The 55,617-nt window shown below is 65.4% G+C and carries 55 protein-coding genes and 1 tRNA gene (2 of these 56 running past the window's edge); 28 read left to right on the top strand and 28 right to left on the bottom strand.

What is annotated here, in order from left to right; all coding sequences use genetic code 11:
• Window positions 1–601, bottom strand: the 5' portion of a protein-coding gene (locus tag QMG83_RS12420) for a sensor histidine kinase (protein WP_283505721.1). 554 nt of this gene lie to the left of the window's left edge; 601 of the gene's 1,155 nt are visible here — the first part of the coding sequence; it begins with the start codon at window positions 599–601; the stop codon falls past the left edge of the window.
• A gap of 165 nt (window positions 602–766) precedes the next feature.
• On the opposite strand from QMG83_RS12420, the gene phoU reads away from it, so the two are divergent.
• A complete protein-coding gene (phoU, locus tag QMG83_RS12415) occupies window positions 767–1,426 on the top strand; it encodes a phosphate signaling complex protein PhoU (RefSeq protein ID WP_283505720.1) in 660 nt (219 codons plus the stop codon).
• 189 nt (window positions 1,427–1,615) lie between these two features.
• On the opposite strand, the gene QMG83_RS12410 is transcribed toward phoU, so the two are convergent.
• The 6 genes from QMG83_RS12410 to QMG83_RS12385 all read right to left on the bottom strand — a co-directional run bounded on the left by QMG83_RS12410 (window position 1,616) and on the right by QMG83_RS12385 (window position 9,988).
• The gene (locus QMG83_RS12410; protein ID WP_283505719.1) at window positions 1,616–2,959 is read right to left on the bottom strand and encodes an HNH endonuclease signature motif containing protein; all 1,344 of its coding nucleotides are present in this window, start codon (window positions 2,957–2,959) and stop codon (window positions 1,616–1,618) included.
• 77 nt (window positions 2,960–3,036) lie between these two features.
• A complete protein-coding gene (locus QMG83_RS12405) occupies window positions 3,037–3,504 on the bottom strand; it encodes a hypothetical protein (protein ID WP_283505718.1) in 468 nt (155 codons plus the stop codon).
• An 86-nt stretch (window positions 3,505–3,590) separates the two neighbouring features.
• Window positions 3,591–7,052 carry a TM0106 family RecB-like putative nuclease gene (locus tag QMG83_RS12400; protein ID WP_283505717.1) on the bottom strand — a complete coding sequence of 1,154 codons (3,462 nt, stop codon included), beginning with the start codon at window positions 7,050–7,052 and terminating at the stop codon, window positions 3,591–3,593.
• A gap of 102 nt (window positions 7,053–7,154) precedes the next feature.
• The gene (locus QMG83_RS12395; RefSeq protein ID WP_283505716.1) at window positions 7,155–8,927 is read right to left on the bottom strand and encodes a DUF2075 domain-containing protein; all 1,773 of its coding nucleotides are present in this window, start codon (window positions 8,925–8,927) and stop codon (window positions 7,155–7,157) included.
• Window positions 8,914–9,234 (bottom strand): nucleotide pyrophosphohydrolase, encoded by a 321-nt coding sequence (locus QMG83_RS12390; protein WP_283505715.1) that lies wholly within the window; start codon window positions 9,232–9,234, stop codon window positions 8,914–8,916. Before QMG83_RS12390 ends, QMG83_RS12395 begins: the two co-directional genes overlap by 14 nt.
• Before the next feature lie 100 nt (window positions 9,235–9,334).
• Window positions 9,335–9,988, bottom strand: a complete 654-nt coding sequence (locus QMG83_RS12385; protein ID WP_283505714.1) for a nuclease-related domain-containing protein — start codon at window positions 9,986–9,988, stop codon at window positions 9,335–9,337.
• Between the two features lie 179 nt (window positions 9,989–10,167).
• Between QMG83_RS12385 and QMG83_RS12380 the strand changes: the two genes are divergently transcribed.
• On the top strand, window positions 10,168–10,353 hold the full coding sequence (locus QMG83_RS12380) for a hypothetical protein (protein ID WP_283505713.1): 186 nt from the start codon (window positions 10,168–10,170) through the stop codon (window positions 10,351–10,353).
• 49 nt (window positions 10,354–10,402) lie between these two features.
• On the opposite strand, the gene QMG83_RS12375 is transcribed toward QMG83_RS12380, so the two are convergent.
• From QMG83_RS12375 to QMG83_RS12365, 3 genes are read right to left on the bottom strand one after another with little or no spacing between them, the layout of a single operon-like run.
• Complete coding sequence (locus QMG83_RS12375; protein ID WP_283505712.1) at window positions 10,403–10,741, bottom strand: type II toxin-antitoxin system PemK/MazF family toxin; 339 nt, start codon at window positions 10,739–10,741, stop codon at window positions 10,403–10,405.
• On the bottom strand, window positions 10,735–10,974 hold the full coding sequence (locus QMG83_RS12370) for a ribbon-helix-helix protein, CopG family (protein ID WP_283505711.1): 240 nt from the start codon (window positions 10,972–10,974) through the stop codon (window positions 10,735–10,737). The genes QMG83_RS12375 and QMG83_RS12370 overlap by 7 nt, the downstream gene beginning before the upstream one ends.
• On the bottom strand, window positions 10,943–11,413 hold the full coding sequence (locus QMG83_RS12365; RefSeq protein ID WP_283505710.1) for a hypothetical protein: 471 nt from the start codon (window positions 11,411–11,413) through the stop codon (window positions 10,943–10,945). The genes QMG83_RS12370 and QMG83_RS12365 overlap by 32 nt, the downstream gene beginning before the upstream one ends.
• 267 nt (window positions 11,414–11,680) lie before the next feature.
• Here QMG83_RS12365 and QMG83_RS12360 point away from each other — a divergent pair, with 267 nt between their 5' ends.
• Window positions 11,681–12,877 carry a DUF4192 family protein gene (locus QMG83_RS12360; RefSeq protein WP_283505709.1) on the top strand — a complete coding sequence of 399 codons (1,197 nt, stop codon included), beginning with the start codon at window positions 11,681–11,683 and terminating at the stop codon, window positions 12,875–12,877.
• Here the strand turns inward: QMG83_RS12360 and QMG83_RS12355 are convergent.
• A complete protein-coding gene (locus QMG83_RS12355) occupies window positions 12,834–13,316 on the bottom strand; it encodes a 2'-5' RNA ligase family protein (RefSeq protein ID WP_283505708.1) in 483 nt (160 codons plus the stop codon). The two genes, QMG83_RS12360 and QMG83_RS12355, sit on opposite strands and share 44 nt — an antisense overlap.
• Window positions 13,313–14,059 (bottom strand): phosphoglyceromutase, encoded by a 747-nt coding sequence (locus tag QMG83_RS12350; protein WP_283505707.1) that lies wholly within the window; start codon window positions 14,057–14,059, stop codon window positions 13,313–13,315. Before QMG83_RS12350 ends, QMG83_RS12355 begins: the two co-directional genes overlap by 4 nt.
• A gap of 69 nt (window positions 14,060–14,128) precedes the next feature.
• On the opposite strand from QMG83_RS12350, the gene QMG83_RS12345 reads away from it, so the two are divergent.
• Both QMG83_RS12345 and QMG83_RS12340 read left to right on the top strand, forming a co-directional pair.
• Window positions 14,129–14,569 (top strand): hypothetical protein, encoded by a 441-nt coding sequence (locus tag QMG83_RS12345; protein WP_283505706.1) that lies wholly within the window; start codon window positions 14,129–14,131, stop codon window positions 14,567–14,569.
• A gap of 36 nt (window positions 14,570–14,605) precedes the next feature.
• Window positions 14,606–15,379, top strand: a complete 774-nt coding sequence (locus tag QMG83_RS12340) for a class I SAM-dependent methyltransferase (protein WP_283505705.1) — start codon at window positions 14,606–14,608, stop codon at window positions 15,377–15,379.
• A gap of 115 nt (window positions 15,380–15,494) precedes the next feature.
• Here the strand turns inward: QMG83_RS12340 and QMG83_RS12335 are convergent, their stop codons facing one another.
• The 4 genes from QMG83_RS12335 to QMG83_RS12320 form a co-directional block, all read right to left on the bottom strand.
• Window positions 15,495–16,601: an FUSC family protein gene (locus QMG83_RS12335; RefSeq protein WP_283505704.1), complete on the bottom strand. Its 1,107-nt coding sequence runs from the start codon at window positions 16,599–16,601 to the stop codon at window positions 15,495–15,497.
• A 10-nt stretch (window positions 16,602–16,611) separates the two neighbouring features.
• A complete protein-coding gene (gene ygfZ / locus QMG83_RS12330; protein ID WP_502949034.1) occupies window positions 16,612–17,667 on the bottom strand; it encodes a CAF17-like 4Fe-4S cluster assembly/insertion protein YgfZ in 1,056 nt (351 codons plus the stop codon).
• Complete coding sequence (locus QMG83_RS12325) at window positions 17,636–18,232, bottom strand: heme-binding beta-barrel domain-containing protein (RefSeq protein ID WP_283505702.1); 597 nt, start codon at window positions 18,230–18,232, stop codon at window positions 17,636–17,638. The genes ygfZ and QMG83_RS12325 overlap by 32 nt, the downstream gene beginning before the upstream one ends.
• A gap of 137 nt (window positions 18,233–18,369) precedes the next feature.
• The gene (locus QMG83_RS12320; RefSeq protein ID WP_283505701.1) at window positions 18,370–18,627 is read right to left on the bottom strand and encodes a hypothetical protein; all 258 of its coding nucleotides are present in this window, start codon (window positions 18,625–18,627) and stop codon (window positions 18,370–18,372) included.
• 56 nt (window positions 18,628–18,683) lie between these two features.
• Between QMG83_RS12320 and QMG83_RS12315 the strand changes: the two genes are divergently transcribed.
• The 13 genes from QMG83_RS12315 (at window position 18,684) to QMG83_RS12255 (ending at window position 31,897) form a co-directional block, all read left to right on the top strand.
• Window positions 18,684–19,373: a response regulator transcription factor gene (locus QMG83_RS12315; protein ID WP_283505700.1), complete on the top strand. Its 690-nt coding sequence runs from the start codon at window positions 18,684–18,686 to the stop codon at window positions 19,371–19,373.
• Complete coding sequence (mshD, locus tag QMG83_RS12310) at window positions 19,345–20,172, top strand: mycothiol synthase (RefSeq protein ID WP_283505699.1); 828 nt, start codon at window positions 19,345–19,347, stop codon at window positions 20,170–20,172. Before QMG83_RS12315 ends, mshD begins: the two co-directional genes overlap by 29 nt.
• 219 nt (window positions 20,173–20,391) lie before the next feature.
• Complete coding sequence (locus QMG83_RS12305; RefSeq protein ID WP_283505698.1) at window positions 20,392–22,569, top strand: RNA degradosome polyphosphate kinase; 2,178 nt, start codon at window positions 20,392–20,394, stop codon at window positions 22,567–22,569.
• Window positions 22,570–22,571: 2 nt separating this feature from the next.
• The gene (locus tag QMG83_RS12300; protein WP_349357954.1) at window positions 22,572–23,507 is read left to right on the top strand and encodes an NUDIX hydrolase; all 936 of its coding nucleotides are present in this window, start codon (window positions 22,572–22,574) and stop codon (window positions 23,505–23,507) included.
• Between the two features lie 141 nt (window positions 23,508–23,648).
• On the top strand, window positions 23,649–24,755 hold the full coding sequence (locus QMG83_RS12295; protein WP_283505696.1) for a phosphate ABC transporter substrate-binding protein PstS: 1,107 nt from the start codon (window positions 23,649–23,651) through the stop codon (window positions 24,753–24,755).
• A 120-nt stretch (window positions 24,756–24,875) separates the two neighbouring features.
• Window positions 24,876–25,817 carry a phosphate ABC transporter permease subunit PstC gene (gene pstC, locus QMG83_RS12290; protein WP_283505695.1) on the top strand — a complete coding sequence of 314 codons (942 nt, stop codon included), beginning with the start codon at window positions 24,876–24,878 and terminating at the stop codon, window positions 25,815–25,817.
• A complete protein-coding gene (gene pstA / locus QMG83_RS12285; RefSeq protein WP_283505694.1) occupies window positions 25,817–26,899 on the top strand; it encodes a phosphate ABC transporter permease PstA in 1,083 nt (360 codons plus the stop codon). Before pstC ends, pstA begins: the two co-directional genes overlap by 1 nt.
• 25 nt (window positions 26,900–26,924) lie before the next feature.
• Window positions 26,925–27,704, top strand: a complete 780-nt coding sequence (gene pstB / locus QMG83_RS12280; RefSeq protein ID WP_283505693.1) for a phosphate ABC transporter ATP-binding protein PstB — start codon at window positions 26,925–26,927, stop codon at window positions 27,702–27,704.
• Window positions 27,705–28,033: 329 nt separating this feature from the next.
• Window positions 28,034–28,261, top strand: coding sequence for a hypothetical protein (locus QMG83_RS12275; protein ID WP_283505692.1), 228 nt, complete (start codon window positions 28,034–28,036; stop codon window positions 28,259–28,261).
• A gap of 30 nt (window positions 28,262–28,291) precedes the next feature.
• Window positions 28,292–28,537 (top strand): hypothetical protein, encoded by a 246-nt coding sequence (locus QMG83_RS12270; RefSeq protein ID WP_283505691.1) that lies wholly within the window; start codon window positions 28,292–28,294, stop codon window positions 28,535–28,537.
• Window positions 28,538–28,583: 46 nt separating this feature from the next.
• On the top strand, window positions 28,584–31,187 hold the full coding sequence (locus tag QMG83_RS12265; protein WP_283505690.1) for a WD40/YVTN/BNR-like repeat-containing protein: 2,604 nt from the start codon (window positions 28,584–28,586) through the stop codon (window positions 31,185–31,187).
• A gap of 9 nt (window positions 31,188–31,196) precedes the next feature.
• A complete protein-coding gene (locus QMG83_RS12260; RefSeq protein ID WP_283505689.1) occupies window positions 31,197–31,451 on the top strand; it encodes a hypothetical protein in 255 nt (84 codons plus the stop codon).
• Between the two features lie 29 nt (window positions 31,452–31,480).
• Entirely contained in the window at window positions 31,481–31,897 is a 417-nt protein-coding gene (locus QMG83_RS12255) for a hypothetical protein (RefSeq protein ID WP_283505688.1), read from the top strand.
• 76 nt (window positions 31,898–31,973) lie between these two features.
• Here the strand turns inward: QMG83_RS12255 and QMG83_RS12250 are convergent, their stop codons facing one another.
• The 3 genes from QMG83_RS12250 to QMG83_RS12240 form a co-directional block, all read right to left on the bottom strand.
• Entirely contained in the window at window positions 31,974–32,750 is a 777-nt protein-coding gene (locus QMG83_RS12250; protein WP_283505687.1) for an anti-sigma factor, read from the bottom strand.
• Window positions 32,747–33,343 carry a sigma-70 family RNA polymerase sigma factor gene (locus tag QMG83_RS12245; protein WP_283505910.1) on the bottom strand — a complete coding sequence of 199 codons (597 nt, stop codon included), beginning with the start codon at window positions 33,341–33,343 and terminating at the stop codon, window positions 32,747–32,749. The genes QMG83_RS12250 and QMG83_RS12245 overlap by 4 nt, the downstream gene beginning before the upstream one ends.
• A gap of 251 nt (window positions 33,344–33,594) precedes the next feature.
• On the bottom strand, window positions 33,595–34,224 hold the full coding sequence (locus tag QMG83_RS12240) for a DNA-directed RNA polymerase subunit beta (protein WP_283505686.1): 630 nt from the start codon (window positions 34,222–34,224) through the stop codon (window positions 33,595–33,597).
• Between the two features lie 25 nt (window positions 34,225–34,249).
• Between QMG83_RS12240 and QMG83_RS12235 the strand changes: the two genes are divergently transcribed.
• Window positions 34,250–34,322, top strand: a tRNA-Lys gene (locus QMG83_RS12235).
• Window positions 34,323–34,575: 253 nt separating this feature from the next.
• Here QMG83_RS12235 and QMG83_RS12230 read toward each other — a convergent pair.
• Entirely contained in the window at window positions 34,576–37,527 is a 2,952-nt protein-coding gene (locus QMG83_RS12230; protein WP_283505685.1) for a helix-turn-helix transcriptional regulator, read from the bottom strand.
• 135 nt (window positions 37,528–37,662) lie between these two features.
• On the opposite strand from QMG83_RS12230, the gene QMG83_RS12225 reads away from it, so the two are divergent.
• The 3 genes from QMG83_RS12225 to nagA all read left to right on the top strand — a co-directional run bounded on the left by QMG83_RS12225 (window position 37,663) and on the right by nagA (window position 40,529).
• Window positions 37,663–37,902: a hypothetical protein gene (locus QMG83_RS12225; RefSeq protein WP_283505684.1), complete on the top strand. Its 240-nt coding sequence runs from the start codon at window positions 37,663–37,665 to the stop codon at window positions 37,900–37,902.
• Window positions 37,903–37,972: 70 nt separating this feature from the next.
• A complete protein-coding gene (locus QMG83_RS12220; protein ID WP_283505683.1) occupies window positions 37,973–39,379 on the top strand; it encodes a beta-N-acetylhexosaminidase in 1,407 nt (468 codons plus the stop codon).
• A gap of 10 nt (window positions 39,380–39,389) precedes the next feature.
• The gene (gene nagA, locus QMG83_RS12215; RefSeq protein ID WP_283505682.1) at window positions 39,390–40,529 is read left to right on the top strand and encodes an N-acetylglucosamine-6-phosphate deacetylase; all 1,140 of its coding nucleotides are present in this window, start codon (window positions 39,390–39,392) and stop codon (window positions 40,527–40,529) included.
• 20 nt (window positions 40,530–40,549) lie between these two features.
• Here the strand turns inward: nagA and QMG83_RS12210 are convergent, their stop codons facing one another.
• Window positions 40,550–41,023, bottom strand: a complete 474-nt coding sequence (locus QMG83_RS12210; RefSeq protein WP_283505681.1) for a hypothetical protein — start codon at window positions 41,021–41,023, stop codon at window positions 40,550–40,552.
• Window positions 41,024–41,077: 54 nt separating this feature from the next.
• Window positions 41,078–42,145, bottom strand: coding sequence for a 2,3-butanediol dehydrogenase (locus QMG83_RS12205; RefSeq protein ID WP_283505909.1), 1,068 nt, complete (start codon window positions 42,143–42,145; stop codon window positions 41,078–41,080).
• Between the two features lie 194 nt (window positions 42,146–42,339).
• On the opposite strand from QMG83_RS12205, the gene QMG83_RS12200 reads away from it, so the two are divergent.
• Together QMG83_RS12200 and QMG83_RS12195 are read left to right on the top strand one after the other, a co-directional pair.
• Window positions 42,340–42,909, top strand: a complete 570-nt coding sequence (locus QMG83_RS12200) for a DoxX family protein (protein ID WP_283505680.1) — start codon at window positions 42,340–42,342, stop codon at window positions 42,907–42,909.
• Window positions 42,910–43,001: 92 nt separating this feature from the next.
• Window positions 43,002–44,045: an NAD(P)-dependent alcohol dehydrogenase gene (locus QMG83_RS12195; protein ID WP_283505679.1), complete on the top strand. Its 1,044-nt coding sequence runs from the start codon at window positions 43,002–43,004 to the stop codon at window positions 44,043–44,045.
• On the opposite strand, the gene QMG83_RS12190 is transcribed toward QMG83_RS12195, so the two are convergent.
• Entirely contained in the window at window positions 44,032–44,865 is an 834-nt protein-coding gene (locus QMG83_RS12190; RefSeq protein ID WP_283505678.1) for a universal stress protein, read from the bottom strand. The two genes, QMG83_RS12195 and QMG83_RS12190, sit on opposite strands and share 14 nt — an antisense overlap.
• A 148-nt stretch (window positions 44,866–45,013) precedes the next feature.
• On the opposite strand from QMG83_RS12190, the gene QMG83_RS12185 reads away from it, so the two are divergent.
• From QMG83_RS12185 to QMG83_RS12170, 4 genes are read left to right on the top strand one after another with little or no spacing between them, the layout of a single operon-like run.
• Complete coding sequence (locus QMG83_RS12185) at window positions 45,014–46,630, top strand: sensor histidine kinase (RefSeq protein ID WP_283505677.1); 1,617 nt, start codon at window positions 45,014–45,016, stop codon at window positions 46,628–46,630.
• On the top strand, window positions 46,627–47,259 hold the full coding sequence (locus tag QMG83_RS12180) for a response regulator (protein WP_283505676.1): 633 nt from the start codon (window positions 46,627–46,629) through the stop codon (window positions 47,257–47,259). The genes QMG83_RS12185 and QMG83_RS12180 overlap by 4 nt, the downstream gene beginning before the upstream one ends.
• A 51-nt stretch (window positions 47,260–47,310) precedes the next feature.
• Entirely contained in the window at window positions 47,311–49,719 is a 2,409-nt protein-coding gene (locus QMG83_RS12175) for a phosphoketolase family protein (protein WP_283505675.1), read from the top strand.
• A complete protein-coding gene (locus QMG83_RS12170) occupies window positions 49,719–50,174 on the top strand; it encodes a pyridoxamine 5'-phosphate oxidase family protein (protein ID WP_283505674.1) in 456 nt (151 codons plus the stop codon). The genes QMG83_RS12175 and QMG83_RS12170 overlap by 1 nt, the downstream gene beginning before the upstream one ends.
• Here the strand turns inward: QMG83_RS12170 and QMG83_RS12165 are convergent.
• The 5 genes in view from QMG83_RS12165 to QMG83_RS12145 are tightly spaced (at most 47 nt apart) and all read right to left on the bottom strand, a layout consistent with a single transcriptional unit that may run on beyond the window.
• On the bottom strand, window positions 50,171–50,941 hold the full coding sequence (locus QMG83_RS12165) for a glucosamine-6-phosphate deaminase (protein WP_283505673.1): 771 nt from the start codon (window positions 50,939–50,941) through the stop codon (window positions 50,171–50,173). The genes QMG83_RS12170 and QMG83_RS12165 overlap by 4 nt on opposite strands.
• Before the next feature lie 34 nt (window positions 50,942–50,975).
• Window positions 50,976–51,599 (bottom strand): hypothetical protein, encoded by a 624-nt coding sequence (locus QMG83_RS12160; protein WP_283505672.1) that lies wholly within the window; start codon window positions 51,597–51,599, stop codon window positions 50,976–50,978.
• Window positions 51,600–51,612: 13 nt separating this feature from the next.
• A complete protein-coding gene (locus QMG83_RS12155) occupies window positions 51,613–53,241 on the bottom strand; it encodes a GMC family oxidoreductase (RefSeq protein ID WP_283505671.1) in 1,629 nt (542 codons plus the stop codon).
• On the bottom strand, window positions 53,238–54,824 hold the full coding sequence (locus QMG83_RS12150; protein ID WP_283505670.1) for an AMP-binding protein: 1,587 nt from the start codon (window positions 54,822–54,824) through the stop codon (window positions 53,238–53,240). The genes QMG83_RS12155 and QMG83_RS12150 overlap by 4 nt, the downstream gene beginning before the upstream one ends.
• Before the next feature lie 47 nt (window positions 54,825–54,871).
• Window positions 54,872–55,617, bottom strand: partial view of an aldehyde dehydrogenase family protein gene (locus QMG83_RS12145; protein ID WP_283505669.1) — the final stretch only. 1,006 nt of this gene lie beyond the right edge of the window; 746 of the gene's 1,752 nt are visible here — the last part of the coding sequence; its start codon lies off the right edge, out of view; it ends in the stop codon at window positions 54,872–54,874.

The raw sequence follows: 55,617 nt of genomic DNA, 5'->3' as shown, positions 1-55,617 counted from the left end.
CGAGTCGCTCCGACTCCTTGGTGAGTCTTTTGGCGAAACGCTTGACCTGCTCGGGCTCGTCGGAGGCACTCACGAGGGCTTCGGCCAGCAGCCCGACCGCGCCAATCGGTGTTTTCAGTTCGTGGCTGATGTTGGCGATGAAGTCGCGCCGCATCTCGTCGAGGCGGAACGACTCTGTGCGGTCCTCGGCCAGCAGCAGCACGTAGCGGGCGCCGAGCCGTGCGACCCGCACGAAGAGGAAGAGGTTGGCGTCGCCAAATGGCCCACGGCTGAGGTGGAGTTCCTGGGTCACGGGTTCGCCGTCGCGACGAACCTTGTCGACGATGTCGGAGAGCGTCGGATGCACCAGCACGCCATGCGCGACGAGGCCGAAGGTGAACGCCCCGGGTGAGGCCTTTATGACGCTGTTGGATGGGTCGATCACGACGGCAGCGGACTCCAGTGCTTCGATCACCTGGTCGACGCCATCCGGAACTGCGGTGTTGGTTACCTCCATAGCGGCCCTGCCACGTCGCGCTGCGGCAAGGATGATGGCGAACACACCTGTTCCAAGGAAGACACCGAAGAGCAGGGCGAGCACCACCAGCATCTGGGAGTCCATATCGACTAGATTAGTTACATCCGGCCGCCGCAGAGCGTCAGCGGCCTGCAGGACCGCTCCACTTCAGAAGATGTTCAGGCTCGGAACACCGGTTGTTAACCTAAGGCGAGCAGTCTGGGCTTGAACCGTGCGGGTGAAGCCCGTCATGAAGGGACCAGAGAAAACGTGCGCGAAGTATTCCAGCAGGAACTGCGCGAGGTGCAGGATCGCCTCGTCGAAATCTCGACCCTGGTAGCAGCGTCGATCGAGAACGCCACTCGTGCGTTCAACGAGTCGGACGTCTCGCTCGCCGAGTCGGTGATTGCTGACGACGACAGGATTGATGAGGCCGTTCTGGCGCTCGACGAATTGGCGATCAACATTCTCGCTCGACAGCAGCCGGTGGCGAGGGATCTGCGGATCGTCGTCAGTGCGCTGCGGATCAGCGCGTCGCTCGAGCGCATGGGTGACATGTCCGAGCACATCGCGCAGCTGGCTCGCTACCGCTTCCCGGACAAGGTCGTTCCGAAGTCGCTGCGCTCGACGTTCGAGAAGCTCGGTGCGCTGGATGTCGCCATCGCCCACAAGTTGGTCGAACTTCTCACCACTCAGGATGTTCGTCTCGCCGAAGAGATCCGCAACGACGACGACAAGATCGACGCGCTGCACCTCAGCGTGTTCGACAAGGTGCTCGGCGAGACCTGGAAGGGTGCCGCCGTCGACACCGTGGATGCGACTCTCGCTTCGCGCTACCACGAGCGTTTCGCTGACCACGCCGTGTCTATTGCCAAGAAGGTGCAGTACCTGGCTACAGGCGACTGGGTCGCTGCAGAACTTCAGCAGTAGTACTGGGCCGTAGCTGGGCGGCTTTCCGCTGGGCTGGTTGAACGGGGCATGGCTTCCACGCTGCCCGCTTGGCGCTGCCGTCCCGCCCGGGTGCCGCCGGCCCGCTGCGGGCGCCGCCGCCGTCCCGCCTACCCGGGTGCCGCTGTCCCGCCTGCCTGGCCCGCTGCCCGCCCCAGCCAGCGGGCAGGGTTATCCCGTGCGTTGGAGCGGACTTTTTGAGTGCATCTCGATCGGCTGCCCGTGGTGTTGGTGCGTGGCCGACCCGGGTGGTGGGGTGAGCCAGTAGGTTCCGTCGGCCCGGGTGTGGATCGCCCATCCGTTGGCGTGGAGTTGCATGTGGTGGAACCGGCAGAGGCTGATGCCATTCGCGAGGGTGGTGTTGTTGCCGTCGAATGCCTCGAGGTGGTGCACTTCGGTGAACTGTGGTGGTTTGTCGCAGTCTCCCCAGGCGCACCCGTTCCAGTGGGCGGTGATCGCGGCCCGTTGGCGGGGGCTGTGTAGTCGTTGGGTGCGGCCGGCATCGATCGGGGTGTTGCCGTCGAAGAGGATGGGCAGCATCCCCGTGAGGCAGATGTGTCGTTCGGCGGTCTGGATGCTGACCGGTGCCGACTGGCCTTCGAAGTGCGCGAAACCCTCCCCGGTCTCGAGAGCTTCGGCCTGCACGTGCACCCGGACGGCCGGGGATTTGTGGCCGAACACCTTCGACGACCCGGCGGCGCGGGTGGCCAGCTGCACGATCTCGACGAGGGTGTCGACAGCGAGTTGCTCGTTGCTGCGCGGGTCGTCGAGCATCCCCTGCGCCCGATCAATCTCGGCCGGGTCGACGAAGCGGGGTCCGCCCCGGCGTGGGGACAGCGCGGTGGCCAGCGCCCCGACGATGACCGCGGCGGACTCCGGATCGAGCAGCGCACTGAGCCGGGTCATCCCGTCGGCGGTCTCAAACCAGGTCAGGGTGCGCCGCGAAACGCGGTGGGCCTCCAGGTCGGCGACCGACTCGGTGTCCAGCCTGGCTCGGGCGGTGCGGGCCGCCTTAGCCACCTCTTCCGGGGACGCATGCTGGGCGCGAGACACCAGCACCGCGGCAATACCACCGAGGTCGCTGCAGGTGACCGTCGCCGACGGAACCCCCACCCCACTGACGATGCCGGCAGCGCTGGCCACCGAAAGTTCCCCCAGGGACACCGCCTCAGCCACCGAGGAAAGCCACGCCGACTGCCCGCTCTGCACCGCCTCTAACGCGGCACCCGCGGTGGTCAACGCGCGGGCATCGGTGAAGCTGACCCCGGTCAACTTCTGGATGACCCTCTCGGGCGAGGACTCACCGGTTCGTGCCGCGAGCCCCTGCTGGCCGAGCGACCGGTCGGAACGCCGGGCGATCTCCGACGCGATGACGGCGGAGCTGGCATCCACCCGCCGACGGACCGCACCGAGCTCTCCCTGCAAACTCAACAGCTCATCATCGGGAAGCGATGCCACCCCGGTCACCGACGGAAGCACGATGATCGTGTCGCTGGTGGTGGGGTTCGGGGCCATGATCGATTTTACCAAAGTTCGAACATATGTTCTATAGTTTCAGGGAATTGTGGGGAACGCATTCGACGCGGCGGAGCTCAGAATGAACCCTGACCGAATTCGTCATCGAGCGATCGCGCCAAGGGAGTCCCGACGTAGTCGTCGGGTGGCACCTGCCTGACGATGTCGCCGAGAAGCAGGTACGGCCCGCGGAATGACGCCTCTGAGGCGACGCAGGCTTCTCTCAGGGTTCGCAGCCAGCGGCGGTCGCGATCCATGAGCTCGGCCGGTCCGGGGCGTTCGAGAGTGAGGACGAGCGTCGCAGTCTCGAAGTCCATCGACAAGCAGCGCAACGATTCCGCGAAGGCTGCTGCATCATCCGGATGCGGCTCGGCCTCCAGGTCGATGGGCACGAGCACCGGAAGAGGACAGAACTGGTTGTCTAGGAGCATGATCCACACCTGCCGCCGCAGGGCCGCCTCGAGCATGACCTGCAGGTGAGGGATCAGTTCTCGATCGGTTGGCAGTGGAATGGTGCTGATGTCGTCGTAGTGGGGTCTGGTCATGGAGCCATGGTCCGCCCAGCACGCGGGTCGACGCGAAGCTCAGTCGGATCTGTGGATGAGCGTCCCCGATTCGTGCGTGTGGAGGGCTACTTCCCCACCAACTCGATGAAACGGCTGAGTTCGGCCACGGCATCCGGAGTATGCGGAAGGTGCTCGATGAGCTGCGGTGAGTAGACGAGGTATGCCGCCCACTGTGCGCGCGAGATCGCGACGTTTAGCCGGTTGGCCGACAGCAGGAACGACAGCCCGCGCGGCACCTCCCCAGGGCTGGATGCCGCGAGACTCACGATCGAGATCACTGCCTCCTGGCCCTGGAATTTGTCCACCGTCCCGACGGGCACCTCGGCGAAGCCGGCGGCATCAAGGTGCTTACGCAGCAGTTCGAGCTGCGCGTTGTACGGCGTCACCACGATGATGTCGCTCTCGCGCAGCGGATCGGCCACCCTGCCGCTCTGGGGGTCGCTCCACTCGCGACCGAGGTGCGCGCGCACCAGCTCGACCACCGCGGCGGCCTCCTCCACGGACTCCGTCGCGTTGTCGACGTGATCGACCGACACCGGATGCAGCCCCGCCGCCGTGTCGGCAAGGTGCCGGTTCGACGTGCTCGGGTGCGAGTGCAGCGCGCCCTCGTAGGCCAGGCGCGACACCGGCAGCGTGACGTCGGGATGCATCCGCCGACTGTCGGCGAGGAAGTAGCCGAGCTCCGCCGGAAGCACCGGATGACCGCCAGCGATGTACCCGAGCGCGGACTGGTCGACGGGCGCCGGGTGCGTCCCCTGGCTCACCTGAGGCAGCTGCTGAGGATCCCCGAGCAGTAACACGTTTTTCGCGCTCATCGCGACGCCGATGGTGGCCGCAAGCGAGAACTGGCCGGCCTCGTCGATCACGAGCAGATCGAGCTGCCGCCGCGTGACCCGCTTGAGGTTGGTGAAATCCCAGGCCGTTCCGCCGATGACATAGCCGCCGGATGCCCGCGCCGCGTACCCGGCCTGGCCGTCCTTCGGCAGCTCGGTGAACGGCTCGTCGACGTAGGAGCCGGGGTCGCCTCCGGGCACTTTGGCGACGAGTCCGGGCGGCAGCCCGGCATCCACCACTTTGCGCAGTACGTTCTCGACGACCTTGTGCGATTGCGCGACGACGCCGATGCGCCAGCCATGGTCGCGCACCAGCGCGGTGATCACATGCGCGGCGAGGTATGTTTTGCCGGTGCCGGGTGGGCCCTGCACGGCGAGGTAGGAGTTGTCGAGCCCGAGCAGGCTCTGGGTGACGGCGCGCACGCTGTCGTCCGGGCCGCGCATCGGTTCGAGCCCGGCTCCGCGCGGTGGGCGGGCGGTGAGGATGTCGGATGCCGCGTCTCGCGGCCACTCGCCGTCGAGGTCGACGACGCTCCAGCCCCACTCCTCGATCGCGGCGACGATGCTGGCGGCTTTCGGCGGCGGGCCGGGTGTGAGGGCGAGTGGAAGGTCGCTCCACGGATCCTCGTCGGTGGGGCACACCTCGTCGATCCAGACGACGCCGTTCTCGACGTCAGCGGTGATCGTCACGCCGTGGTCGAGCAGGCTCCCCGGGCGACGCCCCTTCTTGCGGAACGGCGTGGGCTGCCCGTAGAGCACGAACGCGTCGCCCTTGGGCGTGCCGCTTCCGGGCGCCCAGGTTCCCACCGCGCGCAGCCTGCGCCGGTCGTTTCGTTGCTTGCCGGTGCGCCCCCAGTCGGCCTCGACGGTCACGCTTTCGATCATGAAGACGCCGCGGGTGTCGGCCCACAGGTCCATCGGTTCGGTCAGTCGCGCGAAGTGCTCCCACCAGTAGCTCTTGTTTTCGCGGCGATGGTAGTCGATCGCGGCTGCCGCGAGGGCGTGGGCCCTGGCATCCTGAATGTCGTCGGTGTCAGAGCGCTTCAGCAGCTCGAGGTTGAGGGCACTCGGCACGAAAGGGTCGCCGTCGATGTCTTCCAGGTCGAACGCGCCCGGCGTGACGCCCACCTTCGCGGCCTGTGCGAGCAGCCAGTTGCGCAGCCGGCGGGTCGATACGCAGTCGTATTCGTTGTAGTCGGCGATCGTGTCGAGGATCTTCTGCGCCTCAGCCTCATCGCCGGCGGCTCCGGCCTCCATCGCCCGCTCATACTCTTCGATGGATGCCGCGGCATTGGTCACCCCGTCGTCGGCACGGTGCTCGGCGCCCATGTAGAGGGGTTCGAGCTTCTTGATGGAGTACGACGGACCACCCACCCGCAGGCTCTTCTTGACCGTGGAGTAGAGGTCGACGAGCACGCCATCGCGCAGCAGGTCGTCGACGATGTGCTCGCCGACGCCGTGGCGAGCCGCAATGCTCAGCAGGTGGGTGCGTTCGTAGGAGGCGTAGTGGTAGATATGCATCCGCGGGTATGTAATTCGCCTGGCGACCGCGTAGTCGAGAAAATCGAGCAGTGCCTGCTTCTCGGCGGCGAGGTCATGTGCCCAGAACGCCTTGAATTGCTCGCTGTCATCGACGAGCCCGAAGAGGTAGTCGATACCCCACTGCTCGTTCTCGAGGTGCAGCGGGTCGCCCTCAAAGTCGAAGTAGATGTCGCCGGGGTCGGGCGCGGGCAGGTCGCCGATCACCGACGGCGCGTAGAGGACGAACGGTGGAGCGGCGTGCGGGTCGTCGCTCTGAATCGCGGACGCCTGCAGCGCCGCCTGCAGCGCCGCCTGCGCCTGCAGCTGCGCGTAGGTCGAGACGGCCAGGTCGCAGCTGTCCGGGCGGGCAGGGGTCGCCGCGAAGTCGTCAATGGTGGTGATGCCGGCCGCGATGAGTTTTGCGCGCTGCGAGACCCGCAGGCCTGCGACCATGAGCAGGTCGCGGGATGCCACCACCTCCGGCGCGCAGTGATCACACCGCCCGTCGATCGTGTAGTCCGGGTCGCCCCAGGCGACCGCGGTCGTGTCGGCCAGTCGCGCGCCCACGATCGCGAGGATGCGGGCGCGGCGGTTGCGGTACACGGGCAGGATTTCGTGCACGTCGTGAGCCGCGATGGTGCCGTCGCCGAGGATCAGCTCGACCGTGTCATCCGCCGGGATTCCCAGCCGCGTGAGCTGCTGGTGGTACGCGGCGAGCTGCAGCAGCGCCACGACTTTGACCGAGCGGGCGAGCTTCGTGTCCTGTACGCGATACCTACCGTCGGGCATCCTGACTATGAAGTCTGCGAAGCCAATGAAGGGTGACCCGGGGTCGGTCTCGTCGAAGAAGGTGGCCTGAAAGACGACCTCGGCGCCGCTGGCGAAGGCCGCAATCGTCTCGGCGGCCCGAATGCGCAGGTCATCGCGAGTCATGGATGCCGGACGCTCGATCTCGGCGATCTGCAGCCCCTCGGCGCGGTACTTCTCGAGCTGCCGATCCTCATGTTCGTCGCCCAGCCGTCCGGCACGCTTGAGCATCGGATCTTCGGCCACAACAATCCGGTCGATGCGCCCCAGCTTCGTGTCGAGCTGACGCGCGAAGGCGAACTCGCACTTCGATGCGGTCGTCAGGTCGCTCGCGCTGGTGACGACGGCGTCATCAAGAAGGAACATGCGGCTCCGATCGGGTATGCGCGAAGGCTAGCGTGCGTCGGTGACACTGTGCTTTTGGTGGGCGTTGGAGGTCGAGGGGTCAGGCTTGCGGGACCGTCCGAGTCAACGGTGCGCTGGAATGTACGTTCTCAGGTACTCCCGCAGAGCCGGATCACACACGTAGACATACGTACCTTGGATGCCACGGGTCATGAGGACCGAGTAGATATTGGTGATGAACCTCAGCAGGTCGTCGTCCGAGTATGTCTTGCCAAGTCGTGGATTATTCTCCTTGCCTTTGACATCGAAGTAAGAGGTCCGATCAATGAAGAGCTTGCCGGAACCCTCATCAAAACGTAGATCGTGCCCGATAATTACGCCGGAAAAATTAAGGTCGTAGCCCTGCACGGTATGAATGGAACCGACTTCGTCGAGCGCCTTGGGCGAGGCGATCCAGTCAGTCTGCGCGCTATTCCACCGAAGTCTGGTTTCCTCGATTTCAATGTCGTAAGCCTCCTTGTCGGTCTTCGTTTTCCACGGCCACGCGAACCCCGCGACCATTCGTGAAAGACCGCTCTCGGCATCCCTTGCACGGATCTCGTCGCGCATCTCCGCGACGCTGTCAAACATCCTGAAGTCATATCCCTCGAATGCTTCGGCCTCAGCGAGTGCTGTCTCTGCCGAGTTCGCGCTGAGAATTCGCCGCACATAGCCGACGTAGTCCGCGCCTGCTCGCACCCGCATCTGCGAGACAAGTGGATACAGCCTTTTCTCACCGCGCGCTGCGTCGACGATCCCACCAAGAAATTCCGCCGGCAAATCCGCTGGCCGCACACTCTGTGCCGCATCGAGCAGAAAGATCTGGTGATTACTCTTCGTTCTGATCCAATCGAGCTGGGTCTTGGTCGAGTCGTCAAAGCCGAAGAGCTTTTCGTTGATGAGTTGGTAATTCTTGTTCTGCACGCCCGACGGCTGATTTGCACGCTGGTTGAGCCGATGGGTCTCGTCAACGATCAGGATGTCGAAATGCTCGTCAGCGAAACCTACATCGAATGCAGTCATCACCATGTTTGCGGTAAGGCCAGGGGTTTTTCGGAAGACCTTCCTGATGGATTCGCGAAGCGACTGCTGAGGCACCACAATGCCGATCCGGAGTCCGGCGAGCAGTTCCGGATAGCCGCTCACGAAGAACTCAGCAAACCGAGAATCGCTGTCCAACTCATCCGAGGGAACGGTCTTCACGATGTCTACAAGCAATTTCATGATGAAGATCGCAATGACTGTCTTGCCCGTGCCCGGCTCACCCTGGACGACGATCGTGCTGTTGCTTGCCGACTCGAGATCCTCAAACAGTCCTTCGAGAATCCCTTCAACGGCCACCGCCTGATCATCGGTGAGCGCCTTATACGGAGAGAGCTTGAAGAGGTCGCTATTCTCGATCTCCGGCATGCTGCGCGTGAAAAGACCCTCATGCCTGAGTTCCTCGAACACTTCGAGGAACGTCTCCCGGTAGCTGGCGCGATCGTAGTAGTCAGCTTCCGTGATTCCGTCATTGCGATTGAGCACGCTGTAGGCACCATCACCGGCGAGCATTCGAATGAGGTACGACTCCAGATCGAGACAGACCGACTTATTGAAGGTCTCGTCCACGATCACGCGAATAGTGCTCAGATGCTTCTTCTCGGGGGATTCAAAGTGCTGCCTCATCCGCGAAGCTACATTCAGTGACTCTCCGACGTAGACGTCGTTGAGCTTCTCGGCTCGAGGCGAATAACCGGTCCTCGCGCCATCGAGAACGTAGACAACCGGCCAGTTGCTGTTGCGCTGATCGCTGGGGGCCCAATCCCTGACTGCGGCGCGGGTGAAATCGAGCCTCTTGATGTCAAAGCGCGTCATATTTTGCGCTTCTACCTCGCGCCGCGTCGATCGGGTACTTCGATCGCGTCACGGCCAGTTTGTCGCGCACAATCTGATCCGGATCCACGCCAATTCGATCGGCTAGCAAAAGGCAATACGTGAGCACGTCGGCAAGCTCATCGGAGACTCGCGCGGTGTCTGCATGCCCGCTCCATTGGAAGCACTCGAGCAACTCGCCTGCCTCGATGGCGATGCTCTTGGCGAGGTTCTCCGGGCTATGGAATTGCGCCCAATCACGCTCCGCAACCAGGGCTGCAATCTCGTCATGGACCGAGGATTCTGACATGTGGTCAACGTAGCAGTGTCCGGTCGCTAGATATCGAGCACGGCAGCCAGCGTGGGCTCGATGCGCTCCGTCGGACAGATCACGTATTTGGCCGCACGACTTACGCGGCCCGAAACTTGCTCAGCAGCGTCGCCTCCACAGCAGCGACATCCACCGTCCCGGGCTGGGCCGCTGCAATGTGGGAGACCAGCTTCTTCGGCCACAGCACGTCTATTCCATTGACGACGAATGAACCACCGATGAGTGGCCAGTCCGCTTCAACGAAACAGAGAATGCCGCGCACAGGCACATCGCCCAAGGCCTTCTTGACGCAGTCGATCTGCCACTGCACGCCCTCGGCAAGTTTGGTCTTCTCTCGACCGTTGACGAAGAGCTTCTCGACTCGGGGTCGGATCAACCCTCCCTGAACGCGAAGCTCCGGGCGGCCCTTGTATTTCTTGGCGTCGATGACCCAGATGCCGCTGGATGTGACGACGAGGTGGTCCACGTTCGCTTTGGAACCCGGGATGCGTCGGTCGTGAAGTACCCGAACGCTGTCTGACTGGAGTGTGTCCAGCCGCGCCCCCACACGCTCTTCGCCGACCGCGCCCGTAGCCCATGCCCTTGTGCTCGGACGCTCTGGCGTCAGCGCCACCGCGATGCCGCCGAAGCGGCCCCACTCGGCACGGATGCGTGCCTCGTCTTTCGCACTGCGCCGGTCATACTCCCGTCGAGCTGATGACCCTGCGTTATTGCCGTCTGCCATGCTCGCCATGAATGCCCCCGTTGGTGAGATTAGCTCAGGTGCGCACGGGCGCCCAACCCCACGTTCGGGGGCGCCACATGTATCAGCAGCCGCACCGCGACGTCCTTGCCACCCCTGCCGGGCATCCACAACCCCTAGAAGCATGTCGGGCACCCGGTGTGAACTGGACGCAACACGAAGGAGCACGCATGCCTGACACGAACGAGAGCGTCGAGAACACGGAGACGGTCGAGAGTACGGAGATCATCGAGGCCGAGGGTCCTGATGTTGAGACCCGGCAAGGGCGCGACACCGAGGCGGCGAAGGCGGACCTCGCAGATCAGGTGAGGTCGGTGCGCGCTGCCGAAGAGGGCAAGCGCGACGCCCCTGAGTAGAAAAACGGATCGTAGGATCCGACGGTGAATAGCGGTACCAATGCTGCCCTCACCACAGGTCGAGGAAGTCGCGCAGGTACACGCGCATGCGGTCGAGGCATTCCTGGTTGATGCTTCCGGCGGCGCCGACGATCCGGTCGCGGGAGACGCTCAGAATCTGCTCGGTCATCGCGTAGCTCGGGCGTTGGAGGTCGGTCGGCCCCGTGAGCGCCACGTGGTTCGGCCACCCTCGATCTCGTGAGGTGACCGGCACGACGAGTAGAAGACTGTCGACCGAGGCCAGATACTCATTCGACGAGACAACAACCACCGGCCGACGGCCCGTCTGCTCGCGTCCGCGGCCCGATCCCAGTTCGGCCCACAGAATGTCGCCCGTGAGAATCACCATTCGGGAGGCAGCACGTTCATGGAGGCAAACTCCTCGTGCTCAGCCAGGTAGTCGGCCATCTGCTCAGGGGTCTGCGCGGCACGGACCTCCCGGATCGCCCGGAACCGATCCGCCCTCCCCCGCTCGAGGAGGAGCTTCTCGATCACCTCAGCCACAGTGCGTCCCTCCTTGCGCGCCTCGGCATTGAGTCGATCACGCAGTTCAGAAGGAACCTTGATCGTCGTACTCGTCATAAGGCGAGTATACCCACGGTATACCGACATAGTCATCGGGCGGCACCTGCTTAACCTCGCCGCCGAGCAGGAGGAATGGCCCGCGGAACGCCATCCCTGATCCGACGCACGCCTCCCTCAACGTGCGCAGCCAGCGCCGGTCGCGATCCATGGTTTCTATCGGACCCGGTCGCTCGAGGGTCATGACGATGGTCGCCTTTTCCAGATCGAGAAGCACGCAACTGAGCGCGGAGACGAGGTCAGCGGAGTCACGCTCGCACGCTTCGGCGTCGACATCCATCGGTATAAGGATCGGCAGCGGTCTGGAGTGTTCGTCAAGGAACATGATCCACACCTGCCGGCGCAGCGACTGCTCAAGCATGACCTGCACGTGCGGGATGAGCTCGCGATCGGTGGGCAGCGGGATAGTGCGGATGTCGTCGTAGTTCGGTCGTGTCATGAGACATGGTGTGCATCGAGGTAGCCCCTATGGAGGAAGGTCCCGGGTCGGGGGAGAACCCACCGCAGGTGGCGCCTGTGCAGAAGGGGCGCAACGCTCGGTCAGCACCGCGAGGACCCGCTCGTCGATCGCGTCATCCATATCGGCATCGGTCACGGCTGCGAATATCGCACGCAAGGAACACCCGAGTTCTCCACAGGCTGCGACTTCTGCACAGATTCCCGCCGGCCTCCAGTTGAAGCTCAACGAGGGGTTCACCATGGCGGCATGACCGAAATCCTGCACGCAGCAACCGCCGCCGACTTCCTCTCCGCCGTCCCCGTGCTGCTCGGCTTCCGACCGAGGAACAGCATCGTCTGCGTCGCATTCCGAGGGCGACGCACGGCTGAGTTGCTTCGGCTGGACCTCCCCCGGCAGCGACGCAGTAACCAGAAGGCCGTCGCATCCACCATTGTCGGAATGCTGAGTCGCATCACCGGAATCAGCGGCGCCTCGATGATCATCTACACCGACGAGACCTTCGAGGGCGAGCACGGCATCCCCCAACTGGAGCTGGGCCGAATGCTGAGTGCGAGAATCCACGGGGCGGGGTTCCACTTGCCCAATGCGCTGTGCGTTGCCGGCGATGGGTGGGCCGACTACTTCGATACGGGCTACCCGCGGCAGGGGCATCCTCTCAGCATGATCACCGACAGCGAGGTCGCGTCACAGTTGAGTGGCCACGAGGTGCTGAACGATCTCGACGACGTTGCTGCGCTTCCCGAGCGCGACCCGCTTATCGCTGAGCGGCTCGAATTCCTGCTCGATGGATTCGAACGGCACACCGATGAGGCAATGCTGGAGCTCAATCGGCTCACGAAACTCATGGATGTCGACCCCGCATCGTGTTCGTGTTCGATCGCCGAGAACCCGACACCTCCGCTGGAGGTCAGCGCGTGGATGCTCTCGATGGCCCAACGCCCCAGCGACCGCGACGTGATGAGCATCACCATCGCCTTCGGCTGCGAGTTCGGCGAGGCCATACTCCAATCGAACGCGCAGTATCACCTCCTTCAGGCCGAATCCGGCAGCACAATGGATGAGGTCGTTCAGCGCGAGGTTGACGCAGGCCGCATCGATCTCGATGACAGCAACAACCTCCTTGGCGGGAAGGGGTCGCGCCGCCCGAACGTGCCGCGCGTCAAGGGGTGTATTGAGCTACTCAAGGAGCTCATCGCGAACATCCCCGACCACTACCGGCCCGGTCCACTGTGCATGTTGAGCTGGCTGCAGTGGAGCTTGGGTCGTGGCTCGGCAGCCGGCACCGCCTCAGACATGGCGCTGGCGATCGATCCGAATCACAGCATGGCGCTGCTGCTCAACACGATGCTCGACGCGGGCATGCTCCCGGAGTGGGTTTACGGCGGGGGTGACGCGGCAGCTAGCGCAGCGCGGCCAGATCCTGCAGCTTGCCGCGTGCGATGATCTCGTGGCTGGTCGGGTCTCCACCCGGCGCGCGGTCGATCAGCGCAAGCTCGCCGACCATCACGGTGTCGCCCCTGCGCAGCCGCGACGTCTTCTGCACGGCGACGTGCGGAGCGAAATGCTGCATGACACCGGATGCCTCGAACCGGGCGCCGAGCAGAAGCAAACCCTGTCGCAACTCCTGGTGCAGCTCCGTGAGCGCCACGTTCGGCTCGATCCTGGTGACCCACTGGTCGCCGGGGAGCCAGTCATCCCGACCGCCGAGCAGGGTCAGCGGTGGATGGGATGCCGTGACATCCACCAGGAAATCGCGCACATCGTAGGTTGACCCTTCGAGCACGAAATTACCGACCACGGTCAGGTGCAGTGGCCACCGGGTGGACGAGAAATCGCTGGCCGGCTCAAGCAGCGCACTGACAGTGAACCGGCTTGAGGTCACTTCTTGGCGCCCTGAGCGGCGACCGCGGCAGCCCCAGCGGCAGCGGCCTCAGGGTCGAGGTACTTTCCGGGGCCGGTGGGCATGAAGTTGTCGTCGAGCTCGTACACCAGCGGGATGCCGGTAGGAATGTTGAGCTCAGAGATGGCGTCGTCCGAGATGCCGTCGAGGTGCTTCACGAGCGCACGCAGCGAGTTGCCGTGGGCGGTGACCAGCACGGTCTTGCCGGCGGCGAGGTCGGGGATGATGTCTGATTCCCAGTACGGGAGCATGCGGTCGATGACCAGCTTGAGGCTCTCGGTGCGGGGAATCTCGCCGTCGATGCCCACATAGCGCTCGTCGTGAACCTGGCTGTACTCGGCGTCGTCATCGAGCACGGGCGGCGGCACATCGAAGCTGCGGCGCCACTCCATGAACTTCTCGGGGCCGAACTTCTCGAGGGTTTCGGCCTTGTCCAACCCCTGCAGCGCGCCGTAGTGACGCTCGTTGAGGCGCCAGGTGCGCTTGACCGGCAGCCACGCGCGATCGGCGACGTCGAGAGCAATGTTGGCGGTCTGGATGGCGCGGGTCAGGAGGCTCGTGTACGAGATGTCCGGCTTCAGGCCGGCCTCGGCGAGCAGCTCGCCGGCGCGGGTCGCCTCGGTGACACCCTGATCACTGAGACGCACATCGACCCAGCCCGTGAAAAGGTTCTTCTGGTTCCAGTCTGAATTGCCATGGCGAAGGAGGATGAGAGTGTGCGTCATGGGGTACAGCGTAGCGATGGGGGGCAGTCGCGGGGGGTAGACGTGGCGGGTTGCGGGAGAATGGTTCGCATGCCCGCTCCTGCATATCGGTATCGCTTCAGCGCCCGCACCATCCGAAACTGGACCAAAGTGCTGACCGCTGCCGTCTTCATAGTTCCCGTCGCCGGCCTCATCTACGGAAGCACTCTCGACAGCTCCCCCGAGCCGTGGCAGGAGTTGCTCGTGCAGGGCCTCCTGTATGGCGGGATCGTGGTGCCGCTCTTGATCGCTGCCGTGCTCGGTGGCGAAGCGATCTGGCCCGGCGGCGGATTCATTGGCGCTCTCTTCGTGGCGGGACTCATCGGCGGTTCGCTCGGGGTCGGGAACGGCATCCAGTGGCTGGCCATCACCGGATTCGTGGCCGCCGTGCTCGGCGTCGGCGGGTTCTTCGCGATCGGGTTCGCCGCGAAGGTGCCCATGTGGATCGGATCAAGGAAGACCTCGCGCTTCCGCTGGAACCTGCCGGAGTAGCGGTCCGCCGCATCGGGGTTGCGGGAGAATGGGCGCATGCCCATCGGCCAGGTCACCCGCGGAACCACCGGCACCAACCGGCTCCGCCGCATCGACCGGTGGATCGCGCAACTGCCCGTACTGCGGCAGGCGCCCACTGCCCTCGTCGTCGATCTCGGCTACGGGGCATCCGCGACCACCTCGCTCGAACTGCACCAGCGACTGGCGCGCGTGCGGCCCGATGTGGAGGTCGTCGGCATCGAGATCGAGCCGGAACGCGTGCGGATCGCCTCCCTCAGCTCGCGGCGGGGGGTGAGCTTCAGGCTGGGCGGCTTCGAGGTTCCGGGCGAGGCTCCCACGATCATCCGGGCCCTGAATGTGCTGCGGCAGTATGACGAGTCGCAGGTGCTCGAGAACTGGCGGCGCATGGTCGGCCGGCTGCAGCCCGGCGGGGTGCTCGTGGAGGGCACCTGCAATGAGGTCGGCAGGGTCGCCAGCTGGGTGGATGTCACGGCCGCCGGCCCCCAGACCCTCACCGTGAGCCTGCGCCTGGCCGACCTCGACCGGCCGTCTATCGTCGCGGAGCGGCTGCCGAAGGTGCTCATTCACCGCAACGTTCCCGGGGAATCCGTGCACAGCTACCTCGCCGACCTCGACCGCTGGTGGCAAGTGCACGCGCCCCTCAGTGTGTACGGGCCGTCGCAGCGCTGGGCGGCGGTCGCGGCATCCATGAAGCAGAGCTGGCCGATCCAGGGCACGAAGGCGCGCTGGCGGCTCGGCGAGCTGACGGTGGCGTGGGATGCGGTGGCGCCGCGCGGCTTCGAGTGGTGAGCCCGGCCGCCTGAGCGCCCCGCGGCCCGCGCGCCGCGTCGAGACCTCCACTTTTGCGGTCTGGGCGCGCGCGAACCCAGCAGAAGTGGAGGTCTCGGCGCGAGTGGTGAGCCCGCTACACCTCGGGCAGCAGCGCTCGCGCCTCGTCGATCGGCATTCCCGTGCCCACCAGCAGGTCGACGGCCAGCGGACGCAACATCAGCACGATCGCAAGGTCTGTGACGTGGCCGTCGGGGACGATGCCGGATGGGGTGAGGCGGCGCGCGACATCCGTCAGCAATGACCGCGCGGATCCGCCGACCTGCGGGTCGTCCGCCTCGTCACCGATGAGCCGCATGCCGGTGCCGAGTTGCTCGACGATCTCGGCGAGCGCTGGGCGCCGAACCCCGTCGCGCACCAGAAACTCCGTGCGGCGGGCAAGCGTGCGCATGTGCCTGGCTGCGAGATCCGCGGCGGCGAGAAACCGCACGTCGCGGTGAAGTTCCGGCAACCTGGACCTGAGGAACGGCGAGATGCGGGCTACCGCGATCGCGCTCTCGAGCGAGGCCGTCCAGGCGTCGATCATCGGCTGGGTGCGCCTGAGACGGGCGAGCCCGAGCTCGCCGGCGGCCTCATCCGCATCCCGGAGGCAGTCGACGACGGATCCGATGCCCTCGTCGACCGCCGCAAACAGCCGGCGGCGTTCGCGGGCGGCATCCTTGTTCGGGTTGCGCGGGATCAGCGCGGTGGCGGCGAGCGCCACCACGCCCGCGACGACGGCATCGAGGGTGCGAGTGAAGACGAGACCGGTAGGCCCCGGCACGATCACCACGATCGCGGACTGCACGGCGGCAGCGACAGCGAACGCCGGATTCGGTGAGAACACCCGGGCGATCAGCAGCACCACGAACAGCACGATCGCGATCTGCCAGACGCCTCTGCCGACGACGAACACCAGCAGCTCGCTCAGCGTGATGCCGATCGCCACCCCGAGGGCGTTGTCGAACACTCGCCGCGGCCGGGCATCCCTCGTGAGCCCGAGGGAGGTGATCGTCACGGCTACCGCGATGAAGGGGGCGGGGTGCCCGAGCAGATAGTGCGAAATCGAGTACGAGACGACTGACGCGACGACGATTTGGATGACCGCTGGCAGCGATTCCGCACCGCGCCGTCCAGCTGACCGCAGTGTCGCCCGCACGTGCACCCGACGTGCGAGTCGGCGCAGTGGAGCGGACTCGGTCACGGGGTGTCGATCATCGCCGAACGGCGCCGAGGCGGGGCAGGCGCGGCACGTTCGCTGAGGCTCCGGCATCCGTCGGAACGATCACGTCCTGGGCCGCGGCGATGAGTGTCTCGTCGACTCTCACGACGAGCTCGGCCGCGGGGTCAACGCTGCGTTTCACGACGGCGAGAGCGATCGGGCCCAGCTCATAGTGCAGAGCCGCGGATGTCACGCGGCCGACCTCCGCGTCACCGAGCAGCACGGGTGAACCGGCGGCGGCGTGCACTCCGTCGGATCCGTCGAGGTGCAGCATGACGATCCTGCGCGGAGGGTGCCCGAGGTTGTGCACCTTGGCCACGGTCTCCTGGCCGCGGTAGCAGCCCTTGGCCAGGTGAACGGCCGAGCGAAGCCAGTCGAGCTCGTGCGGGATCGTCTTCTCGTCGCCTTCCGTCGCGAGCCGCGGACGCCACGCCGCGATGCGCAACGCCTCCAGTGCGAGGCTTCCCGCGGCCGGGAACGCGCTGAGGTCTGCGCCGCGCTCGACGAGCACCTCGCTGTACGACCAGGGCGCATCCGGTCTCGTCGCGGCATAGGTGTGGCCGGGGCCGTCCGCCCACGGGTCGCGCCAGGTGGCCACGGCGGGCAACTCCTGCGTGCCGAGGGTTCCGACGGTGGCGAAGTCTGCGGTGCGATCGGCGACCTCCACGCGCAGCATGAACCGCATGCGGTCGAGCCAGGCGGTCAGTTTCGCGCCCTGATTCGCGTCGACCAGCAGCCAGGCTGTCTCGCCGTCGTCGACGAGACGCATCGCGTGCTCGACACGGCCGGACGGGTCGAGCAGCAGCGTTTCGGCCGACTCCCCCGGCGCGAGCTTTGCGACGGCCTGCGAGGTGAGCGAGTCGAGCCAGGTGAGTCGGTCTGGCCCGGTCACGGTGATGACGGCGCGGTCGGAGAGGTCGACAATCGCCTCACCGGATGCGAGCGCCTTCTGCTCGCTGAGCGGGTTGCCGTAGTGCTGCGGCGGGTCGCCCACGGCGCCGGGCCGTGCAGCAAAGTCATTCGACACGAGCGAGCCTTCCCGAAGCATGGGTGCGGAGGTCCTGGCCGAGGGCCGCGATATCCCACGCCCACAGCAGGTGGTTGTCGACGAGACCGTAGAGCCTGGTGGCCGCAGAGTACTCCTTGGCGCTGGCAGTGCGCATGACGGCGTCGGTCGACAGGTCGATGCGGGGGCCGTTGGCGCGTCCGAGATAGAACTCGTTGACGCCTCCCGGATGCACGATCGACACCTCGATCTCAAAGCTGCCGTCTGAGCGGCGCAGCGTCTCGACCGCGCGGGCCGTCGAAAACGGACGTGGACCGATCCCGGGCAGCAGCCCCGGACCGGGGTCGCCGTCGAGCGCGGGCCTGGTCAGCTTCCAGTAGCCGGTCTCGGTGACGTGCGGCGTGCGGTCGTCATCGAGCAGCCAGGTGTACGAGTTGTAGTTGAGGTGCGGAAGCCCGTCGTGCGTGAAGCTCAGCCGTTGGCCGAACTCGAGGGAGCGCGTCTCGTCGCCGACCTTGTAATCGACGATTCCGGTGCCCTCCCACAGCCCGATGAGCCACGAGATGGGGGCGAGTTCTGCCGGGTTGGTGGCATCCAGTTCAATCACTGTGCCTCCCTTTCAGCTCAGCGCTGGCCGCGGAACAGGTTGTACAGCACCACGACGGAGACGAAACCGATCGACAGCGTCGCCAGCACGAGGAGGCCGACGAAGAAGAGTTCGAGTGCGAGCAGCATGGCCCAATCCTATCCAAAGAGAACGGCTGCGCCTGATGCCACGGCGAGAATGACGACGCTCACACCGATGCTCGCCATCGCGCGAACGACGAACCCTTCGGGGCGGCGGGTGGCCAGCTGGATCGCGAACGTCGCGATCACTGCCGAGGCCATCACAACGCCGAGCCAGGTGAAGTACTCGTCGCGGGGCGACAGGACGCCAATCACGATGGCTCCAGCCAACGCGATCAGCCATACGGGGATCACGCTTGCCGCCTGCCAACTCATAAAATCCATGCTATTCGATCGGCCATTAGACTGTCCCCACCACTTTTGGAGGCACTTTGGCTCAGCTATTAATTCTGACCTCTGCGGTGGACACCGAAGTCCTACCCGCATTGGGGCTACTCAGCCACGCCACCAAACAGATTCCGGCGTCCCCGGCGTCACTGATCTCCGCCCCCAGCTGCGACCTCATTTTCGTGGATGCCCGGCAGGATCTGGCGAGCGCGAAGTCGCTGTGCAAGATCCTCACGACCACCGGCGTCAACGTTCCTCTGATCCTCATCCTCACCGAGGGCGGCCTGACCGCGGTCTCGGCCGACTGGGGTGTCGACGATGTGATTCTGGTCACGGCTGGCCCCGCCGAGGCCGATGCTCGCATCCGGCTCGCTCTCGGCCGCCAGGCGCAGAACGCCGGTTCGTCGAAAATCCAGGCGTCCGGTGTTGTCATCGACGAGGCGTCGTACTCGGCGAAAATTCATGGCCGGCCGCTCGACCTCACGTTTAAGGAGTTCGAGCTGCTGCGGTTTCTCGCCACCCACCCGTCGCGGGTGTTCACGCGCGAGCAGTTGCTCAGCGAGGTGTGGGGCTACGACTACTTCGGGGGCACGCGCACCGTCGACGTGCACGTGAGGCGCCTGCGGGCCAAGCTCGGCGACCTCGAGTCGCTCATCGGCACCGTGCGCAACGTCGGTTACCGATTCAACGTTTATGACGATGACAATGAGCGACCCTCTCTCGCCAACGCTTAGCGGCCCCTCGCTGCCCGATCTGATCGCTCGGGCCAGGGCCACCGACGGCTCTCCCCCGTTCTCCGACGGCGCGTTGGTCGAGTTGCGTCAGGGCACCGCGTCGCTGATCTGGCTGGATGACGCGGCAGCGATCGTCTCCGCCGACACGTCTGCCGAGTTTGTGGTCGACCCGGATGCCCGCCGCCGCGGCCTCGGAACCCGCATGCTCGAGCACCTCACCTCTCGGGCCGCGGGCGACCTGCTGTTCTGGGCGCACGGCGACCACCCCGGCGCCCGGGCTCTCGCCGCGAGCCACGGCCTCGACGCGGCGCGCACGCTGCTGCACCTCGAAGCCGACGTGCCTCCTGACGAGTCAAGCGACCTCGACGTAAGCCCGATTCGGCTTCCGGAGGAGGGTGACGCGTGGCTCAAGCTGAACGCGCTGGCTTTTGCCGGGCATCCTGAGCAGGGGCGGATGACGCGCGCCGACCTCGAGACGACGATCGCCGAGCCGTGGTTCGATGCCGACGACTTTCTGGTGCTTCGTCACGACGGGGCGATCATCGGGTTCTGCTGGTTGAAGGTGGAGTCTGCTGCCGAGGGCGAGTTCTACGTGGTCGGTGTCGACCCACGCCGGCAGGGTGAGCGGCTGGGGCGGCGGCTCGTCGAGGCGGGGATGGCGCGACTGGCGAGCCGTGGCATCCACACTGCGCACCTGTACGTGGAGGGCGACAACGCCCCGGCGCTGCAGCTCTATCGCGGGATCGGCTTCACGAACCGCTCGGTGGACGTGCAGTACCGCTGGGTCGCCCGCGGCTGATTCTGGCGCACCGCCCGCACCGGCCTCGCCGTTTTTTGGATGTCAGTTCAGACTGACGTCAGTCTGAACTGACATCCCGAAATCGCGGGCATGCCCTCGGCTGATCCTCGGCGGGGGCGGCCTCCGCGCCCTTGCACGAACGCGGGCACCGGGGCAAGGCGCGGCGCAAAAGCCACCAGAATTAATCCCGCGTTCACGCACGGATGGCAGGATGAGCAGATGGACAGTTCCCTCAGCCTCACCGATGCCGCAGACGCGACAGACTCCCTCGACGAGTACGACGTCGACGAGTCGTCGAGCATCGACGACGGCACGCTGGAGCCCGACCGCTTCCTGGACCGGGAGCTGAGCTGGCTCGCCTTCAACCAGCGCGTGCTTGAGCTGGCCGAAGATCCGGCCCAGCCGCTCCTGGAACGAGCCAACTTCCTCGCCATCTTCGCCAGCAACCTCGACGAGTTCTTCATGGTGCGGGTTGCCGGCCTGAAGCGGCGCATCCTCACCGGGCTCGCGGTGCCGACCAACGTGGGTCGCACCCCCGTCGAGGTGCTGGACATGGTCAGTGCGAAAGCCCACGAGCTGCAGGAACGCCACGCGCAGGCGTTCCGCAAGATCGTCAAGCCAGAACTGGATGCCGCAGACATCCACATCGAGACCTGGGCCGACCTCGACGAAGCCGACCGTATTCGCATCGACGAGATCTTCTCTGCGCAGATCTTCCCGGTGCTGATGCCGCTCGCCGTCGACCCAGCGCACCCCTTCCCCTACATTTCCGGGCTGTCGCTGAACCTGTCGATCAGGGTGCGAAGCCCCAAAAACGGCAAAGAAGAATTCGCCCGCCTCAAGGTGCCGCAGAACCTGCCCAGGTTCGTGCAGCTACCCGACGACAAGCGCGGCCTGCTGCGGTTCATCCCGCTCGAAGACCTCATCTCCAACCACCTGGGTGACCTGTTCCCCGGCATGGAGATTCTCGAACACCACGAGTTCAGGGTCACCCGCAACGAAGACCTCGAGGTCGACGAAGACGAATCAGAGAACCTGCTCCAGGCGCTCGAGAAGCAGATCCTGAACCGTCGTTTCGGGCCGCCGATCCGCCTCGAAATCACCGACGACATGGATGACGTGACCCTCGGTCTGCTGATGAGCGAGCTCGACATCACCGAGCAGGAGGTCTACCGCCTGCCGGCACCCCTCGACCTCGGCGGCCTGTTCCAACTCACCAAGGTCGACGCGCCGAAGCTCAAGTACCCACGCCACGTGCCGACCACCAGCGTCGCACTGCTGCCCAGCGAGCCGAACGCCTCACCCAATATCTTCGCCTCGATCGCGAAACAGGACGTGCTGCTGCACCACCCGTACGAGTCGTTCTCCACGAGCGTGCAGGCGTTCCTCGAGCAGGCCGCGGCTGACCCCAACGTGCTCGCCATCAAACAAACCCTGTACCGCACCAGCGGCGACAGCCCCATCGTGCAGGCCCTCATCTCGGCGGCAGAAGCCGGCAAGGCCGTGCTGGCGCTCGTCGAGATCAAGGCGCGCTTCGACGAGACCGCCAACATCAACTGGGCACGCAAGCTCGAAAAGGCCGGCGTGCATGTCGTGTATGGGCTGGTCGGCCTGAAAACCCACTGCAAGCTCGCGCTGGTGGTGCGGCAGGAGAACGGTGTGCTGCGCAGCTACAGCCACATCGGAACCGGAAACTACAACCCGAAGACCAGCCGCATCTACGAAGACTTCGGGCTGCTCACGGCGAGCGGCACCGTCGCCAAAGACCTGACACGGCTTTTCAACGAACTATCCGGCTACGCCATCGAGAAGAAGTTCAAGAGGCTGCTTGTTGCCCCGATGCACCTCAGGAAAGGGCTGCTCAAACACATCAAGACCGAGACGGCGAATGCGAAGGCAGGGCTGCCGTCCGGCATCCGGATCAAACTGAACTCCATCGTCGATGAGGCGATCATCGACGCCCTGTACCGCGCCAGCAACGCCGGTGTTCCGGTCGAGCTTGTGGTGCGCGGGATCTGCTCGATCAGGCCCGGAGTTGAGGGCCTCAGCGAGAACATCACGGTGCGCTCCGTGTTGGGGCGCTACCTCGAACACGCGCGCATTTTCTCGTTCGTCAACAACGGCGACCCGCAGGTTTTCATCGGCAGCTCAGACATGATGCACCGAAACCTCGACCGACGGGTTGAGGCGCTGGTGCGCATCACCAGCCCCGACCATCTCGCCGAACTCCACCAGCAATTTGAGCTCGCCCTCTCAGACGAAACGTCGTCGTGGTGGCTGGAATCCGACGGCACCTGGACGCGCCATCACCTCGCCGAGGACGGCAGTCAGCTGCAGGACATGCAGAATGTTCTTATGAAGCAGGTATCCCAGCGCAAGCGCAGCAGCAGCCGTTGAGTGTGACAACAGCACCAGTGCTCGCGGCGGGAGCCGTCTGTTGGCGCATCGTCGATGGCAAGACCAAGGTGTTGGTCGTGCACCGGGCGACCCACGCTGACTACTCGTTGCCCAAAGGCAAGGTCGACCCGGGCGAGACCCTTCCCGAGACCGCCGTGCGCGAAATCCGTGAAGAGACCGGGCTTTCCATCACCCTCGGCCCCCCTCTTGGAACCGTTGACTACACGCTGCCCAGCGGCCGCGAGAAGCTCGTCTACTACTGGGCGGCGGAGGTCAACGATCACGCTCTTGAGCTCGCGAAGTTCCAGCCCAACGACGAGATCGCGGCCCTCGAATGGCTGCCCGTCGCGAAGGCTCGCAAGCGGCTGACGTACCCACACGATCTGGACGTGCTCGATCGCTTTGAGAAACTGCTCGACGCCGACTGCATCCGGACCTTCGCGATCATCGCGGTCCGGCACGGCAAGGCGGTGGCTCCCTCGGCGTGGGACGGCCCGGATGCCACCCGCCCCCTGATGCATCGCGGCAGCGACCAGGCCGCGACCATCGCGAAGGGCATCGCGGCCTTCGGCCCGGAGAAAATCATCAGCAGCACGGCAGCACGGTGCCTCGCGACGGTGGCGCCCCTCGCGGCGGTGACAGGGCTCGAGGTCAAGCCGAGCGACCGGATCAGCCAGGATGCGCTCGAGAACGGAACGTCAGACCTGCCGGCGGTCGTCAGCCGCCAGCTTAAGAAGCGCGTCAGCGCTGTGCTCTGCAGCCACGGGCCGGTTCTGCCCCGCCTCATCTCCCAGTTCGCCGAGCAGGCAGGCACCGCGATGAGCGGCGCACTGCACGACGCATCGTCGCTCTCCACGGGCGACTTCACGGTGTTGCACATTGCGCGCACCAAAAACTCGGCCGGAATTGTCGCCGTAGAGACCCACTCCCCAGCCTGACCGGCCGGAATTTCGGGAGCGTTAACCTTCCGTTCACCTCCGGGGGCGACCGTGGTTAACCGCCGTGCATAGTGTTTCACCTTGGGTCGCACCGGCCCACACACTGAAATCACAGCGAAATCTCCTGAAAGGGATACCACTTTGAACTCTGTACTGTCCAAGTACAAGCGCCTCGCCACCATCGGCGCAGTCGCTATCGCAGGAACCATCCTCCTGTCCTCGTGTGCAGCAAACGAGGGTGGCACCACCGACCCGGGTGCAGGCGGAAGCGAACTTTCCGGCACGATCGACGGCGCTGGCGCATCGTCGCAGGGTTCGGCACAGGAGGCGTGGGTTGCCGCGTTCCAGACCGCCAACCCCGACGTCACCATCAACTACGACCCTTCGGGCTCGGGTGCAGGTCGTGAGGCGTTCATCGCCGGCGGCGTGTATTTCGCCGGAACCGACTCGGCTCTCAAGCAGGAAGAGATCGACGGCGGCTTCGCTGCCTGCGTTCCCGACACCGGCTACGTGCAGGTTCCCGCCTACATCTCGCCCATCGCCGTGATCTTCAACGTCGAGGGTGTTGACAACCTCAACCTCGACGCTGCGACCCTCGCCGGCATCTTCAAGGGCACCATCACCACCTGGAACGACCCGGCCATCGTCGCGCTGAACGCTGACGCCACGCTGCCGTCGGCTCCGATCACCGCGGTTCACCGCTCCGACGACTCGGGCACCACCAAGAACTTCACGGACTACCTGAACAAGGCCGCCGCGGAGATCTGGGACGCTCCCGCCGCTGACCCATTCCCGTACAAGGTGGGCGAAGCAGCACAGGGCACCTCCGGTGTCGTCGATGCAGTAACCAACGGCTCCAACACCATCGGTTACGCTGACGCATCCAAGGCCGGCTCGCTCGGCGTTGCAGCGATCAAGGTCGGCGACGAGTTCGTTACCTACAGCCCCGAGGCGGCCGCCGCGGTCGTCACCGGATCGCCTGCTGGCGACACGGCCGGCCCGACCGACCTCGTGATCAAGCTCGACCGCAACACGACCGACCCGACGCACTACCCGCTCGTCCTGGTGAGCTACATCATCACCTGCAACGAGTTCGTTGACGCTGAGGCCGCTCCCGTTGTGAAGTCGTACATCCAGTACATCACCAGCGAGGCCGGCCAGACCGAAGCCGCAACCTCAGCCGGTGCAGCGCCGCTGGCTCCGGAGCTGTCCGCGAAGGTCGCGACAGTTCTCGACGCCATCAAGTAACAACACCACCGCTGTCGGGCTGGGGCACGGGTGCGCATTGCACCCCGTGCCGCAGCCCGACAGACTTGATCAGCACCACACAGCTCCCCCAGCCCAGCACGGTCTCGCAGGAAGACAGGTATGACGACAGCCTCGCCGCGTAAGCCGAGATCAACGCTCCGCCCCGCAGATCGAATTTTCGCCGGCAGCACCATCGTCGCCGGCAGCCTCATCCTCGCCGCCCTCGCCGCGGTCGCCGTCTTCCTCATCGCCCAGTCGATCCCGGCCCTGGTCGTCGACCCAGCCGAACTCAAGGGTTCGCCGTCGAGCTTCTGGGCCTACGTCGGGCCGCTGGTCTTCGGCACCGTCTGGGCCGCGTTCCTCGCGCTGGTCATGGCCCTCCCGATCTCCATCGGCATCGCCCTCTTCATCTCGCACTACGCCCCCCGCCGGATCGCCCAGGGGCTCGGCTACATCATCGATCTGCTGGCCGCCGTGCCATCCGTCGTCTTCGGTCTCTGGGGCATCAAGGTTCTCGCCCCCGCCGTGACTCCCCTTTACGGCTGGCTGGTCGACAACCTGGGCTGGCTGCCCTTCTTTGCTGGGGATGTCTCGGGCACGGGTCGCACGATCCTCACCGTCGCGATCGTGCTCGCCGTCATGATCATCCCGATCATCACCGCTGTGACCAGGGAAGTCTTCCTGCAAACACCCCGCCTGCATGAGGAAGCAGCCCTCGCCCTGGGCGCCACCCGCTGGGAGATGATCCAGATGGCGGTTATCCCGTTCGGCCGCCCCGGCATGATCTCGGCGGCGATGCTCGGCCTCGGCCGCGCCCTCGGCGAGACGATGGTCGTGGCCATGGTGCTTTCGCCCGCGCTGGTCGTCAACTTCGTGCTCACCAGCTCGCAGAACCCGGCCACCATCGCCGGAAACATCGCGCTCAACTTTCCCGAAGCGCACGGCGTCGACGTCAACGCGCTCATCGCGACAGGAATGGTGCTGTTCATCATCACTTTGGTGATCAACTCGATCGCCCGCGTCGTCATCAACCGCCGCAAGGCATTCTCGGGAGCGAACTGATGAGCGCCTCAGCGCAGACCACGGGAATAGTGAACTCCCTCACCACCGGCCGCCTGCCCAAGTGGGCCACCTGGGCGATCCTGGGCGGCAGCTGGGCCATCATGGGCGTCGTCTTCACCCTGATCGCCGCCGCATCCGACTCCGAGTTCAACATCGCTGCGGCTCTGTTCCTCGGAACGATCCTGTTCATCGTGCTCATCTTCGTGTTCGCGCTCCTCGTCGAGGGCATCCGTCAGGCCAAAGACCGGCTCGTCACAGCCCTGGTGGTCAGCGCCTTCCTCATCGCGCTCATCCCGCTCATCTCGCTGCTGTTCACCGTCGTCTCCAACGGGGTACCGCGGTTCGACCCGGATTTCTTCAGCCAGTCGATGCGCAACATCGTCGGCGAGGGCGGCGGAGCCCTCCACGCCATCATGGGCACGCTGCTGATCACCGGCGCTGCCGCGCTCATCTCGGTGCCAGTGGGGCTGCTCACCGCCATCTACCTCGTGGAGTACGGCAAGGGCGCCCTGGCGCGCGCCATCACGTTCTTCGTGGACGTGATGACGGGCATCCCCTCGATCGTCGCCGGGCTGTTCGCGTTCGCGTTCTTCGCGCTGATTCTGGATGACCCGGGAATCCGTTTCGGCTTCGGCGGGTCCATCGCCCTGTCGCTCCTGATGATTCCGGTGGTGGTGCGTTCGAGCGAGGAGATGCTGAAACTCGTTCCGAACGAGCTGCGCGAGGCGTCGTACGCGCTCGGTGTGCCGAAGTGGTTGACCATCCTCAAGATCGTCATCCCGACCTCGCTTGCCGGCATCACCACCGGCATCACGCTCGCCATCGCTCGCGTCATCGGCGAGACCGCCCCGCTGCTCATCATTTCGGGCTTCACGGCGAGCATGAACTACGACCTCTTCAACGACCGGATGATGTCGCTGCCGGTCTTCGTCTACACCCAGTACGCCAACCCCGGTTCGGACGTGCAGCCGTACCTTGATCGCGCGTGGGCCGGCGCGCTGACGCTCATCCTGATCGTCATGCTGCTGAACCTGATCGCCCGCATGATCGCCCGCATCTTCTCCCCCAAGCTCGGCCGCTAAGCGGCGCGTAACAAAAAGGAATCCCGTGTCAAAGCGCATCGAAGTCAACGACCTCAACGTCTACTACGGCAAGTTCAAGGCCGTCGAGGATGTCACGCTGAAGATCGAGCCCCGCACCGTGACGGCCTTCATCGGCCCCAGCGGTTGCGGCAAGTCGACGTTCCTTCGCACCCTGAACCGGATGCACGAGGTGATCCCCGGCGCTTACGTCGAAGGCGAGGTGCTGATCGACGGCAACAACCTCTACGGCCCAGGGGTCGACCCCGTGCTGGTGCGTCGCCAGGTCGGCATGGTGTTCCAGCGCCCGAACCCGTTCCCGACCATGTCGATCCGCGACAACGTGCTCGCCGGCGTCAAGCTCAACAACACGCGCATGAGCAAGACCGACGGTGACGACCTCGTCGAGAAGTCGCTGCAGGGTGCGAACCTCTGGAACGAGGTCAAGGATCGCCTGGCGCTTCCCGGATCCGGCCTGTCGGGCGGGCAGCAGCAGCGCCTGTGCATCGCCAGGGCGATCGCCGTCTCCCCCGAGGTGATCCTCATGGATGAGCCGTGTTCCGCGCTCGACCCGATCTCCACCCTCGCCATCGAGGACCTCATCGAGGAGCTCAAGCTCGACTACACGATCGTGATCGTGACTCACAACATGCAGCAGGCATCCAGGGTTTCTGACCGCACGGCGTTCTTCAACATCGCTGGAACGGGCAAGCCCGGCAAGCTCATCGAGTACGACGACACCGTCACGATGTTCTCGAAGCCCAGCGTGCAGGCCACCGAAGACTATGTCTCGGGCAAGTTCGGTTGATCCGCGCCTGACCAGGGGCCCTCGAGCGATCGGGGGCCCTTTTTCGTGCGCCGGTGGCGGCGCGCAGCGCTCACCGCTCATTCCGAAATGACGGAAGTGACGCCGATTCGGAGGACGCGGCATCCGGAAACTGGCGGATCTTGGCGGGCGCGACACGCTCCGTTCCGTCATTTCGGAAGGGGGCGGCGGGATTCCGCGGGGCGCGCAGACGCGTGGCCGGGCGGTGGGGCTGGCGAGATTTCGTGCCGAAAACCCGATTGATTGACAACAACCCGAATTGGGTATATACCGTGTGCACGGCACCAAATAATTCGAGGTGGGAGCCCCCAATGATTCGAATGATTCTGGAGTTCGTCTCGGCGGGAATCTTCCTGATCCTTGCCATCGTGACAGCGATGTATCCCCCCTGGATCGAAGCAGTTTTCGGCATAGATCCCGATCAAGGCAGCGGCGCACTCGAGTGGGCGCTGGTCGCCGCGTTCGGCGTCGTCGCGCTCATCGCAGCTGGCTTAGGCACGCGCACTGTCGTGCTGCGCGCCCGCGCCCGAGAGGCGTGACCCGATTTTGGCATGTGGGGGTGAGACGACGTGAAACCCCCTGAGGAAGAGGAAACGGCGGACTCTCACGGAGCCGAGGAACGCCTCCGTCAGTACCTGCAGTCTCGACTGCCGGCCGATCAGGTCGAGGAGGCTCTGCGGAAGTTGCAGCTTGATACTGAGTCGGACGAGGTGACTCCACAAGAGTCAATGCCGCTCGACGATTCGGTTGAGGCTGATCGCGATGGTGGGGAGAGCGACCGCCCCCACGATCAGGTTCGAAACGGGTCGAACTAGCTAGCTCACCGATGGCGGGTTCACCTCGTCGAAGGAAGTGATGGCAATGAAAATCGCCGAAGACGAATCAGTCGGGCGAGCAGAGGTGGATGACTCAACGCCCGTTCTAGCGGCGCAAACCCCCGGCGGTAAGCCGATGTTGCGGTTGCTCCAGCAACTCAAGAGCCACGGACTTGACGCGTTGATGGAAGAAGCGGTGGATGCCATCGTGGAGGCGGATCATGCGCCCGAAGTGTTCGCAGCCGCCGAACGCTTCGACCTGGCTCCCGCTGTCGAAACCCGTCAGGCTGCTCCCAAGAGCAAGACAAGCAAGAAGAGCACGGCGTCGAAGCCCACCGTTGAGGAGGAGCAAGCAGAGACAGCGCGCGAGTCGCTCGTGGATGCCTACCATGACGCGGCAGCAGTCATGGGTCCGCCGACAGGTTCCGGACCGCGCTGGCAGTCCATCGGCCCGCATACCGTCACCAATGGCCAGACGTATGGCAGTTCCCGGGTCAACGTGTCCGGGCGCCTCTCGGCCGTCGCGGTCGACCCCGGTCAGCCCACACATGTGCTTGCCGGTTCCGCCAACGGCGGTGTGTGGGAGAGCCGCGACGCTGGTGGGTCCTGGATCCCTCGCACCGACTACCAAGCCACGTTGTCGGTCGGAGCTCTGGCTTTCGACCCGAACAATGGTGCGATCGCCTACTGCGGCACCGGCGAGGGAGCCTGGTGGGGCTACACCTACCTCGGCAACGGAATCCTGCGCTCCACCGATGGTGGCGCTACCTGGACGTCGCTGTGCACCACCCCCTTCGTCGGTCAGGGCTTCTTCCAGATTGCGGTCGACCGCACCAACGGCCAGCGACTGTACGCCGCCACCACCGGGGGCCTGTTCGTGTCAACCGATGGCGGTTCGACCTGGACCCGACGTCGGTCGGGCGTCTGTTGGTCGGTTTCGCTCGACCCAGGCGGGACGGAGGCCCTCGCGGCCTGCCGGGACGGCCTGTTTCGCTCCACCGATAACGGCACAACGTGGACGTCCGTAACGTTGGCCGGAGCACCCACCAGCTTCTTCCGGTTCGCGGTCAGCATCGCGCCGTCGAATCCGGCGGTGGCCTACGGATGGGGTGCCCAGCTGAACAGCGATCAGTCGGTGACAACACTCCTGTGGCGGCGCAGCGGTGGAACGTGGAGCACGGTCGCCCCACCGTCTGACGTCAGCGGCAACCAGGCCTGGTACGACTGGTACGTCGCCGCAGCACCGGATCGCGATACCCAGGTATATCTGGGCGCCATCGACATGCATCGCGGTGATTTTCTGAGACGGCGGTGGGCCTGGACGAATCTGTCGTCCAAGCAGGCCGGCGACTCGATCCACCCGGATCAACAGTCGATCGCCTTCGCGCCCGGGTTGCCGAACACTGTGTATGCCGGCAACGACGGCGGGCTGTTCCGCAGTCCGGACCGCGGAGTCACCTGGGTGTCGTGCAACAACGGCCTTGTCATCAGCGAGTTCGAATACATCGCTCAGGATGTCGGCACCTCCCGGTTTGTGATCGGCGGCACGCAAGACAACGGGACCAACCGCTGGTTGGGGCCGTCCACCTGGGAGCACGTTGGAGATGCTGACGGTGGCGATTGTGGGGTGAATCGTGGGCTTCCCACCACGCTTGTGCATACCCGTCAGAACGGGACCATGTTGCGATCGACTACGGGCGGGGCCCTCGGTTCATGGAACTTTGTGACGCCGCCGCGTCCGGCCGGGGAAGGTCCGGGATTGTTCTACGTTCCGGTGGAATACAGCGCATCCGGCGGCAACACTGTTGCGCTTGGCGGGTTGGCTCTGTACGTTTCGCGCGACAACGCCACCAATTGGACACGTCTCGCGTTTCCCACGGCAGGAACGGCGAGCGCACTCCACCTGCCCGACCCCGACACGGTGATTGTTGGTCTGACCGACGGGCGAGTGCTGCGAAGCCGCTTCTCCGGCGGCAGCTGGTCCGCACCAGCCGCGCTGACCGTCCCGAGGGCGGCCTGGATCAGCGATCTGCACGCAACTCCCGGCGCCGGGGGCCGGCTGTGGGCGACCTCGAGCGCAATGAACGGTGGTCGGGTGTTTCGCTCTGACGACGGCGGGACAACCTGGACCGACCGCTCGGCGGGTCTTCCGAACATCCCGATCACGGCGATCGCTGTCGATGACGCCAATTCGAATCGAGTGTGGGTTGGTGCAGACCTGGGGGTCTATCAGAGCACCGACGGCGGCGCGACCTGGTCGACCTTCTCCAACGGGCTGCCCACGGCGTACATCGGGGATCTGATCTTCCATCCGCATGCGCGCGTCTTGAGGGCAGGAACCCGCAATCGGGGCGTGTGGCAGATTCCGGTGGACGGGTGGTTGACCTCCCCCATCTGCGGCACTCAATGGACGGGTTCCCTCGCCCCGCGCGAAACCAAACGATGGTTCACCTTCCGATGGCCGGCGACATGGCATGTTGTCTGGACTGTCATGCCGACATCCCCCAATTCCGGGGCTCCACAAGTCACGTGGAAAGTTCGAGTCGAGCGGGCCGATGCGGAATATGTGACGTATTGGATCAGCGTCACTAACCTGACGGGTGTCCCGGTCACTTTCGAGGGTCGATACGCGATCCTCAGCCGTTATTAGGAGGGGTTTATGTATACCAACGTTCAGTTCACGGGATCCCTTGCTCCCCAACAGTCCCGGAGGTGGTTCACCTTCGGCTGGTCGGCGTCCAGCCACGTGGTCTGGTACATGGTGCCCACCTCGCCGCAGGTGGGCAACCCCCAGGTCGAATGGGATGTCGCGGTCGAAAGAGCCGATGCGAGCCGCTGCACCTATTGGCTCACCGTCAAGAACCTGACCGCACAGACCGTCACCTTCGAGGGCAGATACGCGGTTCTCAATTGAGCACGACACACGTGAGTTAGGAGCCCGAAATGCGCCTCATCATTACCGTTGAAGACGATAAGCCTTCACCAGCCGCCAGCCTCACATCGGTACCGGATGCCGTGGCCGAGAACGCAGGAATGCCCGCACAGCAGTCGGCCGTCCGAGGATCAAACCAAAACGATGGCACGGATTCATTCGAGAGCGCACTCACTGACGGAGCAACCTCGGCCGGAGCAGCCCCCGACGCACCGTCAACAGCCGAGCGGGCATTTCTCGGTGAATCAGGGGCGCTCCCCGGGCAGACATCCGAGAACTTCGACGTCTCGACAGCGACGTCGGCAGGGGCTGCCCCCGAAGCACTGGCCGCATCCGAGGCGGTCTTCCTTGGTGAATCACCATCGATGGCCGAGGAGTCGCACGATAACGCCGACACCTCGGCTGGTCCCGGAACTTTCGCCGGCTGAGGAGCTTGTCGCGCGGCGTCCCGGGAACGCGAAACGGCCCCCGATCGCTCGGGGGCCGTTCGTAAGCGGGTGCCGGTTAGGCGGGTTCGATGCTGATGACCGGATCCGTTGTCGGGGTCTTCGATCCGCCGGAAGGCTCGATCGTGACGCCGACGACGTCGCCGCCCTTCATCTCGCCGTCGAGCACGCGCCAGGCGTTGCCCTCGTCATCGATCGTGAAGGTTCCCGCCGCGCGAGGGCCGTCACTGCCGATGTACCACAGCTCGTAGACCCTGTCTGAGGGAAGTTCCTCAAGCCCGGAGACCATGAAGGCCGCCGATGCGAGCTCGCCAGACCACATCAGTGTTGCCGAGCCACCCCCGTCGACCTTGGTGTCGACACGCTGGGTGTCGCTGGCGGATCCGATCGCGGCAAGCTGGTTGGCCTGCGCCTGCTGGAACGACGTGTCGTTGACGGTATTGGCGACAACACCACCACCGACGATCAGGACGACCGCTGCAGCAACACTCGCGAGCGCGGTCAGCGGCTTGGAAAACCAGCGCGCCTGGGCCTTGGCCGCAGCCTTGCCGTTGAAGCTGCTGATGTCGACCGGGGCCGCAACGGGCACCTCTCGGGGCAGTTGTGGTGTGCTGGCGAGCTGAGCCATGATGCCCTGCTTCAGGGAAGCGGGAGGCGTCACGGGGTCGACGGCCAGCCCCAGAAGGACGGCCGTGTCGGTCAGCTCGGTGACCTCATTGCGGGTTGCTTCGGACTCGGCGAGGTGAGCCTCGAACTGGCGGGTCTCATCCTCATTCAATGCGTGCAGGGCGTATGCCCCGGACATGCTGTCAACATCCTGTTTACGGGGAGTCATGACGTCACCCCCAGCTCATCGCGCAGACGGATCATGCCGTCGCGCAATCGTGTTTTGACCGTACCGATCGGCACGCTCAGCTTTGCGGCTACTTCGCTGTGACTGAACCCGCCGTAGTATGCGAGGGAGACAGCCTGGCGCTGCAATTCTGTCAGTCGTGTCATGGCTTTCTCCACCCTTTCGTGTTCGACGCGGACTTCGATGGTTTCTGCGACATTGTCGTAGTCGGGATTGTAATCACGGATGCCGATACGGGTGTCGCGGTCTCGTGACGATTGTGAGGAACGCACCCGGTCTACCGCCCTGCGGTGAGCCATGGTGAGAATCCATGTTGCTGCTGCCCCTTTATTCGGATCAAACCGGGTTGCGGTTTGCCAAATCTCCAGGAAAACCTCCTGCGTCACTTCCTCCGACTGGGAGTGGTCACGCAGCAGACGCTTGATCAGGCCAAAAACGCGGGGCGAAATCTGGTCATACAGCTCACTGAACGCCAGTTGATCGCCGTTGGCGACGCGTTCAAGAAGGTCTTGTTGGCTCGCCGCACGTGCTCGACCCGCACTGGGATCGGCTGAAACATCATTCTCACGAGACATGGTCTCCAGCATGACACTTAAACCTTCCTCGGTGCGCTTGATCACTTGTTATTCGTGACCCTTGACACAGGGGTTTGGTTTGCCCCTGAATCTGACGCGAGGCGAGAAGGCTGCTGGGTGACGCCGGGCCGCAGAACGCCTCTCGGCGCAAGGCCGCTCGAAGCGGCTATTAGTGGAGCCCGGGGTTACCGCGGCCCGGCTGGATCACTTTATCAAAGCTTCGCTGAATGCCACATCCACTTGTGGATGCCCTACTCCAGTGCCCCGGAGCGATACAGCCGCGCACACGCCGCGAACTCGTCTGCCGTCAGCGCGAGGCGGTCGGCGCGGGTGGTCAGTTCGGTGGCTCGCTCCGGATTCGTTGGTTCAGCGTCATCCGCAGCGCTGGTGCAGCCTGCTGCCAGGATGCGACTGAAGGATGCCGCGCGGTCGAGTGCGATCGCGAAGTCCCCCCGGAAGAGTCCCCGCAGAATCTGGTTGGCGAGCGCCGTGATCTCGTCGGGACCGGTGGGCATGGGTGCTCCGGCGACCAGAGCGTCGATGGTCGGCAGCACGTCGAGACCTCGCTGGAACAGAAAACTGGTGCCCGTGGAATCCTGCCGAATGAGCACCCGGATGAGGTAGATGCGCCACAGCGCTCCCGGCAGGCTGCGCGGGCTGGAGCGTGCCCAGAGTTCGGCGAGCGCGTCGATGCCATTGACATCGGTGTAGGCCACGAGCCGCTCGATCACCTCGGGATCCGTGGTGTCACGCGCTCTGCTCAGCAATGCGTGCGCGGTGTCGTGTGCGACCCGCATGACCTGTGCCGGATCTTCCCCGCCCTCGAACGTGTCGAACTTGTCGCCCGAATATTGGGTGGGTTTGTGGAAATTGTCGGCCATAAGTCCACGGTACGCTTGAGGGGTAGGGCCTGTAGCTCAGTTGGTAGAGCATCGGACTTTTAATCCGCGGGTCCCGGGTTCGAGCCCCGGCGGGCCCACAAAGGTGACGCGGTCACCATCCCTTCAACTCGTCCCCTCGCGCAACTGACCGTGTCGCGTTGGTGCGCCCGCACGCAGAAGAACCCGTCGTGGGCCCCCGCTGAGCAGTCCGGATCTTTGCGCCGTCGCCTCACATCCCCCTCACCAATACCGCGCAATGAGCCGGCGGCTCAGTAGGGGAGTCGAGCCCCGGCGGGCCCACGTTGAAAGTGCCTCGTGCGTGTGGCCGGAGGCGCCGCACACCGCCCGGAGTCACTCCTCCGGAGCAACCCTCACGGCATCCTGCATCGCCAAGCGGGCCAGGTCTACCCGATTCGCCGAGCCGGTCTTGCGCAGCAGGTTCGAGATGTGCGAACTCACCGTCTTTTCGCTGATGAACAGGGCGAGCGCGATTTCGGAATAGGTGCGACCGGCGACCACGTGGACGAGGATCTCCTCCTCGCGCGGCGTCAGCCCGGGCAGTCCGCTCGGCAGCGGCACGCCTGTGTCCGCGGTGTTGTCGGGCGCGGCGGTCGAGTCAATCGGGATGCGCGCGCTCGCGGCGAGGTTCGCGAGCGCCTCCTGAATCGGCCGGGCCTGCAGGGTTTCGGCGAGGGTGTGGCCGCGGCGCAGCACGGATGCCGCCTCATCCCGGTGGGCATGACCACGGGTCAGCAGCGCCTCCGCCGCTCGCCAGCACGCGTAGACCTCCTCCCAGGCGAGCATCCCCACGCGGCAGGCGTCGGCCGTCAGCATCCACTGCCGCCCGTTGTCTTCCTGTCGCCGGGCACGCCCGGCCTCGGAAGCGTAGAACAGGTTCAGCGCGTCAATCTGGTGTTCCCACAGTTCGGTGGACTCCCCCAGGTCCCGGATCCCACTCGGGAATCGCTCCTCGAGGTCATCGAGCTGCGCGAGCACGGTGTCGGGGCTTTGCCCCGCATCCCGGGCGAGCTGCACCTGATCGGCGATCGCGCGGGCGGCGAGGGGAATCAGCCATTCGCACATCGTCGGTGGCACGCCTGGCGAGGTGGCGCCGGTCATCGCCGCGGCGTAGGCGGCCTGTGGGTCGCCCGCCGCGAGGCACACCTCCGCGCGGATGGCATCGAATTCGATAGCGAGAAACTCGCTCGTTCCCGCGAACAGCTCATCGGCCCTCGCCAGGTGGGCCGCGGCTTCCGCCTGACGCCCCTGCCAGGCCGCGAGCCGGGCCGCGGTCAGCCGGGCGCCCACATCGGCGAACGGTCCAGGGTCTGAACCGAGCACCACCCGGAGCCTCTGCTGGCACTCCCGCCAGTCACCGATGGCGAGCAACCCCATCGCCTCATCGGCCGACAGCTTGGCGATGTAGGCGTGCGGAGCGCCCAACGCCGTCAGCTGCTCTCGCCGCCGCGCCAGTTGGCTGGCGAAGGTGCGGCTCGCCCACATTTCGATCCCATTTGCCTCCCAGAGGGACGCGTGCACGAACGCCCAATAGTCACGCGCCTCCAGGGCCGCGTCCACGGCCTCGGCCGCGAAGGCGCGCGCCTGATCCCCGTGCTCCGCAAATACCGCTGCCATCGCGTTGGCGGAAAGCGCAAACGAGAGTGCCCGTGGGTTACCGGCCGCGCGGGCCACGGCAAGCGCCTCAGCGGCGTGAGCCCCCGCGTCGGGGGAATCCTGCCACAGTTCGGCGTGGGCCAGCTCGGCCAGCGCGAGCGCGAACTGCCAGCTCGTCTCATCCACTCTCGTGAGTCGCACGGCCTCGCTCAGATCGGCCACGTTGAGGAAGGAGCGTCCGGTGGTCAGTCGCAGCTGCGCCCTCCGCACCAGCAACTCGGCGACCGTGAGTGGATGCTCGTCAAGGTTCAGCCCACGCAGGAGCGCCTCGATCGCGTCGAGTTCCTCCTCTTGAGCACCTGTTTCTGCGGCGGCCGCGCGCAGCCTCCGCAACAGGTCCAGGGTGCTCTCGCTCGCCTCCGGCACCTGGTCGCGCAGCGCGACCGCCCGGCGAAGCAGCCGCAGCATCTCCGAGACTCCGCCGGCTGCACCGGCCGCCTCGGTGGCACGGAGCGCCCACCGGTAGGCGTCTGCACCGTGGGCTGCCTGAAAGTGGTGGTCGGCCAGGGCGACCATCGTCTCGACTGCCGGTGGCGAGGCATCCGTCAATTTCGCCTCGTAGTGGTCGGCGAAGGCGGCATGCCAGCGTCGGCGCTCCTCGCCGGGGAGGCCCTCCTCGAGCACCTCAGCGTTCAGCGGGTGGTGAAACCAGTAGGTGTCGTGGGCGTTGGCGTCCAGGGTTCCTGCGTCGACCGCCTCGCGCAGCAGCGGCAGACTGCCACCCGCCTCCGCCCCGCCGTCGCTCACCGAACCGGCGATGACAGCGTCGAGGTCTGCTGCCCGCAACGGCCGACCGCCCACCGCCAGAATCCGGGTCAACGCCCGCGCCGGCGCCGACAGCCGCCGCCACGACTGCAGAACCGCAGATTTCAGGTCGGCGGGCAGATCGGCGGGCAGGCGCAGGGCATCCACCGACAGCCCCGCCACCACCAGCTGGGTCAGATAGGCGTTGCCCTGGGTGTGGGCGAAGACATCCGCCACGAGCGACTGGCGTGGGGGTGCTCCCAGCAGCCCGGAGATCTGGGCGCCGGTGCCGAGTCGATCGAGCGGGCCCAGCGCCAACTCGGTGATCTGGGGCAGACGACGGATGTCGGCCAGCCAGCGTGCCACGGGATGCCCGTCGCCGGCCTCGCCGCTGCGGATACCGGCAATCACAGCCAACCGGCGATTGGCGGGCCCGGCCAGAAGGTACATCAACACGTCGAGGGTGCTCTGGTCGACCCAGTGCAGGTCGTCGACCACCAGGACGACAAGGCGGTCTTGGCACAGCTTGCTCAGCCAGGCGTCGAAAATCGCCGGGACGTGTGGCGCCGAATCTCCGGACGCCAGCATTCGGGGAAGTGCGTCACCCGTGTGCTGAGGCATCCCGCGCAGCGCCGACTGCAGTGCGAGGAACGGTACAGACAACGAACCGAGCGGCAGTCCGCCTCCGCTCAGCACGATGGCTGACGCGTCGACCGCCGCACACGACTTCCTGATCAGGGCGGTCTTCCCGACCCCGGGGTCGCCCCCTACGATGATGGCTCCGAACGTACCGGCAGCCGCCCCGCTCAGCAGCGCGCCGAGAACGCCCAGTTCCCCGTCGCGCCCGACCAGAACAGGGTCGATCACGCCGAGCCCGCCGACCATGCTGCCAGTGTGGCACCAATCCGGCCGCTGCGCGGGGTCAATCTGAGGGGTTGCTGGTTCCTTCTGAGGGGGCACTCCGGATGCGTGCTGCCAGCGACCCCGGAAGGGTGGGAGCCACACGGAAAGGCAGAAATCATGAATAGCTTCACAAGCATCCGAGGAGGCGCGATCGCTGCAGTAGCGGCCCTTCTCGTGGCCGGTGTGGGAGTCAGCCCCGCAGCGGCAAGACAGGACCCGGGCACTCTCGGCGGGTCATCCATTTCGTCGGCGCAGCCCGGCGGCTGCCCGCTCACCCGGGTCGGCACCCAGTTCATGCGTTGCGACAACCTCACCGGTGCGGGGGTGCGCGCCCCAGCCTGGATCCCGGAAGGCTGATAACACGGAAGACTGCCTTCGGGAAAATAGTCCAATATTTAGTCAGACCTTCTGACACATTGGACACCACATGACGACAGTCATCCCCGCCCCCGTTCGCCGCATCGACTCCAGCGGAACGTTCACGCTCACGCGCGAATCGACCGTGGGCGGTGACCCGGCGGCGGCCGGGTATGTCGCCGTGATGCTGGGGCTTTCGATTTCGGATGACCCGACCGTCGAATTTGCGCTCGGGAGTTCGTCAGCGCCCGAGGGTTACACCCTGAGGATCACCAGTGCGGGCATCCGGGCCGAAGCCGATTCTGCCGCTGGACTGTTCTACGCGGCGCAGACCCTGCGTCAGTTGCTTCCTGCCGATCAGGCCACCGGCGTCACGAGCGCGGCTCTGCCGATCACCGAGATCGAGGACTATCCGCGGTTCGCGTATCGCGGCGCCATGCTCGACGTGGCGCGGCACTTCTTCGGGGTAGACGACGTCAAAAAGTTCATCGACAACATCGCGCTACTCAAGGTGAACCACCTGCACCTGCACCTCACGGATGACCAGGGCTGGCGCATCCAGATCGACTCATGGCCGGAGCTCACGAAAGCCGGGGCGACCACGGAGGTCGGCGGCACCGGAGGCGGCTTCTACTCGAAAGACCAGTACCGCGAGATAGTGCGGTACGCGGCATCCCTGTTCATCACGATCGTGCCGGAGATAGACCTGCCCGGGCACACCAACGCCGCAAGCGTCGCCTACCCCGAGCTCAGCGACATTCCGGTGAGCCCCTACGAGGGCGTCGAGGTGGGATTCAGTTCGCTCGCGATCCGCAGCGAGACGACCTACACGTTCGTCGACGACGTCATTCGCGAGATGGCAGCACTCACGCCGGGCCCGTACCTGCATCTCGGCGGCGACGAGTCGCTTGCCACCACCGATGACGACTTCCTGTACTTCATCGAGCGGGCCACGGCGATCGCGGCGACGCACGGCAAGACGCTCATCGGCTGGCACGAGATGGGCCGCAGCACGGCGCTGCCGGCGGGCACTGTCGGCCAGTACTGGAGCTTCACCACGCCCCAGGAAGGGGCGGACGAGCACACGCTGTCGTTCGTTCGGCAGGGCGGCCCGATCATCATGTCGCCGGCCGACGTCGCCTACCTCGACATCAAGTACGACGCGTCCACCGAGTTGGGGCTCACCTGGGCGGATGGGCCCACCTCCATAGCCGAGTCGTACGAGTGGGAGCCCACGGCGATCGTTCCCGGCATCGGCGAGGCGCAGCTGTTGGGAGTCGAAGCCCCTATCTGGACTGAAACCCTGGCGACGATCGCGGACGTCGAGTACATGGCCTTCCCGCGACTCGCCTCGATCGCCGAGATCGCGTGGTCGCCCGCCGGCACGCGTGACTTGGATGAGTTCACTCCCCGACTCGAGCGCTTTGTCGGGATGCTCGACGCACTGGGCATCCAGCACCACAGACTCGACGAGTAGCCTGAGGACTGTGGCCACGCTCTTCCACTCGGCACGAAAGCTCGACGCCCACGGGCAGGTCGACGACTTCTGGATGCTCGTTGACTGCGACACCATCACGTCGACCGGCAGCGGGCACGCGCATCCTGCGGCCACCGAGAAGGTCGACGTTGCCGGGCGCTGGCTCGTGCCGGGATTCATCGACCTCCACGGCCACGGTGGCGGCGGACACGCCTACGACGATGGCCCGGGTGCCCTGACGGCAGCCCTCGCCACGCACCGCCAGCACGGCACCACGCGTTCGGTCATCAGCCTGGTCGCGAACCCCATTAACGACCTTCTGGCCACCCTCGACACGATCGCGGAGTTCGCGGCACGCGATCCGCTCGTGCTCGGCGCCCATCTGGAAGGGCCTTTCCTCGCGCCCGAGAACCGTGGCGCCCCCAGCCCGGAGTACCTGCTCGAACCATCCCCCGCGACCGTCGACCTGCTGCTCAACGCCGCGCGCGGCACCCTGCGTCAGATCACGATCGCCCCGGAACTCCCCAACGCGCTCGAGGCGATGGACATCCTTGTGGAGGCCGGTGTTGCGGTCGCCATCGGCCACACCATGGCCGACGAGGTGCTCGCCCGCCGGGCCTTCGACGCCGGGGCGCGCATCCTCACCCATGCGTTCAACGCGATGCCGGGCATCCACCATCGCGCGCCCGGCCCAATCGTGGCCGCGTTCAACGACGACCGCGTGACGCTCGAGCTGATCCTCGACGGGATGCACGTGCATCCGAGCGTCGCCCGGCTCGCGTTCGGCGCCGCGCCGGGCCGCATCGCGCTGGTGACCGATGCGATGGCCGCGGCCGGCTCGGACGACGGCGAGTACACCCTCGGATCCCGTGACGTCACGGTGCGCGACGGGCTCGCGACCCTGAGTGGCACCACCACGATCGCGGGTTCCACCCTCACTCAGGATGCCGCACTGCGGCTCGCGGTGACCGACGCGCGCGTGCCGCCGCTCGACGCGGTCACCGCGCTTACCCTCACTCCGGCTCGAGCGCTCGGGCTTGAGCACCGGCACGGACTGCTCTCCCCCGGCTTCGCGGCTGACGCCGTGCTGCTCGATGACGACTGGCAGGTGACCGACGTCTGGGCCGCCGGCGGTCGCATCCGCGGCTGAGCCAACCCCCGCAGCGGCGATCAGACGTAGAGCGTCGTCTGCCGTTCCTCGCCGCCCTCACGCCAGCGCAGCTCGATCGCCGTCACGCTCGGACTCACCAGCTTCTTGTTGATCGTGAATGGCAGTGATTCCTGCGGGCGAACTGTGATCGGCAACTGACCCACATACACTGCAGCGCCGGGGCCGATGGGTGTGACATCGGTGAACGAGATGAGCTCGGCGGTCGCCCCGCGAGAGTCGTTGCGCAGACGGTACCGGGACCGACTCTCTTTTGCGGTCGACCATCGCACCGTGTCGGGGCTGGCCAGCACCGACGACCGTAGCGACGGGCTACTGCGTTGCTGCGCGGCCTTGGCAAGGGTCTGTACGCCACCGTTGTTTCGCAGTGACTGAATCCAGGCCGCCACCGCCACAAACGCCGCCGCCGTGCTGCCCACGGCACCCACCCATGCGGGAATGGCTGCGCCCCAAAGGTCCGTCTCCGCGAGGATCATTTCGCAACTCTATGTCGTGCACTGCCCTCGATCCCAGCCCCCAATGCACCAGCGTCAGCCGCGCGCGCCTGGCCGCACGATGATCTTGACCGCGGTGTCGTTGTGGTTGATCAGGGTGTCGAAGCCCTCGTCGACGAGTCGGTCGAGGTCGATCCGGCCGGTGATGAACGGTGCGAGATCCACCTTGCCGTCCTGCACGAGCTTGATCGTCGCAGGATGGTCGTTGACGTACGCGATGGTGCCTCGCAGGTCGATCTCCTTGAGCACCAGTTTCTGCATATCGACCTGGGCCGGCTTGCTCCAGATCGAGACGTTGACGACGACGGCTCCCGGCCTGACCGCGTCAAGAAGCTGATCGAGCACCGCGTTGACGCTCGAACATTCGAACGCGACATCCGCCCCCACGCCATCGGTGAGCTCCCGAACCTTCGCGACCACGTCGTCAACAGCAGGGTCGATCACATGACGCACGACCCCGGTGGACAGCGCCTTCTCGCGACGCGCTTTGCTCATTTCGGTGAGGATGACCGTGATGCCCTCCGCGTGGAGCACCGCGGCGAGCAGCAACCCGATCGGTCCGCCACCACCGATGAACGCGACATCCCCCGCCTTCGCGCCGCTGCGCACGAACGCGTGGTGACCTACCGCCAACGGCTCGATGAGGGCGGCCTGGTCGAGTGGGATGTTGCCAACCGGATGCACCCACCGGCGTTCGACGACGATGCTCTCGCTGAGCCCGCCGCCACCACCGGCGAGCCCAATGAAGCCCATCTTTGCGCACAGGTTGTAACGCCCGGACTTACAGGCGGCACACTCGTTGCACACGAAATACGGTTCGACGACGACGCTCTCGCCGACGGTCAGGTCGGTTATTCCGTCGCCGAGCGCTGACACAGTTCCGGAGAACTCGTGCCCCATGGTGACGGGCAGGTTCTCGTGCGAGAGCGGATGCGGGTGACCCTCGGGCGAGATGAAGATCGGCCCTTCGAGGTATTCGTGCAGATCGGTGCCGCAGATTCCGCACCATGCGATGTCGATGGCGACGGCTCCTGGCCGCAGCTCGGGGGTCGGGACGTCTTCGATGCGGATGTCTTTGCGTGCGTGGAATCGAGCAGCCTTCATTGTGGTCATGCCTCATGGTCTCGGCTCGCGCCGGGGGCCAACAGGGGCGAAGGTCCCGCCGCGATGCTGATGCGGGCCCGGCCGGAAAGCCGTGGGACCTTCGGCACTAACCGGATTCGCCGCCGCACCGGACAGTGTGCACGTCACCACTTATCGGCCACTGCACGCGGCAGGCCCCTACCGAATGGAACGTCATGTCCACCATCGCCTCACCCGCAACCCACCTACCGGCGGCGGCCTCAGTCACGTTGGCGACCCGACACGCTTCCGCTGCGCACCCATCGCTCGCCATCCTGCGACTTGCCATGGGATTCATCTTTCTGTGGGCGTTCCTCGACAAGACATTTGGGCTGGGGTTCTCCACGCCGGTCGAGCGGGCCTGGATTAATGGCGGAACACCGAGCCAGGGGTTTCTGGGAAGCGAAGCCGTGACCGGCCCACTGCAGCCCTTCTTCGCCGGGATCGCGAGCCCTGCCACCGACGTGCTTTTCATGCTCGGGATGCTCGGAATCGGCCTCGCCGTGATGCTCGGCATCGGACTGCGGGTCAGTGCCGTCGCTGGCACCGTGATCATGGTGCTGATGTATCTCGCGGAGTGGCCGTTCACAGCGGGCGCGGGCTCGACGAACCCCGCCGTTGATTACCACATCATCTATGCGCTGGCACTGATCGTGATCGCCGCAACCTCGGCCGGCAACACGTGGGGGTTCGGAGCGACCTGGAGCCGACTCCCATTCGTGCGCACGCAGCGGTGGCTGTTCTAGGCGAACCCCAGCCGCCAGGGTCCCGTCGCCGCTTTCGGACGACGGGACCTTTGGCCCGGGCGCATCCGGGATATCCGTCCTAGCGTGAGTTCATGAGAGCACTCCAATATCGCACCATCGGATCCGCACCCGTCCTGGTCGAGATCGACCGGCCTGAGCCAGCACCGGGCCAGGTGCTGCTGAAAACGACGGCCGCTGGCGTCTGCCACTCCGACCAATTCGTGATGGACCTGCCACAAGAGCAGTACGACGCCTTCGGCTTCGGGTTGCCCCTCACCCTCGGCCATGAGGGTGCTGGCACGGTCGAAGCGATCGGCGCCGGCGTCACCGGTATCACGCTCGGTGAGTCGATGGCCGTCTACGGCCCGTGGGGGTGCGGGCGGTGCCACCTGTGCGCGCAGGGCAAGGAGAACTACTGCACCGAGGCGGCACGCCTCGGCATCCAGCCCCCAGGCCTGGGCGCCCCCGGTTCCATGGCCGACTACCTCCTGATTGACGATGCGAGGCACCTCGTGCCGCTCGGGGAGCTCGACCCGGTCGCGAACGTCTCTCTCACGGATGCTGGCCTCACGCCGTATCACGCCATCAAGATGTCACTGCCGAAACTCGTTGCGGGCAGCACTGCGGTTGTTATCGGCGCTGGCGGACTCGGGCACGTCGGAATCCAGATCGTCAAGGCCATGTCATCGGCACGAGTGATTGCCGTCGACCTGAGTGAGCAGAAGCTCGAGCTCGCGAGAGAGGTCGGGGCCGACGAGGCAATTCTCAGTGATGGCAACACGTCGGCTGCGATCCGTGAACTCACCCACGGGCTCGGCGCCACCGCCGTCTTCGACTTCGTCGGCGCTCAGTCGACCGTGGAGCTGGCAAGCAGTGTCGTCGCGGTCGAGGGTGACCTCACGATCGTCGGGATCGGCGGCGGCATGCTCCCGGTCGGATTCGGCAGCCTGCCCTATGACGTCGCCGTGCGCACTCCGTACTGGGGAACGCGCGCCGAACTCATGGAGGTGCTCGACCTTGCCCGGGCCGGCAAGATCACCGTGGAGACCGAAATCTTCTCCCTCGCCGATGCGCCTCAGGCATACGAGAAGTTGCACGCCGGCACCATCCGCGGACGCGCCGTCATCGTTCCCTGACGACAGACGCGACCTGCGGATCGACCACGATCACCGGGCTGGAGATGTTGGCAAGCACATCGTGACTGACGGCCAGGGTCGGGTCGTCAGCCTCATCTCCCGGCCGGGCGAGCACGAGCACGCTGGCCGTTGAGGATGCCGCGACAAGTGCCTCAGACATCGTGCTGTCCGAAATCCGGGACCGCACCATCACCTGAGAATCGAAGTCGCGCGCAGCATTCGTTGCGGCCTCGACGATCAGAGACCGGCTTCCGGCCTGGTGACCGTTCAACGATTCGACCACCCACGCCCCCACGAGCACGAGCACCTGCCCCGTGCGCACAGCCTCACGCGTGGCGAACTCGATCGCACGCAAGCCGGTGTCGTTGAGTTCGGCGGCTGCAACGACGCCGACGCGGGACCGGCCGAAGAACTCCGGAATGACCGCCACAGCACACTCTGCTCCCGACACCAGACTCAGGAACTTCGATCCGAACACCCTGCCGTAGGCGAAGCCAGTCTTGTGAGTGCCCATGACCAGAAGGTCGGCACCGGCCGAGGCTTCAATCAGCGCTCTGGGCGGCAATCCGGTGACCACGCGCCCGCTCACCGCCACACCGCGGGAGTGAGCCATGGCGCGCGTCAACTCGGCGTCGAGCACCATTGCGGCATGATCCCGCACGTCGCCGTCATCCGCGTCGCTCTCGCCCAGCCATCGCTCGTCGATCACGTGAACAAGCTCCACGCTCTCGCCGAGGGATGCGGCTCGGGCCAAGGCCCAGTCTGTCGCTGCCCGGCTCGGCCCCGACGCATCGATGCCGACCACTATCGTTCCGACCATCCTTGTCGCCGCCTCTCCCTTCGAGCATCCCCCCGGGCCTTCGGGCGACATAGGGCCATTGGTCCCCCACCCGCGTCGACGCGTACACTCGGGGCACGGAGCCCTGGCGCAGGATGAAGCTCCACCAATTGCACAGCCGAGGTGCGCCGTGGATCGAATTCAGGATCTGGCCACGCAGAGTCGACTGCGGGCGCTCCTTCGAGCGAACCAAGCCATCATCGGTCACCTCGATCTTCCCCTGGTGCTCGAAAGTATCATCGAGGCCGCGGTCGAGCTGGTCGGCGCGCAATATGGGGCACTGGGAGTGGTGTCGCCCGACGGCGGTCTCGAACAGTTCATCAACGTCGGGATGACCCCGGAGCAGGTTCGGCAGATCGGGCATCTGCCTGAAGGTCACGGGCTCCTGGGGGCACTGATCGATGACCCTCATCCGATCCGCGTGCCGAGGCTCTCCGACCACCCGCGGTCTGTCGGGTTCCCTGCCCACCATCCACCGATGATGAGCTTCCTTGGTGTTCCGATCCGCGTCCGTGACGAGGTATACGGAAACCTCTACCTCAGCAACCAGGCGTCCGGCGAGTTCAGCGAAGACGACGAACAACTCGTCGTCGCCCTCGCCGCGACGGCCGGCATCGCCATCGAGAACGCCCGACTGTTCGCCGAGACGGTTCGACGCCAGGCGTGGGCCGCGGCATCCACCGAGATCACCGCCGCTCTCCTGTCGACCGAGCACGGCGACAACCTCAACGTCCTGACCGCACGGGTGCTGACCCTCGCCGACGCCGACGTGGTCTGGGTTCTGCAGCCCACCTCCGAGCCCGGCCGAATGACCATCGCGACCGCGCGCGGCATCGATGAGGAGCGCATCGAGGGGATGACCGTGGATTCCGCCGGGTCAATCATCGGTAGCGTCATCGAGGCCGGGCAGCCGCGCCAGGTCGACGACGCGGCAGGGTTGCAGCCGCTGTCGAGCGACGGCCCACCCCTCGGACCCGTGATGGCCGTGCCCCTCGCCGCACCCGGAAGCGGAGTGCTGCTGGTGGCACGACTCGCGGGTCGTGCGAGATTCGCCCGAGGCGACCTGGAGATGGCGGCCAACTTCGCCGGCCAGGCGAGCGTCGCCATGGAGATCGCCGCCGCCCGCGCATCCCGCCAAAAGGTGGCCCTGCTCGAAGACAGGGGACGCATTGCGAGAGACCTGCACGATCACGTCATCCAGCAACTTTTTGCCACCGGGCTGGAGCTGCAGAGCATCGCCGGACAGACTCACGGCGCTGTGGCTGAGCGTATCTCCGCCTCGGTGACCGATCTCGATGGAAGCATCTCCCAGATTCGCACCGTGATCTTTGCGCTCTCGGGCTCTGCCGGGGAGGGCACCTCTGCAGTTAGGCATGCCGTAATCGACCTCGCGAATGAGGTCTCCCCCAACCTCACGCGAACCCCGACTGTGAGTTTCTCCGGCCCGGTCGACCTCATGATCACCGGGCAACTAGCCGATGACGTGCTGGCTGTCACCCGCGAGGGCCTGGCGAACGTCGTGAAGCACGCCGCTGCCGAGCACACGTCCATCGATTTGAGTGTGCATGATGGATGGGCATCGCTGGCAATTTCCGACGACGGGCGGGGCATGAACGGATCGAGCCGGAGGAGTGGCGTGAAGAACCTCGAACACCGGGCGGCGGATCGGGGCGGCACCTTTGCGCTCGACTCCGACGACCGTGGCACCCGCCTGTTGTGGAGAGTGCCGATCGAGGCGCAATCATGATCCGGGTTTTCCTGCTCGACGACCACGAGTTGGTGCGACGGGGAATCGGAGCGCTGCTGAGCTCCGAGGATGACATCGAGGTGGTGGGCGAGGCATCCACTGCCGCGCAGGCGCTCGGTCGCATCCGGGCGACGACACCGGATGTCGCGGTGCTCGACGTGCGCCTGCCGGATGGCAGCGGGATCGACGTGTGCCGCGAGATCCGCTCCACTCTTCCCGAGACCCGATGCCTGATGCTGACCGGCTACGACGACGACGAAGCGATCTATTCCGCCGTGCTCGCTGGCGCGTCCGGCTACGTGATCAAAGACATCAGGGGAAGCAACCTCGTTGAATCCGTTCGTGCCGTTGCTGCCGGTCGCTCGCTGTTGGACCCCGCGTTGAACCGTCGCGTGGTCGAGCGGATCAACGAGAGCCACGAGGCAGACCCGCGACTGGAATCTCTGACCATCCGGGAACGGCAAATCCTGCCACTCATCGCCGAGGGGCTGACCAATCGTGAAATCGGGGAGCGGCTCAGCCTCGCCGAAAAGACCGTCAAGAACTACATCTCCGGGCTGTTGAGCAAGCTCGGTCTGCAGCGCCGCACCCAGGCGGCCGTGCTGCACCTCGAGTCGAAACAGGACTAGGCGGGACCTTCGGCCCTTCAGGCGCCGGGGTGGGCGACCTATGGTCGGACCATGACGTTGTCAGCACCCTCACATCAGCGCACGCTCGACGCCGAGTCACCATTGCACGTTATCGACGCGTGGTGGCGGGCCGCCAACTACCTGACAGTGGGGCAGATCTATCTGCGCGGCAATGCACTGCTCCGGGAGCCGCTCACCCCTGCCCACATCAAACCGAGGTTGCTCGGCCACTGGGGAACATCGCCTGCGTTAAACCTTATCTATGCGCATCTCAACCACCTGATCGTGCGCCGGTCTCTCGACGTGCTCTATATCGCGGGGCCCGGGCACGGCGGGCCCGCAATGGTCGCCAACACCTGGCTCGACCGCACCTACTCAGAGCTCTTCCCTCGAATCTCGCAGGATGCCACGGGAATGCTCGACCTATTCCGCCAGTTCTCGGCACCGGGAGGAATCCCCTCGCACGCCTCCCCCGGCACCCCAGGTTCGATCCACGAGGGCGGTGAACTGGGCTACTCCCTCGTGCACGCATTCGGCGCAGCTCTCGACAATCCCGGACTCACGGTCGCGTGCGTCGTTGGCGATGGCGAAGCTGAGACCGGCACGCTCGCCGCCAGCTGGCACCTCAACAAATTTCTCAACCCAGACACCGACGGCGTCGTGTTGCCCATCCTGAATCTCAACGGCTACAAGATCGCCAACCCCTCCGTGCTCGCCCGGATACCCGAGTCAGAGCTGCTGGAGTTGTTCCGAGGCTACGGGTATGAGCCGATTCTGGTCTCCGGCGGATTCGACGGGGAAGACCCCATGCTCGTGCACGCCGCCATGGCTGCCGCCCTCGAGTACGCGGCAGACCGCATCAGCGAGATCCGAAACACGGCTCGCACCCCCGAGCCTGGGGCGCGTCCGATCTGGCCCATGATCATCCTGCGCACCCCCAAGGGTTGGACGGGGCCGAAGAAAGTCGACGGGCTGCCGGTCGAGGGCACCTGGCGTTCCCATCAGGTTCCTCTCGCGAAGGTCGCGGAGAACCCTGAGCACCTCGCCATGCTTGAAGCCTGGATGCTCAGCTACCGGCCCGAGGAACTCTTCGACGACGACGGCTACGCGATGCCGATTCTGTCGTCGATACGACCCCAGGGCGCACACCGGATGAGCGCCCTTCCCGCATCCAATGGAGGCCTCCTCCTCAAAAATCTCGTGCTGCCCCCCGTCGAGAATCGTGCCGTCGACATCACCGCCGGGCGCGGCGTGACCGCCGAGGCAACCCGGGTGTTGGGCAACTGGCTCACGGATGTCGCACGACTGAACCCCCACACGTTCCGGCTGTTCGGGCCAGACGAGACGGCGTCGAATCGACTCGACGGAATCTATGAGGTCACCGACAAGCAGTGGCTGGGAACCACCGAGCCCACCGACGAGCACCTCGCGCGCGAGGGTCGGGTCATCGAGATTCTCAGCGAGAACCTCATCGAAGGGCTGCTCGAGGGCTACCTCCTGACCGGACGCCACGGCCTGATGAACTCGTACGAGGCTTTCATCCACGTCGTCGACTCGATGTTCAACCAGCACGCCAAGTGGCTCGAATCGGCTCGCGATATCCCCTGGCGTCGACCCATAGCATCGCTGACCTACCTGCTGAGCTCGCACGTCTGGCGACAGGATCACAACGGCTTCTCTCATCAGGATCCCGGTTTTCTCAATCATGTGGTCAACAAAAGTGCCGACATCGTGCGGGTCTACCTCCCACCGGACGCGAACACCCTGCTCGTCACCGCCGAACACTGCTTCAACACCCGCGACTACGTCAACGTGATAGTCGCAGGTAAGCAGCCAGCGCCGACGTTGCTGAGCATTGCGGAGGCCCGCAACCATGGTGCGCGCGGCATCAGCATCTGGGATTGGGCGGGCACCGAGCAGCCAGGAACCGCCCCGGACGCCGTCATCGCCTCCGCCGGAGACGTGCCGACGCTTGAGGCCATGGCCGCCGTGAGGCTGCTGCGCGACGCCATCCCCGGCATCGCAGTGCGTTTCGTCAACGTCATCGACCTCATGAGACTGCAGACAAGCACCCAGCATCCGCACGGGATGTCGACGGGCGACTTCGACGCGATCTTCACCACCGGCAAACCGGTCATCTTCGCGTTCCACGGGTACCCGTCACTCATCCATCAGCTCACGTATAAGCAGACGAATCACGACAACTTCCACGTGCTCGGATTCTGCGAAAAGGGCACGACGACCACGCCATTCGACATGCTCATGATGAATGACGTCGACCGGTACAGCATCGCGATGAACGTCATCCGCCGCATCCCGAACCTCGAGGATCGCTACGGCAGCCTCGTCGAGTTCTTTGACGACGAGCGATCGAGGCTGCGAGCCTATGCGTACGAGAACGGTGAAGACAGCCCGGAAGTCACAGACTGGGGTTGGCTCAACGAGAGAGAGACTGACTAATGCCCAACAAACCATGGCTCACCCCCGAAGAAACCGATCGGGTCGACGAACTGGACACCGACGAGTGCTGGGCACTGCTCGAGGCCGCGCCGGTCGGTCGGCTTGCGGCCCGCGCGGGTGATGGCGTCGACATCTTCCCCGTCAATTTCACGGTCAAGAATGGCGCTGTTTATCTGCGCAGCGCCCCCGGCTCGAAGCTTGTCGACATCGCAAACGCATCGTCTGTCGCCTTCGAGATCGACGGAAGTCGTCGACGAACCCACTGGAGCGTCGTGATCCACGGCGAAGCCACGCGGATGTCGTACGACACCGACATCGTCGATTCCGGGGTTCTCGAACTTGCGACGATGACCTCGTCGTCGAAGTGGAACTACATCCAGATCGTGCCGTCATCGATCACGGGACGACGGTTTAAGCAGACTCGCGACAAGGCGCGACCGGGTGCACGCGGTTAGATCTGCTCCCAGGCGAGGCGGTTCTTCCACGCGTAACGGTAGTAGTCGGCGTACACCAGCTCTGAGGCCGCTGCCTCGTCGACGATGACTGTCACCTGCGGGTGCAGCTGGATCACGGAGCCCGGAAGCGAGGCCGTCAGCGGGCCCTCCACCGCGCCCGCGAGAGCCGACGCTTTGGCCTCGCCGAAGGCGAGCAGCACCAGGTGCCGTGCCCGCATGATCGTGCCGAGCCCCTGCGTGATGCAGTGCAACGGAACCTGCTCCGGCGAATCGAAGAAACGCGCGTTGTCGCGTCGGGTCTGCTCCGTCAGCGTCTTCATCCGGGTCAGAGACGCGAATGATGACCCGGGTTCGTTGAACCCGATGTGTCCGGTGCGGCCGATCCCGAGAATCTGCAGGTCGATTCCGCCCGCCTCCTCGATAGCGGCTTCATAGTCGACGCCGGCGGTCTCGATGGGGCCGTCGTCGGCGGGCACGCGCACCAGCGACGGGGTAAGCCCGAGCGGTTCGACCACTTCGCGCGTGATGACCGACCGGTAGCTTTCCGGATGTCCGGCAGGAAGACCCACGTACTCGTCGAGCGCGAACCCCCGCACCTCGGAGAGGTCGAGGTTGCGGGCGGCGAGCGCACGCCACGTCGTCAGCGGGGTCGAGCCCGTCGCGAGCCCCAGCACCGCTCGCGGTTTGCGCAGCACGAGCTGCTCGATCGCATCCGCTGCTACCTCGCCCGCGGCATCCACCGAACCAACAATCACTACCTCAGCCATCAGGCCAGCGTAGCGGCGGCAGGCCCCAAACCGACTACGACGTGGGTTCGCTGACCTGCTCGAGCAGGGCCGGCAGCGTCCTGGCGATGTAGGGAGACTGGGAGAAGGTCGACTCGGTGTGCCCGTCGAGAAGCCACGCCTCGAACGATCGCTCCCAGGTGTCGAGAATCACCCGAACGGCCAGAGTCGGGTTCCAGCTGAATGTGCGGTCGAGTTTGAGCAGAAGCAGGTCGAACACGCTGGTGAGAACCTCCACGAACCGACGCTCGGCAGCGGTTACCGTGCGATCGCCCTCACCCCTGTGCAGGGCACGGAATCTGCGGTCGGCACGGATGATCATCGCGCTGCGGTCGAGCGGCCAGGACCGCGCGAGCGCGAGCGCAGCCTCCGCGCATCCTGAATCGCCGCCTGTCGGCGCGAATGCCGAGACCCCTCCCCGAAGCCGCTCCGCGCACTCCTCGACCAGAAGTTCGTTCACCGCATCGAGCAGAACGTCGTCGGTGGGAAACAGCGACCGGAACGCGTGCGGATGAAGCCCCACCTGCTCACACACATCGCTCACCAGCCGCTGGTTCACACCGCCGCCGGTCGCGAGAGCGACCCTGGCCGCGACCGTGATTCTGCGTCTGGTGGAGGAGCGGTGAAGCGCGATCTTCATCTCTGCACGCGATTCAATGAGCCAGAGCCGCGCTCTCGACGGCCGGCACTGACGCGAGCAGCAGGTCGGCCGCCTTCTCACCGATGATGATGGATGGCGCGTTGGTGTGGCCGCGGATGATCTCAGGCATGATCGACGCGTCGGCGATGCGAAGCGCCTGCACCCCTCGAACGCGCAGCTCAGGGTCGACCACCGATCCAGGATCCGATCCCATCCGGGCGGTGCTCGTCGGGTGGTAGAGGGTCTGCGAAAACTTGTCGATCACCGTTGCGTCGCGATCGGCAGGAGCCTGCGCATCTGATCCGGCTGGCTGGATGAACCGCCCATCGCCACGCGTCGGCGCGAACGCTTTCGCGGCAAGGATGCGCTCGCACACCTCGAGCCCGGCGAGCAGCGTGGCGCGGTCGTCACCGTCCGCGTCCGTCAGGTAGTTGGGGTCGATGAGTGGTTTGGCAAGCGGATCGGAGGATGCGAGCCGCACGCTGCCACGGCTCTTGGGCCGCAGCAGAATCGCACCGACGCTGACGCCGTGCCGGGGGGCGGCGACAAGTCCCTCGCCGATGTACGGCACAGCGGCGAACAGTACTTCGATGTCGGGATGCGCCAGTGTGGGGTCGGTCTTGACAAAGCCGTAGGCCTCCGCGACGTTGGAGGTAAGCATGCCACGCTGCTGCGCGACGAAGTCGCTGAGCTGCTCCTCCGTCTCTGCCGCGAAGAGGGTGTCGTCGTCGGCATCCACTGCGAGCGCCGCGAACAGGTGGTCACGCATGTTCGCGCCCACCTCGGGGGCATCGACGAGCACGGGGATGCCGACTGCACGCAAATGGTCGGCGTCGCCAATACCGGACAGCATGAGCAGTTGGGGCGTGTTCACCGCTCCCCCACTCAGCACGATCTCGCGCCGCGCCGAGGCTGAGGTCGTGGCACCATCGCTGAGATACTCGACGCCCACGGCGCGTGATCCCTCGAAGAGCACGCGAGTGGCGTGAGCCCCGGTGCGAACCACGAGATTGGCGCGCTCGGCTGCCGGTGCGAGGTAGGCCTCCGCAGTGTTGTGCCGCATGCCGCCGCGCTGGCTCACCATCGTCTGGCTCACCCCTTCAGGGTTCGCCGAGTTCGGAGCAACGAGGGGCAGGCCAGCCTCAACCGCAGCCTCAAGGAAGGTCGCGGTGTGAGATCGCGGACTGCGCTGATGCGAGATCGACACCGCACCGTCCGTGCCCTGATCCGGATCGGTGTTGCCCTCGACCGCCTCCGCCTTGCGGAAGTAGGGCAACAATGCCTCGTACGACCAGTCGGCGCCAGCGAGCGTCGCCCAGTGGTCGTAGTCGGCCGCGAATCCGCGCACCCACATCATCGCGTTGATGGAGGACGAACCGCCGAGCACCTTGCCGCGAGGCCAGTAAATCGAACGCCCCTCGAGCTCGCCCTGCGGCTCGGTCTGGTAATTCCAGTCAGCATCCGATTTGAACAGCTTTGGAAACGCCGCCGGGATGATGATCTCCTGCTTGTCGTCACCCCCGCCGGCCTCGAGCAACAGCACCGTGATGCTCGCGTCTTCGGTCAGGCGAGCGGCGACCGCAGCCCCCGCCGATCCTGCGCCCACGACGATGTAGTCGAACACTTCAGTGCTGGTGTTCATGCTGGTGCTCCTTGTGTCCGAAGATCCTTGCGCAGGATCTTGCCTGACGCCGACTTCGGGATGAGGTCGATCATTTCCACCTGACGTACCTTCTTGTGCGGTGCCACCCGCTCGGCCACCCACGCCATGACCTCGTCTCCGGTGATCGTCGACTCGGGCTGCAGCTTGAGGAACGCCTTGGGCACCTCCTCGCCGTCCGCATCCAGCACGCCGATGACCGCGGCATCCGCAATCTCCGGATGGCCGAGCAGCAACGCCTCGAGTTCTGCCGGCGCCACCTGGTATCCCTTGTACTTGATGAGTTCCTTGAGCCGGTCGACGACCGTCACGTACCCTTCTGCGCTGACCGTCGCGATGTCGCCGGTGTGCAGGAATCCGTCGGCGTCGAGGGTCGCGTGGGTCGCCTCGTCGTTGCCGAGGTAGCCGACCATGATGTTCGGCCCGCGACACAGCAGTTCGCCGGGCTCGCTCACACCCTCAGTCGGCACGTCGATGTCGTCACCGGTGAGCGGGTCGACGATACGGCACTGCATGTTCGGCACCGTGAGTCCGACCGAGTTCAGGGGAATGTCGGTGCGACCTCGGGGCATGGCGTGTGACACCGGGCTCATTTCGGTCATCCCGTAGCCCTGCAGCACCTCGCAGTTCAGGCGTTCCGACACCGCACCTCCGATGACGCCATCGAGGGGCGCCGCTCCGGAGAACACCGTGCGCAGGCTCGTCAGGTCGTATTCGGCGACCAGAGGATGCTTCGCCAGCGCCACCGCGATGGGAGGAGCAATGAAGACGTAGGTGACGCGTTCGGACTGGATGAGACGGAGGAATTCGGCGAGATCGAATCGCCCCATCGTCACCAGGGTCGTCCGCTGCGCGAGAGCGATATTGAGCAGCACGGTCATGCCATAGATATGGAAGAACGGGAGCACGGCCAGAACGCGATCGTCGGCAGAGACACCGACGATGGGCGCAGACTGTGCGACGTTCGCCACGAGGTTGCGGTGCGTCAGCATGACGCCCTTCGCCTTCCCCGTCGTGCCCGAACTGTATGGCAGCACCGCCAGGTGCGTCGCCGGATCGAACGTCACCTCGGGCGCTGTGCGCGCCTCACCGACCAGATCGGCGAGGCTCTGGTGCCCCTCGACCTCCCCGAGGCTGAGGATGCTGTCGGCCGGCACCCCAGCGAGCGCGCCAGCTTCAGCGGCAACGGCGAACAGGGCATCCGCGGCGATGATCGCGACCGCTTTCGAGTCGGCGAGCTGCGTCGCCATCTCCCCGGCCGTGGATAGCGCATTGACCGTCGTTGCCGTCGCCCCCGATCGCAGGATCCCATGGAACGCCACCGCGAAAGCCGGACGATTCGGGGAGTGCAGCGCGACGACGCTACCCACTCCGATGCCCCGAGCGGAGAGCGCGCCCGCCACCGCTTCCACCTGACTAACGAGCTCGCCGTACGTGGTGGTCTCCCCCGTCGCGCCGTCGGTGAGGGCAACGCGGTCAGCGGATGCGCCGTCGAGCGACCCGAAGAGGTAGTCGAACACGCTGAGATCCGGGATCTCGACGTCGGGGAAAGGACTGCTGAACATGGCGACTCGCCTTCTTGTTCTGGATGATCGGTGGGGGAATGCGACGCTTACGCGCGGAAGGCGGCGAGGAAGATCGCCGGCATTTTGAGCCAGGACGGCTTGGCCGCGAACCCGGCGAGGCGACGGCCCGTGGTGGCCGCGGAACGCGCCTGGACGAACCACGGGGGTTTCGGGAACAGCGTGAACTCACCGTGCGCAAACGATCGCGGGAACGGCCGGAACGGTCCGCGAACGACGGTGCGCTCGGGCCGATCGATGAGCAGCGCGTTGTGCACGGTCCCGATGCCGCTCTGCACATCCTCGATCGTGGCACCCGGGAAGGCACCCCACGATGCCGTCGCGGTGAGGAAGCCGAGACCGGTCCACGCGTTGATGGCGATGGTGCCGTAGCGCAGTCGGGCGATAGCGTCGAGGAATCCGCTGCCCAGCTCCCGGATGACCCTGGGCTCGACGATCAGGTTGGCACCGAGGGTTCCGACGAATTCGTCGTTGGCGAGCGCGACGACGGCGTCGAGGAAAGCTTGCCCCGTGCCCGGCACCTCCACCACGCCGAGCACCGGGGAGAAGTACTCGGTCGTGATCACGTTGGATGCGTCATCGTCGGCTTTCACGTCGATTAGCAGGCGACAGCCGTCTTTACCCATCCGTTCACCACCCGGATAGGCGGCCGAGGCCGCCTCGAGCCGCCCATTGCTGCCCGGATACCATGCGGGGCGCTGAGGGGCTGCCGCCAGGGCGCGGCGCAGTTCGGCAAGGAACGCGTTCTTCTGCGGCCAGCTGCTGCTGACCACGA

It is taken from the genome of Salinibacterium sp. G-O1, assembly GCF_030063305.1.
Classification (GTDB): Bacteria; Actinomycetota; Actinomycetes; order Actinomycetales; family Microbacteriaceae; genus Rhodoglobus.
Note: the sequence above shows the minus strand (reverse complement) of the source record. Positions and strands in the feature narration are given on the sequence as shown.

Excerpts from the sequence above, each read along its gene's own strand:
- QMG83_RS12360 (WP_283505709.1), top strand. The coding sequence starts at position 11,681 with ATGACCGAAATCCTGCACGCAGCAACCGCCGCCGACTTCCTCTCCGCC.
- QMG83_RS12320 (WP_283505701.1), bottom strand. The coding sequence starts at position 18,627 with ATGAGTTGGCAGGCGGCAAGCGTGATCCCCGTATGGCTGATCGCGTTG.
- QMG83_RS12255 (WP_283505688.1), top strand. The coding sequence starts at position 31,481 with ATGCGCCTCATCATTACCGTTGAAGACGATAAGCCTTCACCAGCCGCC.
- QMG83_RS12340 (WP_283505705.1), top strand. The coding sequence starts at position 14,606 with ATGCCCATCGGCCAGGTCACCCGCGGAACCACCGGCACCAACCGGCTC.
- mshD (WP_283505699.1), top strand. The coding sequence starts at position 19,345 with ATGAGCGACCCTCTCTCGCCAACGCTTAGCGGCCCCTCGCTGCCCGAT.
- QMG83_RS12260 (WP_283505689.1), top strand. The coding sequence starts at position 31,197 with ATGTATACCAACGTTCAGTTCACGGGATCCCTTGCTCCCCAACAGTCC.
- QMG83_RS12205 (WP_283505909.1), bottom strand. The coding sequence starts at position 42,145 with ATGAAGGCTGCTCGATTCCACGCACGCAAAGACATCCGCATCGAAGAC.
- QMG83_RS12240 (WP_283505686.1), bottom strand. The coding sequence starts at position 34,224 with ATGGCCGACAATTTCCACAAACCCACCCAATATTCGGGCGACAAGTTC.
- QMG83_RS12150 (WP_283505670.1), bottom strand. The coding sequence starts at position 54,824 with ATGTTCAGCAGTCCTTTCCCCGACGTCGAGATCCCGGATCTCAGCGTG.
- QMG83_RS12165 (WP_283505673.1), bottom strand. The coding sequence starts at position 50,941 with ATGGCTGAGGTAGTGATTGTTGGTTCGGTGGATGCCGCGGGCGAGGTA.
- QMG83_RS12350 (WP_283505707.1), bottom strand. The coding sequence starts at position 14,059 with ATGACGCACACTCTCATCCTCCTTCGCCATGGCAATTCAGACTGGAAC.
- ygfZ (WP_502949034.1), bottom strand. The coding sequence starts at position 17,667 with ATGCTTCGGGAAGGCTCGCTCGTGTCGAATGACTTTGCTGCACGGCCC.
- QMG83_RS12380 (WP_283505713.1), top strand. The coding sequence starts at position 10,168 with ATGCCTGACACGAACGAGAGCGTCGAGAACACGGAGACGGTCGAGAGT.
- QMG83_RS12375 (WP_283505712.1), bottom strand. The coding sequence starts at position 10,741 with ATGGTGATTCTCACGGGCGACATTCTGTGGGCCGAACTGGGATCGGGC.
- QMG83_RS12230 (WP_283505685.1), bottom strand. The coding sequence starts at position 37,527 with ATGGTCGGCGGGCTCGGCGTGATCGACCCTGTTCTGGTCGGGCGCGAC.
- QMG83_RS12155 (WP_283505671.1), bottom strand. The coding sequence starts at position 53,241 with ATGAACACCAGCACTGAAGTGTTCGACTACATCGTCGTGGGCGCAGGA.
- QMG83_RS12365 (WP_283505710.1), bottom strand. The coding sequence starts at position 11,413 with ATGACACGACCGAACTACGACGACATCCGCACTATCCCGCTGCCCACC.
- QMG83_RS12400 (WP_283505717.1), bottom strand. The coding sequence starts at position 7,052 with ATGTTCCTTCTTGATGACGCCGTCGTCACCAGCGCGAGCGACCTGACG.
- pstA (WP_283505694.1), top strand. The coding sequence starts at position 25,817 with ATGAGCGCCTCAGCGCAGACCACGGGAATAGTGAACTCCCTCACCACC.
- QMG83_RS12175 (WP_283505675.1), top strand. The coding sequence starts at position 47,311 with ATGACGTTGTCAGCACCCTCACATCAGCGCACGCTCGACGCCGAGTCA.
- QMG83_RS12195 (WP_283505679.1), top strand. The coding sequence starts at position 43,002 with ATGAGAGCACTCCAATATCGCACCATCGGATCCGCACCCGTCCTGGTC.
- QMG83_RS12395 (WP_283505716.1), bottom strand. The coding sequence starts at position 8,927 with ATGACGCGCTTTGACATCAAGAGGCTCGATTTCACCCGCGCCGCAGTC.
- QMG83_RS12370 (WP_283505711.1), bottom strand. The coding sequence starts at position 10,974 with ATGACGAGTACGACGATCAAGGTTCCTTCTGAACTGCGTGATCGACTC.
- QMG83_RS12245 (WP_283505910.1), bottom strand. The coding sequence starts at position 33,343 with ATGTCTCGTGAGAATGATGTTTCAGCCGATCCCAGTGCGGGTCGAGCA.
- QMG83_RS12200 (WP_283505680.1), top strand. The coding sequence starts at position 42,340 with ATGTCCACCATCGCCTCACCCGCAACCCACCTACCGGCGGCGGCCTCA.
- QMG83_RS12170 (WP_283505674.1), top strand. The coding sequence starts at position 49,719 with ATGCCCAACAAACCATGGCTCACCCCCGAAGAAACCGATCGGGTCGAC.
- QMG83_RS12305 (WP_283505698.1), top strand. The coding sequence starts at position 20,392 with ATGGACAGTTCCCTCAGCCTCACCGATGCCGCAGACGCGACAGACTCC.
- QMG83_RS12345 (WP_283505706.1), top strand. The coding sequence starts at position 14,129 with ATGCCCGCTCCTGCATATCGGTATCGCTTCAGCGCCCGCACCATCCGA.
- QMG83_RS12220 (WP_283505683.1), top strand. The coding sequence starts at position 37,973 with ATGACGACAGTCATCCCCGCCCCCGTTCGCCGCATCGACTCCAGCGGA.
- QMG83_RS12265 (WP_283505690.1), top strand. The coding sequence starts at position 28,584 with ATGAAAATCGCCGAAGACGAATCAGTCGGGCGAGCAGAGGTGGATGAC.
- QMG83_RS12410 (WP_283505719.1), bottom strand. The coding sequence starts at position 2,959 with ATGGCCCCGAACCCCACCACCAGCGACACGATCATCGTGCTTCCGTCG.
- QMG83_RS12275 (WP_283505692.1), top strand. The coding sequence starts at position 28,034 with ATGATTCGAATGATTCTGGAGTTCGTCTCGGCGGGAATCTTCCTGATC.
- QMG83_RS12225 (WP_283505684.1), top strand. The coding sequence starts at position 37,663 with ATGAATAGCTTCACAAGCATCCGAGGAGGCGCGATCGCTGCAGTAGCG.
- QMG83_RS12385 (WP_283505714.1), bottom strand. The coding sequence starts at position 9,988 with ATGGCGAGCATGGCAGACGGCAATAACGCAGGGTCATCAGCTCGACGG.
- pstC (WP_283505695.1), top strand. The coding sequence starts at position 24,876 with ATGACGACAGCCTCGCCGCGTAAGCCGAGATCAACGCTCCGCCCCGCA.
- QMG83_RS12180 (WP_283505676.1), top strand. The coding sequence starts at position 46,627 with ATGATCCGGGTTTTCCTGCTCGACGACCACGAGTTGGTGCGACGGGGA.
- QMG83_RS12250 (WP_283505687.1), bottom strand. The coding sequence starts at position 32,750 with ATGACTCCCCGTAAACAGGATGTTGACAGCATGTCCGGGGCATACGCC.
- QMG83_RS12190 (WP_283505678.1), bottom strand. The coding sequence starts at position 44,865 with ATGGTCGGAACGATAGTGGTCGGCATCGATGCGTCGGGGCCGAGCCGG.
- QMG83_RS12390 (WP_283505715.1), bottom strand. The coding sequence starts at position 9,234 with ATGTCAGAATCCTCGGTCCATGACGAGATTGCAGCCCTGGTTGCGGAG.
- QMG83_RS12160 (WP_283505672.1), bottom strand. The coding sequence starts at position 51,599 with ATGAAGATCGCGCTTCACCGCTCCTCCACCAGACGCAGAATCACGGTC.
- QMG83_RS12210 (WP_283505681.1), bottom strand. The coding sequence starts at position 41,023 with ATGATCCTCGCGGAGACGGACCTTTGGGGCGCAGCCATTCCCGCATGG.
- QMG83_RS12405 (WP_283505718.1), bottom strand. The coding sequence starts at position 3,504 with ATGACCAGACCCCACTACGACGACATCAGCACCATTCCACTGCCAACC.